General features: G+C 68.9%; 52 protein-coding genes and 1 pseudogene (2 of these 53 running past the window's edge). 27 read left to right on the forward strand and 26 right to left on the reverse strand.

From position 1 onward, the window contains the following. A protein-coding gene (locus H613_RS0121445) for an RDD family protein (protein ID WP_035738885.1) crosses the window boundary here: on the forward strand, nt 1–24 show its final stretch. 831 nt of this gene lie to the left of the window's left edge; the window shows 24 of its 855 coding nt (coding positions 832–855); its start codon lies off the left edge, out of view; it ends in the stop codon at nt 22–24. Then, the gene (gene hisC / locus H613_RS0121450) at nt 21–1,076 is read left to right on the forward strand and encodes a histidinol-phosphate transaminase (protein ID WP_026925391.1); all 1,056 of its coding nucleotides are present in this window, start codon (nt 21–23) and stop codon (nt 1,074–1,076) included. The genes H613_RS0121445 and hisC overlap by 4 nt, the downstream gene beginning before the upstream one ends. A 10-nt stretch (nt 1,077–1,086) precedes the next feature. Here hisC and H613_RS28230 read toward each other — a convergent pair. Next, a pseudogene (locus H613_RS28230) lies at nt 1,087–1,446 on the reverse strand (helix-turn-helix domain-containing protein); the annotation flags it as partial. 258 nt (nt 1,447–1,704) lie between these two features. Between H613_RS28230 and H613_RS0121460 the strand changes: the two are divergent. From H613_RS0121460 to pknB, 7 genes are all read left to right on the forward strand, one after another. Next, entirely contained in the window at nt 1,705–2,424 is a 720-nt protein-coding gene (locus tag H613_RS0121460) for an FHA domain-containing protein (protein WP_026925392.1), read from the forward strand. 110 nt (nt 2,425–2,534) lie between these two features. Further along, entirely contained in the window at nt 2,535–3,008 is a 474-nt protein-coding gene (locus H613_RS0121465; RefSeq protein ID WP_026925393.1) for an FHA domain-containing protein FhaB/FipA, read from the forward strand. A gap of 28 nt (nt 3,009–3,036) precedes the next feature. Beyond that, nucleotides 3,037–4,308, forward strand: a complete 1,272-nt coding sequence (locus H613_RS28235; RefSeq protein WP_084546839.1) for a protein phosphatase 2C domain-containing protein — start codon at nt 3,037–3,039, stop codon at nt 4,306–4,308. A gap of 52 nt (nt 4,309–4,360) precedes the next feature. Continuing rightward, complete coding sequence (locus H613_RS28240) at nt 4,361–6,202, forward strand: FtsW/RodA/SpoVE family cell cycle protein (RefSeq protein ID WP_051393661.1); 1,842 nt, start codon at nt 4,361–4,363, stop codon at nt 6,200–6,202. Then, a complete protein-coding gene (locus H613_RS0121480; RefSeq protein WP_026925394.1) occupies nt 6,199–7,665 on the forward strand; it encodes a penicillin-binding transpeptidase domain-containing protein in 1,467 nt (488 codons plus the stop codon). The genes H613_RS28240 and H613_RS0121480 overlap by 4 nt, the downstream gene beginning before the upstream one ends. A gap of 42 nt (nt 7,666–7,707) precedes the next feature. Continuing rightward, complete coding sequence (locus tag H613_RS29580) at nt 7,708–8,988, forward strand: serine/threonine-protein kinase (RefSeq protein WP_156926185.1); 1,281 nt, start codon at nt 7,708–7,710, stop codon at nt 8,986–8,988. 70 nt (nt 8,989–9,058) lie between these two features. Beyond that, nucleotides 9,059–10,987: a Stk1 family PASTA domain-containing Ser/Thr kinase gene (gene pknB, locus H613_RS28250; protein ID WP_084546840.1), complete on the forward strand. Its 1,929-nt coding sequence runs from the start codon at nt 9,059–9,061 to the stop codon at nt 10,985–10,987. A gap of 201 nt (nt 10,988–11,188) precedes the next feature. Here the strand turns inward: pknB and H613_RS0121495 are convergent, their stop codons facing one another. Genes H613_RS0121495 through H613_RS28265 form a run of 6 tightly spaced genes read right to left on the reverse strand, consistent with a single transcriptional unit; the run spans nt 11,189 to nt 17,376 of the window. Beyond that, nucleotides 11,189–12,973: an ABC transporter substrate-binding protein gene (locus tag H613_RS0121495; protein ID WP_026925395.1), complete on the reverse strand. Its 1,785-nt coding sequence runs from the start codon at nt 12,971–12,973 to the stop codon at nt 11,189–11,191. Continuing rightward, nucleotides 12,970–13,158, reverse strand: coding sequence for a hypothetical protein (locus tag H613_RS0121500; RefSeq protein ID WP_026925396.1), 189 nt, complete (start codon nt 13,156–13,158; stop codon nt 12,970–12,972). Before H613_RS0121500 ends, H613_RS0121495 begins: the two co-directional genes overlap by 4 nt. Beyond that, nucleotides 13,146–14,282 (reverse strand): ABC transporter ATP-binding protein, encoded by a 1,137-nt coding sequence (locus H613_RS28255; RefSeq protein WP_084546841.1) that lies wholly within the window; start codon nt 14,280–14,282, stop codon nt 13,146–13,148. The genes H613_RS0121500 and H613_RS28255 overlap by 13 nt, the downstream gene beginning before the upstream one ends. Beyond that, nucleotides 14,275–15,366 (reverse strand): ABC transporter ATP-binding protein, encoded by a 1,092-nt coding sequence (locus tag H613_RS28260; protein ID WP_051393663.1) that lies wholly within the window; start codon nt 15,364–15,366, stop codon nt 14,275–14,277. The genes H613_RS28255 and H613_RS28260 overlap by 8 nt, the downstream gene beginning before the upstream one ends. A 4-nt stretch (nt 15,367–15,370) precedes the next feature. Then, nucleotides 15,371–16,285 carry an ABC transporter permease gene (locus H613_RS0121515; RefSeq protein ID WP_026925397.1) on the reverse strand — a complete coding sequence of 305 codons (915 nt, stop codon included), beginning with the start codon at nt 16,283–16,285 and terminating at the stop codon, nt 15,371–15,373. Nucleotides 16,286–16,287: 2 nt separating this feature from the next. After that, complete coding sequence (locus tag H613_RS28265; protein ID WP_051393664.1) at nt 16,288–17,376, reverse strand: ABC transporter permease; 1,089 nt, start codon at nt 17,374–17,376, stop codon at nt 16,288–16,290. 529 nt (nt 17,377–17,905) lie between these two features. Between H613_RS28265 and H613_RS0121525 the strand changes: the two genes are divergently transcribed. The 6 genes from H613_RS0121525 to H613_RS0121550 all read left to right on the forward strand — a co-directional run bounded on the left by H613_RS0121525 (nt 17,906) and on the right by H613_RS0121550 (nt 25,674). Continuing rightward, nucleotides 17,906–19,129, forward strand: a complete 1,224-nt coding sequence (locus tag H613_RS0121525; protein ID WP_026925398.1) for an NADP-dependent isocitrate dehydrogenase — start codon at nt 17,906–17,908, stop codon at nt 19,127–19,129. A 210-nt stretch (nt 19,130–19,339) separates the two neighbouring features. Further along, nucleotides 19,340–20,068 (forward strand): phosphocholine cytidylyltransferase family protein, encoded by a 729-nt coding sequence (locus tag H613_RS0121530; protein WP_026925399.1) that lies wholly within the window; start codon nt 19,340–19,342, stop codon nt 20,066–20,068. Then, nucleotides 20,068–21,117 carry an iron-containing alcohol dehydrogenase family protein gene (locus H613_RS0121535; protein ID WP_026925400.1) on the forward strand — a complete coding sequence of 350 codons (1,050 nt, stop codon included), beginning with the start codon at nt 20,068–20,070 and terminating at the stop codon, nt 21,115–21,117. The genes H613_RS0121530 and H613_RS0121535 overlap by 1 nt, the downstream gene beginning before the upstream one ends. 529 nt (nt 21,118–21,646) lie before the next feature. Beyond that, nucleotides 21,647–22,459, forward strand: coding sequence for an ABC transporter permease (locus tag H613_RS32715; protein WP_026925401.1), 813 nt, complete (start codon nt 21,647–21,649; stop codon nt 22,457–22,459). Between the two features lie 186 nt (nt 22,460–22,645). Beyond that, nucleotides 22,646–24,895, forward strand: a complete 2,250-nt coding sequence (locus H613_RS28270; RefSeq protein WP_084546842.1) for an acyltransferase family protein — start codon at nt 22,646–22,648, stop codon at nt 24,893–24,895. 149 nt (nt 24,896–25,044) lie between these two features. Next, nucleotides 25,045–25,674: a hypothetical protein gene (locus H613_RS0121550; RefSeq protein ID WP_156926186.1), complete on the forward strand. Its 630-nt coding sequence runs from the start codon at nt 25,045–25,047 to the stop codon at nt 25,672–25,674. A 49-nt stretch (nt 25,675–25,723) separates the two neighbouring features. Here H613_RS0121550 and H613_RS28275 read toward each other — a convergent pair whose 3' ends face one another. The 8 genes from H613_RS28275 to glnII all read right to left on the reverse strand — a co-directional run bounded on the left by H613_RS28275 (nt 25,724) and on the right by glnII (nt 37,733). Beyond that, complete coding sequence (locus H613_RS28275; protein ID WP_156926187.1) at nt 25,724–27,265, reverse strand: glycosyltransferase family protein; 1,542 nt, start codon at nt 27,263–27,265, stop codon at nt 25,724–25,726. Further along, nucleotides 27,262–29,283 (reverse strand): glycosyltransferase family 2 protein, encoded by a 2,022-nt coding sequence (locus H613_RS0121560; RefSeq protein ID WP_026925403.1) that lies wholly within the window; start codon nt 29,281–29,283, stop codon nt 27,262–27,264. Before H613_RS0121560 ends, H613_RS28275 begins: the two co-directional genes overlap by 4 nt. 230 nt (nt 29,284–29,513) lie before the next feature. Continuing rightward, nucleotides 29,514–30,587 carry a glycosyltransferase gene (locus H613_RS0121565; RefSeq protein WP_026925404.1) on the reverse strand — a complete coding sequence of 358 codons (1,074 nt, stop codon included), beginning with the start codon at nt 30,585–30,587 and terminating at the stop codon, nt 29,514–29,516. Nucleotides 30,588–30,593: 6 nt separating this feature from the next. Then, nucleotides 30,594–32,138, reverse strand: a complete 1,545-nt coding sequence (locus tag H613_RS28285) for a glycosyltransferase (protein WP_156926188.1) — start codon at nt 32,136–32,138, stop codon at nt 30,594–30,596. Further along, nucleotides 32,135–33,736: a glycosyltransferase family protein gene (locus H613_RS28290; RefSeq protein ID WP_051393668.1), complete on the reverse strand. Its 1,602-nt coding sequence runs from the start codon at nt 33,734–33,736 to the stop codon at nt 32,135–32,137. Before H613_RS28290 ends, H613_RS28285 begins: the two co-directional genes overlap by 4 nt. A 58-nt stretch (nt 33,737–33,794) precedes the next feature. Then, nucleotides 33,795–35,768 (reverse strand): glycosyltransferase family 2 protein, encoded by a 1,974-nt coding sequence (locus tag H613_RS29585; RefSeq protein ID WP_084546843.1) that lies wholly within the window; start codon nt 35,766–35,768, stop codon nt 33,795–33,797. Between the two features lie 160 nt (nt 35,769–35,928). Next, complete coding sequence (locus tag H613_RS28300; RefSeq protein WP_051393669.1) at nt 35,929–36,516, reverse strand: hypothetical protein; 588 nt, start codon at nt 36,514–36,516, stop codon at nt 35,929–35,931. Nucleotides 36,517–36,719: 203 nt separating this feature from the next. Further along, nucleotides 36,720–37,733, reverse strand: a complete 1,014-nt coding sequence (glnII, locus tag H613_RS0121590; protein WP_026925406.1) for a glutamine synthetase GlnII — start codon at nt 37,731–37,733, stop codon at nt 36,720–36,722. Between the two features lie 264 nt (nt 37,734–37,997). On the opposite strand from glnII, the gene H613_RS0121595 reads away from it, so the two are divergent. From H613_RS0121595 to H613_RS0121610, 4 genes are all read left to right on the forward strand, one after another. After that, entirely contained in the window at nt 37,998–39,008 is a 1,011-nt protein-coding gene (locus H613_RS0121595; protein WP_026925407.1) for a hypothetical protein, read from the forward strand. Between the two features lie 214 nt (nt 39,009–39,222). Then, entirely contained in the window at nt 39,223–39,603 is a 381-nt protein-coding gene (locus H613_RS0121600) for a hypothetical protein (RefSeq protein WP_026925408.1), read from the forward strand. A gap of 58 nt (nt 39,604–39,661) precedes the next feature. Continuing rightward, nucleotides 39,662–40,081 carry a hypothetical protein gene (locus tag H613_RS0121605; protein ID WP_026925409.1) on the forward strand — a complete coding sequence of 140 codons (420 nt, stop codon included), beginning with the start codon at nt 39,662–39,664 and terminating at the stop codon, nt 40,079–40,081. Nucleotides 40,082–40,143: 62 nt separating this feature from the next. Beyond that, complete coding sequence (locus tag H613_RS0121610; protein WP_026925410.1) at nt 40,144–40,659, forward strand: hypothetical protein; 516 nt, start codon at nt 40,144–40,146, stop codon at nt 40,657–40,659. Between the two features lie 117 nt (nt 40,660–40,776). On the opposite strand, the gene H613_RS31850 is transcribed toward H613_RS0121610, so the two are convergent. Then, nucleotides 40,777–43,029, reverse strand: a complete 2,253-nt coding sequence (locus H613_RS31850; protein ID WP_051393670.1) for a glycosyl hydrolase family 95 catalytic domain-containing protein — start codon at nt 43,027–43,029, stop codon at nt 40,777–40,779. Between the two features lie 178 nt (nt 43,030–43,207). On the opposite strand from H613_RS31850, the gene H613_RS28310 reads away from it, so the two are divergent. The 6 genes from H613_RS28310 to H613_RS0121650 all read left to right on the forward strand — a co-directional run bounded on the left by H613_RS28310 (nt 43,208) and on the right by H613_RS0121650 (nt 48,939). Continuing rightward, nucleotides 43,208–43,936, forward strand: coding sequence for an LPXTG cell wall anchor domain-containing protein (locus H613_RS28310; RefSeq protein ID WP_035738896.1), 729 nt, complete (start codon nt 43,208–43,210; stop codon nt 43,934–43,936). A gap of 350 nt (nt 43,937–44,286) precedes the next feature. After that, nucleotides 44,287–45,654 carry an NCS2 family permease gene (locus H613_RS0121625; RefSeq protein ID WP_035738898.1) on the forward strand — a complete coding sequence of 456 codons (1,368 nt, stop codon included), beginning with the start codon at nt 44,287–44,289 and terminating at the stop codon, nt 45,652–45,654. Between the two features lie 374 nt (nt 45,655–46,028). Then, complete coding sequence (locus H613_RS0121630; RefSeq protein ID WP_026925412.1) at nt 46,029–46,733, forward strand: hypothetical protein; 705 nt, start codon at nt 46,029–46,031, stop codon at nt 46,731–46,733. Beyond that, on the forward strand, nt 46,730–47,101 hold the full coding sequence (locus tag H613_RS0121635; protein ID WP_026925413.1) for a hypothetical protein: 372 nt from the start codon (nt 46,730–46,732) through the stop codon (nt 47,099–47,101). The genes H613_RS0121630 and H613_RS0121635 overlap by 4 nt, the downstream gene beginning before the upstream one ends. Beyond that, on the forward strand, nt 47,094–47,771 hold the full coding sequence (locus tag H613_RS0121640; RefSeq protein WP_026925414.1) for a hypothetical protein: 678 nt from the start codon (nt 47,094–47,096) through the stop codon (nt 47,769–47,771). The genes H613_RS0121635 and H613_RS0121640 overlap by 8 nt, the downstream gene beginning before the upstream one ends. Before the next feature lie 448 nt (nt 47,772–48,219). Further along, the gene (locus tag H613_RS0121650) at nt 48,220–48,939 is read left to right on the forward strand and encodes a hypothetical protein (RefSeq protein WP_026925416.1); all 720 of its coding nucleotides are present in this window, start codon (nt 48,220–48,222) and stop codon (nt 48,937–48,939) included. Nucleotides 48,940–49,194: 255 nt separating this feature from the next. Here the strand turns inward: H613_RS0121650 and H613_RS31170 are convergent, their stop codons facing one another. From H613_RS31170 to H613_RS0121695, 10 genes are all read right to left on the reverse strand, one after another. Further along, entirely contained in the window at nt 49,195–49,473 is a 279-nt protein-coding gene (locus tag H613_RS31170) for a YxzC family protein (RefSeq protein WP_156926189.1), read from the reverse strand. Between the two features lie 94 nt (nt 49,474–49,567). Next, the gene (locus H613_RS28315) at nt 49,568–49,912 is read right to left on the reverse strand and encodes a colicin immunity domain-containing protein (protein ID WP_156926190.1); all 345 of its coding nucleotides are present in this window, start codon (nt 49,910–49,912) and stop codon (nt 49,568–49,570) included. Between the two features lie 64 nt (nt 49,913–49,976). Continuing rightward, a complete protein-coding gene (locus tag H613_RS0121660) occupies nt 49,977–50,351 on the reverse strand; it encodes a CPCC family cysteine-rich protein (RefSeq protein WP_026925417.1) in 375 nt (124 codons plus the stop codon). A 1-nt stretch (nt 50,352) separates the two neighbouring features. Beyond that, nucleotides 50,353–50,967 carry a hypothetical protein gene (locus tag H613_RS0121665; RefSeq protein ID WP_026925418.1) on the reverse strand — a complete coding sequence of 205 codons (615 nt, stop codon included), beginning with the start codon at nt 50,965–50,967 and terminating at the stop codon, nt 50,353–50,355. 7 nt (nt 50,968–50,974) lie between these two features. Next, nucleotides 50,975–51,676: a WXG100 family type VII secretion target gene (locus H613_RS0121670; RefSeq protein ID WP_026925419.1), complete on the reverse strand. Its 702-nt coding sequence runs from the start codon at nt 51,674–51,676 to the stop codon at nt 50,975–50,977. A 15-nt stretch (nt 51,677–51,691) separates the two neighbouring features. Next, nucleotides 51,692–52,009, reverse strand: a complete 318-nt coding sequence (locus H613_RS0121675; RefSeq protein ID WP_026925420.1) for a type VII secretion target — start codon at nt 52,007–52,009, stop codon at nt 51,692–51,694. Nucleotides 52,010–52,014: 5 nt separating this feature from the next. Beyond that, nucleotides 52,015–52,407 carry a YbaB/EbfC family nucleoid-associated protein gene (locus H613_RS28320; RefSeq protein ID WP_035738903.1) on the reverse strand — a complete coding sequence of 131 codons (393 nt, stop codon included), beginning with the start codon at nt 52,405–52,407 and terminating at the stop codon, nt 52,015–52,017. 188 nt (nt 52,408–52,595) lie between these two features. Next, nucleotides 52,596–53,777, reverse strand: a complete 1,182-nt coding sequence (locus tag H613_RS0121685; protein ID WP_051393672.1) for an ABC transporter permease — start codon at nt 53,775–53,777, stop codon at nt 52,596–52,598. Continuing rightward, nucleotides 53,774–54,643 (reverse strand): ABC transporter ATP-binding protein, encoded by an 870-nt coding sequence (locus H613_RS0121690; protein WP_026925422.1) that lies wholly within the window; start codon nt 54,641–54,643, stop codon nt 53,774–53,776. The genes H613_RS0121685 and H613_RS0121690 overlap by 4 nt, the downstream gene beginning before the upstream one ends. An 80-nt stretch (nt 54,644–54,723) precedes the next feature. Continuing rightward, complete coding sequence (locus tag H613_RS0121695) at nt 54,724–55,749, reverse strand: LacI family DNA-binding transcriptional regulator (protein WP_026925423.1); 1,026 nt, start codon at nt 55,747–55,749, stop codon at nt 54,724–54,726. Nucleotides 55,750–55,913: 164 nt separating this feature from the next. Between H613_RS0121695 and H613_RS0121700 the strand changes: the two genes are divergently transcribed. Together H613_RS0121700 and H613_RS0121705 are read left to right on the forward strand one after the other, a co-directional pair. After that, entirely contained in the window at nt 55,914–57,578 is a 1,665-nt protein-coding gene (locus H613_RS0121700) for a glycoside hydrolase family 13 protein (protein WP_026925424.1), read from the forward strand. Between the two features lie 23 nt (nt 57,579–57,601). Further along, nucleotides 57,602–57,671: the 5' end (the start) of an ABC transporter substrate-binding protein gene (locus tag H613_RS0121705; protein ID WP_026925425.1), read on the forward strand. Its footprint extends 1,289 nt past the window's final position; the window shows 70 of its 1,359 coding nt (coding positions 1–70); it begins with the start codon at nt 57,602–57,604; its stop codon lies off the right edge, out of view.

Below are 57,671 nucleotides of genomic sequence, written 5' to 3' on the forward strand. Positions count from 1 at the left end.
CGAGAGAAAGAACCCGCCGCATGACCAAGCCGCTCCGGAAAGACCTGGAGAACATCCCCCTCTACGTCCCCGGCAAGGCCCTGCCCGAGGCGCTCAAGCTCTCCAGCAACGAGGTGCCCTACGGGCCCCTGCCCGGCGTCCCCGAGGCCATCGCCGCCGCCGTCGGCGAGGTCCACCGCTACCCCGACCTCGCCGTCGTGCGCCTGCGCGACGCCCTGGCCGAGCGCCTCGGCGTCGACGCCGAGCGCATCGCCGCCGGCACCGGCTCGGTGGCCCTCATCGGCCACCTCATGCAGGCCGTCGCCGACCCCGGCTGCGACGTCGTCTACTCCTGGCGCTCCTTCGAGGCCTACCCGATCGCCGCCACCGTCGCCGGGCTGCGCAGCGTCCAGGTTCCCAACACCGCCGACCACCGCCACGACATCGCCGCCATGATCAAGGCCGTCGGCCCCGACACGCGCGCCGTGATCGTGTGCAGCCCCAACAACCCCACCGGGCAGGCGGTCACGGCCGCCGAGCTCGACGAGCTGTTCGACGCGGTCGACCCCTCGGTCCTGGTCGTCATCGACGAGGCCTACCGCGAGTTCGTGACCGACCCGGCCGCGCCCGACGCCGTCGAGCGCTACGCAGACCGGCCGAACGCGGTCGTCTTCCGGACGTTCTCCAAGGCGTGGGGGCTGGCCGGGCTGCGCGCCGGATACCTGATCGGCTCGCCCGAGGTGGCCGCGGCGGTGAGCAAGTGCGTCATCCCGTTCGCGGTGAACGTGCTCGCGCAGACGGCCGCGCTCGCGGCGCTGGAGGCCGAGGAGGAGATGCGGCGGCGCGTCGCGCTCGTCGTCGCCGAGCGCGAGCGCATGCTCGCGGCCGCGCGCGAGTTCGTGCCCGACATCCCGGACTCGCAGGCGAACTTCTTCTGGCTGCCGCTCGGCGAGCGGACCGTGCCGTTCGCCGCGCACTGCCAGGAACAGGGAATCCTGGTGCGGCCCTTCGACGACGACGGCGTCAGGGTCACGCTCGGGCGGCCGGAGGACGACGACCGGATGCTCGAGGCGATCCGGTCGTTCAAGGAGGCGTAGGTCAGCGGCGGGCGGGCTGCGTCGGGACCGCGGTGCGCTCGTTCTCGCGGACGAAGGCGTCGTAGATCTCGGTCATGGTCTGCTTCTGCCGCGCCGTGAGCTCGGGGTCGGTGGCGATGGCCAGCGGCGTCGCCGAGCCCTCGTCCGAGCCGAGACCGGCGCGCAGGTACATGATGGGGGTGGTCATCCGCAGCGCCGCCGCCAGCTGCCGCAGCACCGCCGAGCTCGGACGGCGCACGCCGCGCTCGCCCTGCAGGTACGGGTTCGACACCCCGGCCTGATCGGAGAGCTCGCGGAACGACACGTGCGCCCGTCTGCGCACGTCGCGGATCAATGAACCAAAGTCGCGATCTGTCACCCGCGTCACCATACGCGCCCGCGATGGCGTCCGCAAACCCGCCCGTTCTTCGCAAGGCGCGGACCTGGCGCCGGGACTACCTGGGGGATCGCACCGCGGCACCGGCGCCCATGCGCGCCTCCACCGAACAGGCGATCCGAGCGCGACTCGCGGAAGTGTTGCCTCTCAACCGCTCGCCGTCGCGGGAACTCAGCCGATACCATCGGAGGTCGACGCACGTAATTAAGGGACAGCGTCACCGCCTGGTGGGCGTCAGACGAGGAGGATACGGTGAGCGTTCTGCAACGCTTGGAAAAACAACTGGAGGGCCTGTTCGAGGGCACCTTCAACAAGATGTTCAAGGGCGTTGTGCACCCGGTCGAGATCGCCAGCGCCATGCAGCGCGAGGCGGAGACCCACAAGGCCGTCCTGGCCGGCGGGCGCGTACTGGTGCCGAACCGCTACGTCATCGACCTGTCCCCGCCCGACCACGACCGGCTCGCGCCGTACGCGGCCGCGCTGGCCCAGGAACTGGCGCAGTCCCAGGCGGAGTTCATCGGTGAGAACGGCTGGACCGTCTACGGCGACGTCATCGTCGAGATCGAGCGCGGCGAAGGGCTCGACACCGGCATGTTCCGCGTGACCGCCGAGGTCGCCGCCCTCAACGAGGGCGTCGACCAGTCGCAGCCGGTCTCCGGCGGCGGCTACGGCCCCGCGCAGCCCCAGGCCCCCACCGGGCCGGTGCTGGTGGCGGCCGACGGGCGGCAGTTCTCCGTGGCGCACGGCGCGACCGTCATCGGCCGCGGCGAGCAGGCCCAGATCCGGCTGCCCGACGTGGGCATCTCGCGGCGCCACGTCCGCGTCGACTTCGACGGCCGCCAGGTCTCGGTCACCGACCTCGGCTCGACGAACGGCACCCTGGTCAACGGACAGCGCGTCACCACCGTCAGCATGCAGCCCGGCGACGTCATCCAGATAGGAACGACCTCCCTGACGTTGCAGGCGGGATAGCGCGTCGGCCCACTCCGCGCACGCACCGGTCCCCGGCAACGCGACCGGGTCGGCGTGTCGGCGTGGGCTACCGTGTTCGAGACTGAACGTTCGCCCTCCGGGAGTGCCGCATGCCTGAGATAGTCCAGACCGTCGCCCGATTCGGATTTCTCATCCTGCTGTGGCTCTTCGTGTTCGCGGCGGCCCGGACCGTCACCAGGGACCTGCTCGCGCAGCGGCGCCCGGCGACCGCCGGAGGCCCCGGCCCGGTCTCGGCGCCGCCCGCGCCCGGCGGTCGGCAGCGCCCCCAGCAGGCCGCGCAGTGGCTCGTCGTCACCACCGGAGAGCTGGCAGGACGCCGCTTCACGCTCTCCGGCCAGCCCATCTCGATCGGCCGCGCCCCCGACTCGACGATCGTCATCCGCGACGACTTCGCCTCCAACCGGCATGCCCGCGTCGCCCCCATGGACGGCCAGTGGGTGGTCGAGGACCTGGGCTCCACGAACGGCACCTACCTGGGACGCGCTAGAGTCACCAGACCGACCCCCGTGCCCTTGGGGGTCCCGATCCGGATCGGGCGTTCATCATTCGAGCTGCGGGCCTAGTGCCTCACTGCGACGGCGGGTTGATTTCATGAGTTTGCACCTGCGATACGCGGCCATTTCGGACCGCGGTGTGGTGAGGCAAGGCAATCAGGACTCGGTCTATGCGGGTTCCCATTTCATTGCGGTGGCCGACGGCATGGGCGGCATGGCCGCGGGCGACCTCGCCTCGGCGATCGTGATCAACACGGTCGCGCGGCTCGACGTGCCGCCGCCCGAGGAGTCGGTGGCCGACGAGCTGGCCGACACCGTCGCCGAGGCCAACCGGGCGATCAGGCGCCTCGTCGCCGACGACCCCGACAAAGAGGGCATGGGCACCACCCTGACCGCGCTGTGGTTCGACGGCGAGTGGTTCAACATGGTGCACATCGGCGACTCGCGGGCCTACCGGATGCGCGACGGCGCCTTCGAGCAGATCACCGTCGACGACACGTACGTCCAGATGCTCGTCGACGAGGGTCGCATCACCGCCGAGGAGGCCGAGCGGCACCCCCAGCGCTCGCTCCTGCTGCGCGCCCTGGGCGCCTCGGAGGTCGAACCGGCGTTCCAGACGCTCAAAGGCGTCCCCGGCGACCGGCTGCTCTTGTGCTCGGACGGCCTGACCGGGCCGGTCTCCGACGCCGACATCGCCCTGGCGCTCCAGAGCGCCGCCACGCCCATCGAGGCGGTCGAGTCGCTCGTCGGCCAGGCCCTGGAGGCCGGAGCGCCCGACAACGTGACCGTCCTCATCGCCGACGTCGTCGAAGGCGACCCCGGCGAGCAGGCCCCGATCATCGCCGGAGCGGCCGCCGACGCCCGGCTCGCCGAATCCGACACGGCCGTGCTGCCCGCCATCAAACGCGGGGACCCCGCCGAAGCGGACGAGGAGGCCGAGAGCGACGGCGAGGCCGAGCCGAAAGGCAAGCGCCGGGGAGGCAGGGTGTGGCGCACCGTCCTGGCCTGCCTCATCGTCCTGGTCCTGGCCGCCGGTGGCGGCCTGTGGTGGGTGCGCACGCACTACTTCATCGGCGTCTCCGACTCAGGCAACATCAGCGTCTTCCGCGGCATGCCGGTCGAAGTCGCGGGCGTCGAGGCCGCCTGGCTCGAGATCGAGTCCTCCCGGGCCGCCGAGGACGCCGTCGACGACGTCCAGGACGACCTCGACGAGGGCATCACCGCCGACAGCATCGAGGACGCCGAGTCCGAGCTGGCCGAGCTGACCGACGCCGCCGCGACCAACGAGCACCTCGTGCCGCTGTGCTCCTCTGGGGACTCATCGACCGACACGCAGCCTGCGGCTACGGCGGACTGCCGCGAGAGCTGAGCACCGCCCGTGTAGGCTCGCACCCGTCGTTTCCGAGACATGAGGGGGACTGATGGCCCAGCCCATGTCGGCCACCGCCAAACCGGCAGGGCCGTCCGAGCCGCCGCTGACCCCCCTGTCGGGCATGCCGCGGCGCATGGGGCGACAGCTCGCCCTCATCCTCTTCGGCGGCCTCATCGTCCTGGCGCTGCAGATCGCCGCCGACATGGGCTTCAACGACAACGAGACCACGGCGACGACCTTCGCGCTCCCGCTCGTGATCGTCATCGTCTCCCTGGCCGCGTGGGGTGCCACGACGGTGTTCGCCCCGCACGCCGACCCCCTGTTCGTGGGCATCGCCTCGCTGTTCACCGGCATCGGCATCGTCTTCATCCGCCGCCTGAGCTACGCCTTCGACGAGAACGCGACCGAGATCGACGCCGGGGTCTTCGCCGGCGTCGGCGGACGCCAGCTGCTGTACTACATGGCGGGCGTGGTGGCGTTCGTCGTCTTCCTCGCCGTGGTCCGCAACCACCGCATCATGCGCGGCTACGCCTACATCCTGCTGTTCGCCGGCATCGCCCTGGCCGCGCTGCCGGGCTTCCTGCCCGCCTCGATCTCCGAGGTCGACGGCTCGAAGAACTGGATCAAGCTCGGCCCGATCTCGGTGCAGCCCAGCGAGTTCGCCAAGCTGATGCTGCTGCTCTTCTTCGCCGTCTACCTGATCCGCAAGCGCGACGTGCTCCAGGTGGCCGGACCGAGGTTCCTCGGCCTCCAGTTCCCGCGCCTGAAGGACCTCGGCCCCATCGTCATCGTATGGGCCGCCAGCCTCGGCCTGCTCATCCTCGAGAAGGACCTGGGCACCTCGCTGCTGCTGTTCAGCATCTTCCTGTCGATGCTCTACATGGCCACCCGCCGCGTCTCGTGGATCGTCATCGGCCTGACCCTGTTCATCGGCGGCTGCATCGCGCTCTACCCGTTCTTCTCGCACCTCCAGGTGCGCGTGGCGATCTGGCTCGACCCCTGGCCGTACTACGACCAGTCGTGGCCCTCGTCCTACCAGCTCATCCAGGGCCTGGTCGGCATGAACGAGGGCGGCCTGCTCGGCAACGGCCCCGGCATGGGGCGCCCCGACATCGTCCCCGCCGGGATCTCGGACTACATCCTCGCCACGCTCGGCGAGGAGATCGGCCTGATGGGCCTGCTGGCCATCCTCGTGCTCTACGGCGTCCTCGTCCAGCGCGGCTTCAAGACCGCGGTCATGTCGCGGGACCTGTTCGGCAAGCTCCTGGCCGCCGGCCTGGCCTTCGCGGTGGCGTTCCAGCTGTTCGTCGTCTGCGGCGGCATCACCCGCCTGATCCCCCTCACCGGCCAGACCACGCCGTTCCTGTCGGCGGGCGGCTCCTCGCTGGTCGGCAGCTGGCTGCTGTTGGGCCTGCTGGTGCGCGTCTCCGACGACGCCCGCAAGCCCTGGCAGGTCTCCTACGGCCTGCAGAAGACCGAGGCCCCGCCGGAGTTCCTCGCCGAGCAGGCCGCGAAGCGCGCCGCCGAGGAGGCCGCCAAGGCCGAGGCCGCGGGCGTGGGCGACTCCGGCCCGATCCCCGGCGGCGACCAGCCGACCCAGATGATCATCCCCTCCGCCGTGGAAGGGGGACCCGGCACCGGGCGCACCGGCCAGGCCCCGACCGGGCCAGGACCCGTCTCCGGCCCGCCATCAGGCGGTCCGACCGGGCCGGGGCCCGTCTCCAGCCCACCGCCCACCGGCCACGCCCCGAGCCCGCCGCCCCCCGGCACCCCGCCGCGCACCCTGCCCAGGAGAGACCCGCAACCGCCCCCGAGCGCGCCACCGACGCCGCCCCCGCCGCCACCTGAATCGGCCTACGGACCGCCGCCCGGGAAGGACCCCCGCCAGTGAACCCAGCGCTCCGCCGCACCGGCGTCATCGCCCTCATCCTGCTCGGCGCCCTGCTGGTCCAGGTCACGTGGGTGCAGTTCATCCACCACGACCGGTACGACGAATTCGACGACGCGCGGACCCTCTTCGCCGAGTACGAGGTCCCGCGCGGCTCGATCCTCGCCGGAGACACCGTCATCGCCCAGTCCCTGCCCAGCGAGGACGACGACTCGGCCTACGCGTACTACCGCGACTACCCCGAGGGCGACTACTTCGGCAACATCACCGGCTTCAAGTCCCCCCACCGCGGCTCCAGCGCCATGGAGGCGGCCCAGAACGAGGTCCTCAACGGCAGCAGCTCGCTGTTCTTCCTCGACGAGCTCGGCTCGTCCATCACCGGCGAGGACCGCGTCGGCGGCAACGTCGTCCTCACCATCGACCCCGAGCTCCAGAAGGCCGCCTACGACGCCATCGCCGAGACCGGCGTCCCCGAGGGCGGCGCGGTCGTGCTCGATCCCCGGACCGGGCAGATCCTCGCCGAGGCCTCCTATCCCGGCTGGAACCCCACCGAGGTCTCCTCCAACAACTACGAGACCTCCACGGAGGCGTGGGAAGCGGTGATCAACGCCCCCGGCAACCCCGGCAGCGACCGCACCCGCTCCGACTGGTACCCGCCGGGGTCGACGTTCAAGACGATCGTGGCCTCGGCGTTCCTCGAGCAGGGCCACGACGCCGACACCATGGTCCCCGCGGGCAACAGCTACACCGCGCCGGACACCGACCACACCATCACCAACGCCGGGGACCAGTGCCCGGCCGAGGAGATGACCCTCCGCGAGGCGTACGCCCTCTCCTGCAACACCACGTTCGCGCGCCTGTGCGTCGAGGAGCTCAGCGAGGAGGACATCCTCGACACGGCCGCCGCCTACGGCTTCGAGGAGGCGTTCACCACGCCGCTGGAGACCATCGCCTCCACGACCGGCGACATCTCCGAGGAGGCCTTCCGCGCCCAGGCCTGCATCGGCCAGCAGGAGGTCCGCGAGACCATCGTGCAGAACGCCATGATCGCGGCCGCCATCGCCAACGGCGGCGAGGTCATGGCCCCCCAGATGATCGCCGAGATCACCGACTCGGAGGGCACCACGCTCAAGCGCGGCGAGGAGGACTCCCTCGGCGAGGCCGTCTCCAGCTCCACCGCCGAGGAGATGCGCAAGCTCATGGAGGCCGTCGTCCAGGAGGGCACCGGCGAGAGCGCGCAGATCGACGGGATCACCGTCGGCGGCAAGACCGGCACCGCCGAGCACAGCGCGGGCGCCCACGGTGACGAGGCCAACCACGGCTGGTTCCACGGCTGGGCCATGAACGAGGACGGCGAACCGGCCGTCGCCGTGGCGGTCTACCTCGGCGCCTACGGCCCCGACGGCTCCCACAAGGCCGCCGAGATCGCCGGCGACCTCATGGAACAGGTGCTGAGCGGCGACTGACTAGACTGAAGCGTCGACCCCCCGAGATATAAGGAGCACGCCGTGTTGAGCCCCGAAATGCGCCTCGGGCAGCGCTACCGCCTGCTCGAACGCATCGCGGTGGGCGGCATGGGCGAGGTGTGGCGGGCCGAGGACACCGTCCTGGAACGCAAGGTCGCCGTCAAGGCGCTCCTGCCCGCCCTGCTGAACGAGCCCGGCTTCGCCAAGCGGTTCGCGGCCGAGGCCAAGACCGTCGCCGCGCTCTCCCACCCCCACATCGTCAACGTCCACGACTACGGCGAGGCCCCGCTGCCCAGCGGGGACACCACCGCCTACCTGGTCATGGAGTACATCGAGGGCCGTTCGCTGGCCGACCTCATCTCCGAGCGCGGCGCCCTGGGCGCCGCCGAGATGATGCCGATCATCGCCTCGGTCGCCGAAGCGCTCCAGCACGCCCACGACCACGGCGTCATCCACCGCGACATCAAGCCCGGCAACATCCTGGTGCGCGCCCGCGACGGCCAGGCCGTCCTCACCGACTTCGGCATCGCCCGGTCCGGCGCGGCCGGGGACCTCACCGCCACCGGCGCGGTCATGGGCACCGCCTCCTACATCGCCCCCGAGCAGGCAGAAGGCACCGGGGTACTCCCCGCCTCGGACATGTACTCGCTCGGCGTCGTCGCCTTCCACGGCCTGACCGGCCGCCGCCCGTTCGACGCCGAGAACCCGATCGAGCTGGCCCTCCACCACGTCCGCACCCCCATGCCGCCGCTGCCGAACGACATCGCGCCGGGCGTGCGGGCCTTCGTCGAGCGGGCCATGACCAAGAACCCCGCGCAGCGCTTCGCGACCTGCGCCGACATGGCCGCGGCCGCCCGCGGCGCGCTGACGGCCCCGCCCGCGACGTCGGTGATGGCGCCCCTCGGCGCCGCCCCCGCGGGCGCGGGCGTCGTCGGCATGGGCGGCCCGGTGGCGGGCGTCGCCGAACCGTCCCCCGCCACCGGGCCGTACGGCGGGATCGACCTGGGCGCGCCCGGGCAGCCCGCCCCCAAGACAGGTCCGAACAAGACCCTCCTGGGCGCCATAGTGGGCATAGTGGCGCTGGCACTCGTAGGCGGTATGGTGTGGCTGTTGCTGCTCAACGGCGACGACGGTGGTGGAGACAAGAACCCCGAGCTCAATCCGGCCGACAACGATACGAGCGAGACCGTCGAATCCCCGTCGCCGGACGGCGAGTCGCCGGAGACCGGCGAGCAGAGCGAGACGCCTTCGGAAGGCCGGACGACCGACAGGCCGGGCGGTGGGTTCGACTCGTGCCTGCCGGGTGCCATCTGCGACGAATAGCGGTCTTGACAGTCTTATACAGCGATTAGAATCGATCCGCGACGCATGGAACACGAGGACGTATAACGCGATGACGACAGAGCCCCGCCTGCTCGGCGGCAGATACGAGATCGGCGAGGTCGTCGGCTACGGGGGGATGGCTGAAGTCCACCGCGGTCGGGACCTGCGGCTCGGTCGCGACGTGGCGGTGAAACTGCTGCGCGCCGATCTGTCTCGCGATGAATCGTTCCTCATCCGCTTCCAGCGGGAGGCCCAGAACTCGGCCTCCCTGAACCACCCCAACATCGTCGCCGTGTTCGACACGGGCGAAGAGCACGGCATCCCCTACATGGTGATGGAGTTCGTCAACGGCAGGACCCTCAAAGAGGTCCTGATGGCGGAGGGCCGCTTCGACCCCGTCACGGCCTGCGAGATCGTCGCCGACATGTGCTCGGCGCTGGACTTCAGCCACAAGCACCACATCATCCACCGGGACGTCAAACCCGGCAACGTGATGCTGTCCGACACCAACCAGGTGAAGGTCATGGACTTCGGCATCGCGCGGGCCCTGGCCAGCGGCCAGGCCACCATGACCCAGACCTCGGCGGTGATCGGGACCGCCCAGTACCTCTCTCCCGAGCAGGCGCGCGGCGAGACCGTGGACGGCCGCTCGGACGTCTACGCCGCAGGCTGCGTCCTCTACGAGCTGCTCGTGGGCCACCCGCCCTTCACCGGCGACAACCCCGTATCCGTCGCCTACCAGCACGTGCGCGAGGAGGCCCGGCCGCCTTCGGAGCTGAACCCGAGCATCCCGGCGACCGTCGACGCCGTGGTCATGAAGGCCCTGGCGAAGAACCCCGACCACCGGTACCGCTCGGCCGCCGAGATGCGCGAGGACCTCATCCGCGCCGCCCGCGGCGGCGCGGTCAACGCGCCGATGGCCATGGGCGGGGAGGCCCGCACGCAGATCATCGGGGGCGGCGGCGAGTCCACCGCCCCGATCGCGCCGATCGAGCCGGAGTCCGACCGCAAGAAGCCGTGGCTGGTCGCCCTCGGGGTGATCGCCGCGCTCGCGCTGGTCGGCCTGGCGGCGTGGGGCATCATGCAGGCCATGTCGACGGAGTCCGAGAAGGTGGCGGTGCCGGACGTGAGCGGCCTGTCCGTCGAGGACGCGACCGTCGAGCTGGAGGGCGATGGCTTCACCGTCGCCCCCGAGGTGGTGGAGCAGGAGGCCGAGGAGCCGATCGATCCGGACAACGTCGGCAAGGTCGTCGACCAGGACCCCGGGGCCGGCGACGAGGTCGAGGAGGGCACCGAGGTGACCCTCACCGTCATGGTCCAGCCTTCCGAGGTCACGGTGCCCGACGTCCTCGGCCAGGACTACGACACGGCGAAGGCGGCGCTCGAAGAGCTCGGCTTCAAGGTCGACCGCGAGGAGCAGTCGTCGACCGAGCCGGCGAACACGGTCCTCGGGCAGGACCCCGAGGGCGATGCGACGGCCGATTACGGCGCCACGGTGACGCTCACGGTCTCGGCGGGCGGCGTGGTGGTCGTGCCCGACGTCACCGGCTCGACCGAGGAGAAGGCCACTGAGACGCTGCAGAACGCGAATCTCCAGGTGGCCGTCGAGTACGTCCCCGAGGGCAACACGCCGGGCGTGGTCAACAGCCAGGACATCAGCCCGGACTCCGAGGTCGACGAGGGCACGACGGTCACGATCTACGTCACCGGCGTCCTGGTCCAGTGGGACGAGACCACGACCCCGCAGCAGCTCCAGAGCGCGCTCGAGAACGACGGGCTGACCGTGGAGCTCGCGGGCGACCCGGAGGGCACGGTCATCGAATCGGTGACCGGCCCCGACGGCGAGGTGACCAGCGGGAACGTGGTCGCGCCGCGCAGCAGCGTCACCATCAACGTCACGGCCGAGGATGACGGCGGCGGTGGCGGCGACGACGAGACGAGTGACGCGCCGAGTTGCGGCCTGATCGAAGACTGCGAGAGCACCGGCGAAGGCAACTAGCACGCACGAACAGGGCCTTGCGGAGCGATCGCTCCGCAAGGCCCTGTCGCGTCCGCGCCGCGCAGACCCGCCTCGGTACATGTGCGGCACGAGGGCCCGAACCGATCGCCGGCTCGGGCCCCGGACTGTGATCCATTCAGGAAATTTCCTTTATGGAGCCTTTGTTTCGGGCGCGGCCCCTCGCGAAGCGGCGCTCGTGCTTTAGGCGGGCTCGATCTCGCCTTCGAGGATCCGCACCATGATCGGGTTGTCGAAGTAGACGTCGTTGAGCTCGTACTCGCCCGCGCTGATCTCCTTGACGCGCACGCCCTCGATGGCGAACGAGACGCGCTGGTTGAGGAACAGCGGCAGGCGCGGCAGGGTCTCGTTGAACACGATGCCCAGCTGCTTGTTCGCCTCGGCCTGCTCGGCCTCGTCGCCCTTCTGCGACTTCAGGTACAGGTCGTCGACGTTGACCGTGCCCACCGACTGCGTCTCCACCGCGTCGGTCGGGATGGCCATGCCGGGGGCGTCGGCCGTGTTCGCGTTGTCGGTGAACCAGGCCATCTGCCAGGAGCCGTACACGTACGGCACGAACGGGTTCGCCCACTGGCGCACCGCGATGTCGAAGTCGCCCGCGCCCCAGGCGCCCCACTGGTTCCCGTCGTCGGGCATGTTCCGGTAGGTGATGGTGAAGCCGAACTCGTTCAGCTGCTGCATCGCCTGCTCACCGGTCAGGGAGAAGTCGGTCCAGCCCTCCACGCCGACGATCTCGTACTCGGCCAGGTCGCCGTTCGGCTTGTGCCAGCCGTCGTCCTCCTTGGCCCAGCCGGCCTCCTCCAGCAGCGAGGTCGCCTTGGCGTGGTCGGTCGAGTAGAACTCCAGGTCGACGTCGTCGAACAGGCCCTCGGCGTGCGGGTCCGGCAGGCCCGAGTAGGTCGCCGGGATGTAGTAGCCGCCCGCGCCCTTGGCGATCTCGCCGATGATCTCGGTGTCGAAGACGTACATGAACGCCTTGCGGACCCGCGTGTCGGCGAACTCGGGGAAGCGGCCCTGGTTGAGCATCAGGCCGATGCCGTCGAAGCCGGGCGTCGAGATCTCCTTGAGGCCCTCGACCGCGGAGATGGTCTCCCGGTCGGTCGCGCCGAGCACCTGCGTGGAGTAGTCGACCTCCTGGTTGAGCAGCATCTGCACGCTGGCGGCGTTGTCGCCCTTCTGGACCTTGACGGTGTCGAACTTGACCTGGTCGGCGAACAGGCCGTCGGAGTGGACGCTGAAGGTCACGACGGTCTCGCCGATCTCCTCGAACTTGTAGGCGCCGCAGGTGATGTTCCCGTCGTCGAGGAAGTCCTCGGCGGCGATCTGCTCGGACAGGGCCGACTGCTCCGCATCGCCCTGCACGACGCCCGCGGCCACCAGCTCGCCGGCCTGGTCCATCCAGTCGCCGTAGCGGGCGTGCGGGAGGACCTGGGTCTTCAGCACGCCGTGCTCGACGCCGGGGAAGGCCTCGGTGTAGGTGACCGTCACCGTCAGGTCGTCGTCGGCGGTCACCGTCTTGACCTGGTCCCAGCCGATGGTGCCCTGCGCGGCGTTGAGCTTCTGCAGGTAGAGGGATCCGACCAGGTCAGCGGAGGTGAGGTCGTTCCCGTCGGTCCACTTGATGCCCTCGCGGAGGGTCACCTTCAGCGTGGCGCCGTCCAGCTCGATGGTCTCGGCCAGCTGCGGGATCCACTCGTGGGTGTCCCAGTTCATGATCGCCGGGCGCGGCAGGAACAGCTCGGCCACCGGGGCGGCGACGAGGAGCGCGGCGTTGCTGATCGCGGCGTTGTAGTGCTGGGTGGTGGTGTCGAAGGGATAGACGTAGGCGAATGTCCCGCTGGCCCCTTCGTCGTCGGCGCCTTCGGCCTGGCAGGCGCCGAGGACTCCGGTGGCGGCGACGGCGCCCGCGCCGATGCCGACCGTCTGGAGCAGACGGCGCCGGGAGAGCTCGATATTCTGAGAGGTCATCGCCTCTTCCTTTCCGTGTAAAGGGCAAATATGGAGATGAGGACGAGGAACACCCCGAGGCCGACCGTCAGCACGCTGATGGCGGACTCCGCTGTCCCCGCGGGTAGATAGAGCAGGAGGAGGGTCGCGCTCAGGATCAGGAAGACCCCGAACCCGAGCCCGAATCTGGCGATCAGGCCGACCATGCCGCGCCCCGAGGGGTGCCGGTGTCCGAGGCGGTCACGGCGGGGTCGTGCGAGGGGGCCCGGCCGCGGTCGCGCGCGACCACGTGGCAGGCCAGCCTCCGGCCGTCAGCGGCGCCGGGGGCCGCCGGGCGGTCCCCGAGTCGGATGAGCGGCGGTGCGGCATCGTCGCACAGCCCCGGCTCGAAGGCCGGGCAGCGCGGATGGAAGGCGCAGCCGGACGGCAGCGCCGTCAGGCTCGGGATGTCGGCGGAGCGCAGCCCGGAGGCGGCCCGGTTGGCCTTGGCCAGGTCCGGGTCGGGCTCGCAGACCGCGCCGATGAGCGCCTTGGTGTACGGGTGCTGCGGGTCGCCGACCACCTCGGGCGTCGGTCCGTGCTCGACGACCTTCCCCAGGTACATGACCGCGATCTCGCCGTCCCACGCGAAGTACTTCGCGACGGCGAGGTCGTGGGTGATGAACAGGAAGCCGACGTCGAGCTCGTCGCGGAGCCTGCCGAGGGTGTTGAGCAGGCTCACGCGGATCGAGACGTCCAGCATGGACGTGGACTCGTCGCAGATGAGCAGCTCGGGGTTCATCGCCAGGGACCGCGCCACGTTGACCCGCTGGCGCTGGCCGCCCGACAGCTGGTGCGGGTAGGAGTCCAGGTAGGACTCGGGCGGGGTGAGGTCGACGAGCCGGAGCAGCTCGCTCGCCTTCTGGCGGGCCTCGGCCTTGGACCTGACCTGCTTGTGGCGGCGCAGGCCCGCGGTGAGCGTCGAGAAGACGGTGCGGGTGGGGTTGAGCGCGGCGTAGGGGTCCTGGTGGATGTACTGGACCGCGCGGCGGTAGGCGAGGCGCTCGGCCGAGTTCATGCCCGCGACGTCCTTGCCGCGGAAGGCGACGGTGCCGCCGGTGGGCCTCGTGAGCCCCGCGGCGGCGCGAGCGGTGGTGGTCTTGCCGCAGCCGGACTCGCCGACCAGGCACAGGACCTTGCCGGGCCGCACCTCCAAGTCGACGCCGCCGACGGCGGGGACCTTGCCCTTCTTGGTGTCGAAGACCTGCTCCAGGCCGGAGAGCTTGAGCAGCGGCTCAGCGCCCGCCGGCGCGGGGCGCTGGGCGGGGAGACGGGAGTGCGTGTCAGACATTGGTGGGCTCCTTCTCCGATGCGGCCGCCTGTCCACCGGCGGCCTTGCGCTCCAGGCGGACGCGGTCGTGGTGCAGGCACGCCGCCGCGTGCGTCATCCCGTCCGGCCGCTCGGCGAGGACGTCGAGCGCGACCGGGGCGGCCTTGCACTCCTCGGTGGCGAAGGCGCACCGCGGGTGGAAGGCGCAGCCGCTCGGCATGGCCTTGAGGCTCGGCGGGTAGCCGGGGATCGACTCGAGCTTCGGCGTGGCCCCCGAAACGGGGACCGGGTCCTTGACCGGCATGACCGCGTTGATGAGCCCGGCCGTGTACGGGTGCTTCGGGGTGTGGAAGATGTCGCGGGCCGAACCGGTCTCGATGATCCTCCCCGCGTACATCGTGGCGACCCGGTCGGCCAGCTCCGCGGCCAGACCGAGGTCGTGGGTGATGAAGACCATCGTGAAGCCGAACTTCTGGCGCAGTTCGTGGAGCTGCTGCACGATCTGCCGCTGGGTCAGCAGGTCCAGGGCGGTGGTCGGCTCGTCGAGGACGAGCACCTGCGGGTTCAAGGCGATGGCCAGCGCGATGAGCGCGCGCTGCTTCATGCCGCCGGACAGCTCGTGCGGGAAGGACGGCAGCACGCGGTCGGGGTCGAGCCTGACGGTCGCCAAGAGCTCCCCGGCCCGCTCCTCGACGGCGCGCTTCGTCCAGCGCTTGCCGTCGGCGTGGTCCCTGAGCGTGTCGGCGAAGTGGTCGAAGATCCTCGCCACGGGGTTGAAGGCGTTCATGGCGCCCTGGAAGACCATCGCGGCCTCGTTCCAGCGGAAGCGCCGCAGCGGCTCCTTGCCCATGCCGAGCAGGTCGGCGCGGGTGCCGTCCTTGAGCCGGTACACCAGCGACCCGGAGGTGATCTCGCCGATCTTCGGCAGCAGGCGCAGCAGCCCGAGGCCGAGCGTGGTCTTGCCGCAGCCGGACTCGCCGACGAGCGCCAGGGACTGCCCCTCGTACAGGTCGAGGTCGACGCCGCTGACGGCGGTGACCGAGTCCTTCCGGCCGGTGCGGTAGGCGATCTCGAGGTCGCGGACGCTGAGAATCGGTTCTGTCACGGTCTCACCTTTCCCTCAGGCGCGGGTTCAGGGCCTGGTCGAGACCGCGGCCCATGGTGACCAGCCCGATCGTGAAGAGCACGATCATGATCAGCGGCGCGAAGACGTACGGCAGCGCGGTCGTGTTGAGGTAGAAGTTGTCGCGCCACGAGATGTGGATCATCAGGCCCCAGTTCGGGGTGCCCGAGGGCATGAGGCCCAGGACGTAGAGGCCGACGATGGCGTAGATCGCCTGGTTCACCGCGATGACGAAGTTGACGAAGATGAACCCGGCCATGTTCGGCAGGATCTCCCGGAAGACGATGCGCGCGGCGCCGAGGTCCTGGAGCCGGGCCGCCTCGACGAACTCGCGCTCCTTGAGGCTCATGACCTGCGCCCGGATCGAGCGGAACAGGAAGGCCCACATGGTGGAGCCGACGACGATGGCGATGCCCCACGGCGGGATGTCCTCGAAGAAGGCCACGACGGCGAGCATGAGCAGGAACTGCGGGATGGTGACGGTGACGTCGGTGAGCTGGAGCAGGACCGCGTCGACGCGGCCGCGGAAGTACCCGGCGATCGAGCCGAGGGTCACGGCGACGAAGACGGCCATGACGGCCGCCAGGGCGCCGACCCAGATCGGCTCGGCTCCGGAGTTGACCAGGATCGTGAAGGTGTCCTTGCCCTCGTACTGGGTGCCGAGCCAGTGCTCGGCCGAGGGCGAGGTCCAGATCTGCGAGATGTCGGTGGGGTTGTGCTGGTCGACCAGGAGCGGGCCGACGAAGGAGAACAGGACGATGGCGAGCACCAGGACCGAGCCGGCGAACCCGGCGGGGGAGCGGGTCAGGCCCGTCCAGATCTGTCCGAGGGCCGACTGGCGCGACTCGGGGGCCGGGGCGGCGGCGGTGTCCGCCGCGTTCGCCGCTGTGCTTGCGGACATGCTCAGGCCTCCTCGGTCTTGATGCGGGGGTCGACCTTCGACAGGACGAGGTCGACGGTGAGGCTGGCGAGGACGACCGAGGTCGCCAGGACGATCACGGCGGCCTGCACGACGGGGTAGTCGCGGTTGGTGATGGCGCTCATGAGCATCTGGCCGGCGCCGGGGTAGTCCAGGACCTGCTCGATGACGATCGAGCCGCCGACGAGGGTGCCGACGGCGAGCGCGATCTGGGGGATGACCGGCAGCAGGGCGTTGCGGCCGACGTAGGCGCGCCCGATGCGGCCGCTCTTGAGGCCCCTGGCCTGGGCGACGGTCACGTAGTCCTCGGTGAGGACCTCGGTGGTGGCGGCCTTCATGTTGAGCATGAAGGAGCCGGTGGCGGTGAACGAGAAGGCGAGGATCGGCAGGATCGCGTGGTAGAGGGCGTCGCCGATGAACACGGGGTTGAGGCCGGGCTCGACGCCGGCGGTGATGCGCCCGCGCATCTCCAGGAACGGCAGGACGTCCAGGACGGTGTAGCCGATGACGACGACCGCGGCGATGAGGATGTAGTTCGGGACGCCGGTGAGGAAGGACCCGACCGAGGTCATGACGTGGTCGAAGGCCGAGCCGCGGCGGTAGGCCATGATCATGCCGACGGTCAGGCCGACGGTGACGGCGAGGACGACGCCCGCGCCGACGGCGAAGAGCGTCCACGGCAGGTATTCCATGACGTGCTCGAAGACCGTGCTGCTCGGGTTGGTCAGCGAGTTGCCGAGGTCGAGGGTGACCAGGCCCTGGAGGAATTGGAGGTACTGCTGCCACAGCGGGGCGCCGACGTCGTAGTTGATCATGTTCGTCGCGGTGGCGATGGCCTGGTCGTGGGTCATCCCGGCGCTGCTGAGGCGCCCGGCCATGATCTCGATGGGGTCGCCGGGCATGAAGTGCATGAGCAGGAACGTGATCGTCGAGACCAGCCAGATGACGAACACGGACTGGCAGACGCGGCGGAAGGCGTAGGAGGTCCATACGCGCCGGAGGACGCTCCGGCCCGGCGGCCGCCGCTCGGCGGCGGGCTCCGCGTCCGTCGGCGGTGCGGTAGCTGTTGTCACCTGCACTCCTTCGTGCGTGGGTCGGGGTAGGGCTTGCGAGCTCACCGTGGTCTGAACGTGGGGGCGAAACAAACTGGAAAGAATGTTTCTAGTTAACGAACTTACCTGTGGTGACGCGTCGCACGCCAGCCCTGAGACGCAATCGTTACGTTGAACTTCGGAGAGCGTTTCCCCTGCTCTCCTCGATCGCGAGGGCCGGTGGCGCGGACGGATCCGGCGAATCGGGCACCGCTCGGACCATACTCCGCTGTGACGATCGCCTCCAAGGCCCGCGCGGGGCGCGAGTGAACACGGCGAAGCCGAGGCGCGCGCGGCCCCAAGGCCCGCACCCGCCCCGATGGCCCTGCTGTGACGATCGCCTCCCGGGCCTGCCTGTCGCCGCCGCCGCACACCCAGTACGCTCGTACTGTTAGTAGCAGGGCATCACGCAATGCCGAGCACACTCACGACTCGGACACCTCGCCGAGCGGGCGACGCCGAGCCGACACGAACAGCGCCTCCGAGAAGCGCTAGGAGAGGTACCGAACGCATGGCCAAGATCAAAGTCGCGGGCCCGGTCGTCGAACTCGACGGCGACGAGATGACCCGCATCATCTGGAGCAAGATCAAAGACGAGCTCATCCACCCCTACCTGGACGTGGACCTGAAGTACTTCGACCTCTCCGTCGAGCACCGCGACGCCACCGACGACCAGGTCACCGTCGACGCCGCGAACGCGATCGCCGAGCACCACGTCGGCGTCAAGTGCGCCACCATCACCCCCGACGAGGCCCGCGTCGAGGAGTTCGGCCTCAAGAAGATGTGGCGCAGCCCCAACGGCACCATCCGCAACATCCTCGGCGGCACGATCTTCCGCGAGCCCATCATCATGGACAACGTCCCGCGCCTCGTCCCCGGCTGGACCAAGCCGATCATCGTCGGCCGCCACGCCCACGGCGACCAGTACAAGGCCACCGACTTCAAGGTCGACCGCCCCGGCACCCTGACCGTCACCTTCACCCCCGACGACGGCTCGGCGCCGATGGAGTTCGAGGTCGCCCAGTACCCGGAGGGCGGCGGCGTGGCCATGAGCATGTACAACTACAAGAAGTCCATCGAGGACTTCGCCCGCGCCTCCTTCCGCTACGGCCTCTCGCGCAAGTACCCGGTGTACCTGTCCACCAAGAACACCATCCTCAAGGCCTACGACGGCATGTTCAAGGACGTCTTCCAGGAGGTCTTCGACGCCGAGTTCAAGGCCGAGTTCGAGGCCGAGGGCCTCGCCTACGAGCACCGCCTCATCGACGACATGGTCGCCGCCGCCCTGAAGTGGGAGGGCGGCTACGTCTGGGCCTGCAAGAACTACGACGGCGACGTCCAGTCCGACACCGTCGCCCAGGGCTTCGGCTCGCTCGGCCTGATGACCTCGGTGCTCATGACCCCCGACGGGAAGACCGTCGAGGCCGAGGCCGCCCACGGCACCGTCACCCGCCACTACCGCCAGCACCAGGCCGGCAAGCCGACCTCGACGAACCCGATCGCGTCGATCTTCGCCTGGACGCGGGGCCTGTCCCACCGCGGCAAGCTCGACGGCACCCCCGAGGTCGCCGCCTTCGCCGACAGCCTGGAGCGGGTCGTCATCGACACCGTCCAGGGCGGCAAGATGACCAAGGACCTGGCGCTGCTCGTCGGCGGCGACCAGGAGTGGCAGACCACCGACGAGTTCCTCGACACCCTCTCGGAGAACCTCGCCAAGAAGGTCGCCTCGGCCTGACAAAGCCGTAACCGAGAGCCCCGAGGCTCGTTGAGCAGGGTGCGGTGCGCGAACGCCACCTTCGGGTGATGTCCGCGGGCCGTCCCTTCCCAGTTGGAGGCCCCAGCACAAGTGCGCTGACGCACACTTGGCCGGGGCCTCCCCCCTTTCGCGGCTTGTAAACTCAGAGGCGCAACGAGACGGCACGAACGAGCGGAAGGCACAAGACACGTGAGAGGCGTCATTCTCGCCGCCGGCCAAGGGCAGCGCCTGCGCCCCGACACCGACGAACTGCCCAAAACCCTCCTCCCGATCGACGCCGCCTGGACCATTCTCGACTCCATCGTGTTCGCGCTGTCCACCGTCGACGTCAATGAGATCGCCATCGTCGTCGGCCACGCGGCCGACAAGATCCGCCGGGAGCGGGACCGTCTCGAAGACACCTACACCGTCAAGATCACCTTCGTCGAGAACGACCACCCCGAGTGGAACAACGCCTACTCGCTCTGGACCGCCCGCGAGCACTACAAGGACGGCGCGATCCTCGTCAACGGCGACACCGTCCACCCCTGGAGCGTCGAAGACCGCCTCCTCGAGGAACCGAACGACCCCCCGAGGCTCCTGCTGGCCATGGACGACCGCAAGACCCTGACCGAAGAGGCGATGAAGATCGGCGTCGGGCACTCGGTCATGCCGCTCATCAGCAAGCAGCAGCCGGTCGACCGCGCCATGGGCGAGTACATCGGCGTCAGCCTGATCCCCGCCGAGCTCGCCGACGACCTGACCGACGCCCTGAAGACCGTCTACACCCGCGACCGCACCCTCTACTACGAGGACGCCTTCCAACTGCTGGCCTTCCGCGCCAAGGTCGGGACCGTCTCGATCGGCGACGTGGCCTGGACCGAGGTCGACGACCACGCCGACTGGGCCCTGGCCAAGAAGATCGCGAAGGACCTGTAGTGCCGCTGCTCGCCCGCACTGTCCTGGCGCCCCTCGCCGTCGAAGTCGCGGCCGGGGCCCTCGCCCGGCTCCCCGAGCTGCTCGTCGACACCCGCATCTCCTCGGGCGGCCGCGTCGCCGTCGCGCTCGGGCCCGGCCTCGGCGCCCGGATCGCCCCCACGCTCGATCTGCCCGACGCCGTCGTCCACACGATCAAGCCCGGCACCCTCGCCAGCGCGCACGACCTCGCCTCCCGCCTGCGGGACGACCGCGTCGACGCCCTCGTCGGCATCGGCGGCGGGCGCCTGATCGACACCGCCAAGTACGCGGCCACCGAACTGGGCCTGCCGATGGTCGCCGTCGCCACCAGCCTCGCCCACGACGGCCTCGCCTCCCCGGTCGCCTCGCTCGAACGCGAGAAGGCCACCATCTCCTACGGCGTCCACACGCCCCTCGCCGTCCTCGCCGACCTCGACTTCATCCGCCGCGCCCCCGCCGCCCAGCTGCGCTCGGGGGTGGGCGACGCGCTCACCAACCTCTCGGCCACGGCCGACTGGGAGCTGTCGCACCAGGTGAACGGCGAGGCCGTCGACGGCCTCGCGCTCGCGATCGCCCGCACCGGCGCCGAAGCAGTCCTGCGCCACCCCGGCACCATCGCCGACGACGACTTCCTCACCAGCCTCGCGGGCGCCCTCATCCAGGGCGGCCTGGCGATGGGCATGGCCGGGTCCTCGCGCCCGTGCTCGGGCGGGTGCCACGAGATCGCCCACGCCCTCCAGACGCTCCACCCGGGCTTGGCCGGACACGGCGAGCAAGGCGCCATCGGAGCCCTGTTCTGCACCTGGCTGCGGGGCGACGAAGCGCTGTTCGCCGAACTGGCCGCCGCCATGCGGCGCCACGGGCTTCCGCGCACGCCGGACGAACTCGGACTCACCGTGGCCGAACTCGCCACTGCGATCGAGTACGCTCCGAGGACTCGCCCGGGGCGTTATACGATTCTCGAACATCGTGAACTGGATTCGGTGGCGATCAGCCGTCACCTCACGGAGATGATGCATGAGCTCGATTAGCCCGCACCCCGACGGAGTCTCCGGAAACCACCCCGGCGGTGGCGACGGCGACCGCCCCGACGCGGCGGCCCCCCAGAGCGGCCACGGCGCGGGGCCCTCGGGCTCCCAGGGCGGTTACCTCCCGGGAGCGACGAGTTCCGGATCGGCGGCCTTCGCGAGCGGCGCCCCCGGCACGCCGCCCGGCTACCCGCCCCAGGGCTACGGCCAGCCGCAGCAGCAGGGCGGCTACGGCGCACCGCCGAACCCCTACGGGCAGCCGAACCCTTACGGACAACCGTACGGCCAGCCGCCGCAGGCGCCCCAGTACCCGCAGGCGCCGTCGCACCCTCCGCAGGCGCAGCCGCAGGCCCCCTACGCCCCCCGCACCGAGCCGCACCGCGACATGCCGATGGCCGGCGCCTCGCCGATCCGGCGCAACCTCGACGACACCGCCGAGCTGCCCGCGTTCCTCGACTCGGCCCGCAGCGACGAGAGCCCGCGCCCGAAGCCCGGGACGCCCGCGGTCAAGCCGCTGGTGCGCAAGTTCCCCCTGACCACCGGCTTCACCGCGCTCCTGCGCCACCGGCACGCCCTGTCGGTCCTGGTGCGGCGCGACCTGGCCGTCAAGTACCAGTCGACCGTCATGGGCTACGTATGGTCGCTCATCGAGCCGCTCGGCCTGGCCATGATCTACTGGTTCGTCTTCGGCGTCCTCTTCTCGAACTCCACCGGCCTGCCCGAGGGCGTCGGGTACCCCTTGTTCATCGTCTCGGGCATCTTCGCCTACCAGTGGTTCAGCTCCGCGATCGGCGAGGGCACCAAGGCCCTCGGCGGCCAGTCGAGCCTCATCACCGTCATGAAGGTGCCCAGAGAGGTCTTTCCGGTCTCGAAGGTCTTCGCGCGCTTCGCCGAATATGTCGTCGGCTTCCCGATCCTGCTGGTCATGGCCGTTGTCTACGGTGGGACCTTCGGGATCAACCTGCTGTGGCTCATTCCGGCGATCCTCGTCGAGGCGATCCTGCTGACCGGCATGGTGTTCATCCTCTCGGCGATCAACGTGCTGTTCAAGGACGTGCAGCGGTTCATGTCACTGTTCATGCGCGTGCTGTTCTACGCCTCGTCGGTCATCTACCCGCTGACCAAGGTCCAGGAGGCCCTGCTGCCGAACCACGAGCTGATCTACAAGCTGTACTCGCTCAACCCGCTGGTCGGCATCTTCGAGATGCACCGGGCGGTGTGGATCCCCAGCTTCGCGCCGGACTGGTTCCAGCTCTGCAGTGCCGTGGGCATCTCGGTTTTCCTGCTGTTCTTCGGCCGCTGGATCTTCTACAAGCTCGAACCGCGCGTCCTCAAGGCGTTGTAAGCGAGCAGCAGAGGGGCACGGCCTGTTCACTTCGCGTTTCCTTTGTACGATGGTGGAATACGACTCGACCTGCGGCACCGCCCGCGTCTCGGTCTCTTCGGGGCGCGGGCCGGAGTCGAACCGGGACGCCGTGCGCCGGCGCCCCGGTGCGTCGTGCGATGCCCCTGATACGGAGATTGTTATTTTATGACCTCGACCCAGCCCCCGCGGCGACCCAGCGGTCCCATGGCGGGGGCGGCCATCGACGAGGACACGATGCACCTCCCGCTGACCACGCCGGGCGGCGCCTCGACAGCCCGGCCCACTGTGCCGAGCCCCTACCCCCAGCGCCAGCCGTTCCGCCCGGCGCCCGCGCCGGCCCCGCCGCGGCAGCGGCCGCGCACCGAGCGCTGGGAAGGCACCGGCTTCCGGCCCGACATCCAGGGACTGCGCGCCATCGCCGTCGTCCTGGTGCTCCTGTCGCACGCGGGCTTCGCGTTCGCCGACGGCGGTTACGTCGGCGTCGACGTCTTCTTCGTCCTCTCGGGCTTCCTGATCACCTCGCTGCTGATCAAAGAGGTCTTCGACACCGGCAAGATCTCCATCGCCGGCTTCTACGCCCGCCGCGCCCGCCGCATCCTGCCGGCCGCGAGCGCGGTGACGATCGCCACCGTCATCGGCACGTGGCTGTGGTTCCCGATCACCCGCTTCGAAGCGGTGATGCAGGACGCGTTCACCGTCATCGTCTACGTGATCAACTACCGCTTCGTCGCCGAGAGCACGGAGTACCTCAACGCCGACCAGATGCCCTCGCCGTTCCAGCAGTACTGGTCGCTGGCGGTCGAGGAGCAGTTCTACGTCGTCTGGCCGCTGCTCCTGCTCGGCCTGCTGCTGCTGATGAAGCGCGCGCCGCGCCGCATGCTCAACTTGGCGATCACCGTCTGCATCGGCATCTTCGTCCTCTCCCTGATCGCCTCGGTGCTCGTGACCGAGACCTCCCAGCCCACCGCGTACTACGCCGCCCACACCCGGGCGTGGGAGCTGGCTGGCGGCGCGCTCCTGGCGCTGACCCTCCAGACCTGGAAGCGGATACCGAAGGCCGTCGCGATCGTCCTCGGCGTCGTCGGGCTGGCCGCGATCGTGTTCTCCGGCGTGCGCTACACCGAGGCGACCCCGTTCCCCGGCTATACGGCGCTGCTGCCGGTCCTGGGCACCATGCTGGTCATCGTCGCGGGCACGGCCCGCGGCAAGAACCCGGTCTCCTCCCTGCTGAGCACCGGGCCGTTCCAGTTCGTCGGCAAGATCTCCTACAGCCTCTACCTGTGGCACTGGCCGATCCTCATCCTCGCGCCGCTCGCGCTCGACGTCGAGCCGTCGCTGCTGCTCAGTGCCGTCCTGCTGGCCGGCACGTTCACGGTCGCCCAGTTCTCCTACGAGTACATCGAGACGCCGATCCGCACCGCGAAGCTCCTCAAGGGCAACATCATGGGCCTGGCCACCGGCGTCCTGTGCTCCCTGCTGGGCATCGCCATGGTCCTCACCCTGACACTCGGCTTCTCGAAGATCCCCGAGGACGACGGCCCCGTCGACCTGGCCGAGATCGAGGAGACCCAGGACTTGACGGCGCTCCAGGAGATGCTCCGCGAGGGACTGGAGACCGAACGCGTCCCCGACGGTCTGACGCCGCCGCTGGCGGGCATCGAGGACGACCGCCCGGTCACCTACCACAACGACTGCCATCTGAGCTTCGAGGAAGTGGATCTGCCCGATGGCTGCGTTTACGGCGACGCGGGCTCGGACACTCAGGTGGTGCTCTTCGGGGACTCGCACGCGGCCCAGTGGTTCCCCGCGCTCGACGCCGTCGCCGACAAGCACGGCTGGAGCCTGCTGAGCCGCACCAAGAGCTCCTGCACACCCGTCGACGTCCCGATGGAGAGCACGCAGAACGACGGCGAGTACACCCAGTGCGGGGAGTGGCGGTCGAAGGTGTTCGACGAGATCGACGAGATCGAGCCCGAGCTCGTGGTGATCGGCAATTCGGACGCCGTGTCCATCATGGACGCCGAGGGCAGTGGTGCCCAAGAGTGGAAGGACGGCTGGACCGACACGCTCGACCGGGTCAGCGCCTCGGCCGGTGCGGTCGTCACCTTGACCGACACGCCGTGGGCCACGGGAGAGGCGGCTGCCGACTGTCTCTCGCTGCACGAGGACTCGGTGAAGGAATGTCTGCGCGACGATCCTTACACGATCGCCCACGAGGAACTCCGCCAAGCCGGACTCGAAGCGCAGGAGGAGGCCGGCGTCTCGATCATCGACACCGAGCCCTGGCTGTGCATCGACGGGCAGTGCCCGCTGATCGTGGACGGCATGGGCGTCTACCGAGACAAGCACCACATCACCACGCCGTACTCGAAATCGCTTGCGGCGGTGCTGGCCGACCACCTTCCGGACATCTGACTCGCTCGGGTGGGGCGACTCGGTCCCGTGCGGCTCCGAGCGCCCATCCGGCACTGCGTGGGAGGGCACCGGGACAGGTCGGCGGCCCTTCGGCCGTGTCGTCCCCTGCTAGTATCGGGGCAGTGCGAACCCTGGAGAGGACTAACCCCATGCGACGGTTGACGGCCCTAGCCGCAGTCGTGCTCATCGCCGGTGCCGGATGTTCGGCCTCGGGCGGCGGCGACGGAACCGGTTCGGCAGATGAGACCGCGACGTCACCCGCGCCCGCCCCGAGCCCCACCGCTTACGAATCGGTGACCCAGCCGTTCGAGCTGAGCCTGCAGACGCCGTCGAATTTCGAGGCCACCGAGAACGACCGCGGTGTGCTCATCGCCGATGAGCATGTCAGCTACGACTTCCACCTCATCGACGGCTCCGAGCACTCGCGGCTGACGGTCACCACCTATCTGCTCCCCGAAGGGACCGAGACGGGCGACTACGACTCCCGGCTGGCGATCATCCTGGCGTACGACGAGGAGCGGGGGAACCTGATCTCCTCCGAGAAGCACTCCAGGGAACTCGTGCACGGCTACGAGGGCATCTACCGCTTCGCGAGCCTCAATCCCAATGGCAAGGACATATCCCAGCAGAACCACTATCTGTTCGCGGGCCGCCACCTCATCCAGATCACCTGCCAATGGGAATACGACTTCGATGAGGTCTACCAGGGCTGCCAGGAACTCACCGCGTCGTTCGCATACCCCGACGAATGGCCGCTGGCCTACCGCTCCGAGGCTTAGACCACGGAGGCGCTCCGGCCGCCGCGTCCTCGGACGGCCGGAGACCGGATCACAGGTCCACGCCGGCCGACCGCAGACGCCCCAGGTGGGCTTCGAATCCGAAGCGCTCGTGGGCCGCTTCCATTCCCCGTTTCTGCTGTATCGCGAATTGCTGCGGGTCGCCCGCGAGCGCGGTGGCGACGCCCGCTACTTCGTCGGGAGTCGCATAGACCGCGCCGTCGCCGAACACCGACGCGAACACCGGCGGAAGTATCGTCGGCACGCCTGAGGCCATGGCCTCGACCGGTGCCCGCCCGAATGCCTCCAGCAATGTCGAACTCGGGTAGTAGACATAGAAGTCCAGTTCCGGAAGAAAGTCTCCGACCGGGATCGAATCGAATTGGTGGACGGTCCAGTTCGAGGGCAGTCGCCCCAAGACCTTTCTGGGGGAGCCGGCCCCGCCCAGCACCCGGATTTCGAAATCCGGACCTTCGGGGTAGCACGCCCGCAGATCCGACGCCAGCTCGGGCCACTTCGAGACGTGGTCGCGCGAGTGCCGACCCAGGCGCAGCGGCGTGCGAGGGGGGTCGCTCGGGCGTCGTTTGAGATTGCCCAGATCCAAGGTGGGGTACCAGAAGTCCTCTGAAAGCTCGACACCGGTGAGATCGTCCGTGTGGTGGTCGATCAGGGCCTGGCGGACGAGTGGGCCCGCTGCTGCCCACCGGTGCTCCCCGATCCAGCTCGAGAGGTTCTCATGGACCGTCGCGACGTCCCAGATGCGCTTGCGACCGGCGATCGCGTCGTAGTACGTCATTGGAGCCTGGTTGATGACGAGGATCTTCTCGGGGGACTCGATCGTGGGGAGGTCCTCTCGGAGCCGTGTGGCGAACGGCGGGAACCGCATGATGAGCAGATCGCAGGAGACCTGCGCTTCGGGTTCGATGAGTTTCACCGCCTCCCCGTCCACCAGGTCGGCGATCTTGCGGTTGAGCGGCCGCGCGCTGTTCGCCGAGTACAGCGGGTGATGGAACAGCCCGACCCTCTTCCCGTTCTCCACCAGCAGGCGGATCTCGTTGGCATTGCTGGTGGTCGTTCCTCCGGGAAGATTGAAGTTGGAGACGACGACGACGTCGAACCGTTCGGTCGTCCGCGTCCCGCCGCCGGTGGACGGCTTGCGGGGATCCCCGAGTTTTCGCAGCTCCTCGGCGGCGAACGATCGCACAGAGGCCGACTGCGAGGTGTCGCGGGAAATCCGTTCGAGCACCTGCGAGGGCCCGTTGCGGAAGCCGTTGTGCGCGCGGTCCGACGCCGCCTGCACTTGGGCCATCGCGCGGTTGCGCTCTTCGAGGGGCCAGCGTCCTTCCACGGAGAGCCGCGGCGCGAGGACCCGCTTGAGACTGCGGATGTCGTAATCGGCGGCACGTCGTCGCAGCAGCACGGCCGCCGCGGCCGCTTCCGCGAGGAGCACCGCGGCCATGGCGGGCAGATAGACGGCGGGAGCGGTGGTGAAGGCGAGCGCCGAGACGGCGGCCACTCCGAGGCCCAGCGCCGCCCCTGCCGCCAGAAGCTTGCGAAGCGTGCCGGTACGCCTGTCAGAGCGACGTCGTGTCATCTGGAGGTCTTTCTTTCGATGGCGGTCATCAGGCGCGCATAGCCCGGGGCGGTGGCGAGCACGCCGAGCGCGAACAGGGTGGCGGCGGCCGCCGCGAAGGTCGCGACGGCGGCCACCGGCATGCCGAACACCGGCCAGGTCACGATGGCGACGAAGTAGGCGAGCACCAGACCGGCCGCCGCGACGCGGCGGTGGCGCCACAGGCCCGAGCGCCATCGCTTCACCGCCGACCGCGACGAACGGGCCCGGCTCGTTCGAGCGCTCGGCTCCTCGGCCGTCTCGGTCCACGGCGTCGGTTCGACGACGGCCGACCCTATGTCGGTCTGGCCGATGCGGCGCAGCCCGTACTCGGCCTTCCTGCCTTCCCACAGCGAAGGATCGGCGACGACCAGCCGGTCGGTCTCGACCTCGTCGGTGGGGCTGAGGAACGTGATGCCGTGGGCGCTCAGCGCGTCCAGCACCTCGTGATGGAGCGGCATGCCGTCCGGGACGGGCCGGTGCAGCGACTCCAGATGGAGGAAGGCGATGCTCTGCCCCTCCTCTGCCGCTCGGGCCATGCGGCTCAGGAGATCGCGTTGTGGTTCGTCCACGAAACGGCCGTCGGCGACGAACACGCAGTCGTAGGCGTTGCCGCTGAGGCGCTGCCCGCGACTGAACTCGGGCGCGTAGAAAGGCCGTTCGGGCGCGGCCGCGCACAGGAACGGATCCGCCCGCTTGGACTGGATCTCGCCGTGCCACAGCCGCTGAGCGGATTGGTAGGCCATTCGCGCGGGGTGCATCCAGTTCATGCCGAACTCGGAGGACGTCAGCGTCTCGTCGCCGAGGCGCACCAGTGTCAGTGGAACGTCGGTCAGACGCTTGATGGCGCGATTGCCGAACACGGCGGTGAAGCGCATGCGGAACTCGGTGTCGGCGCCCTTCCTCACCGAGTCGAAATAGCCCATGCGCTCGCGGACCGGCGCGGCTCTGAACATGATCGACGTCGACCGCGGGCCGCGGATCGATCTGTTGGACCGGGTGACGGTGAGGTCGGTGTGGACGCGGACCGCGCTTGACACCGACATGACGATGCGGTGGTCGTCGAGCAGGGGCTGAATCTGCGTCTCCAGCCAGCGGGGGTGGGCCCAGTCGTCGGAGTCGAGGCCGGTGACGATCTGGCCCGTGCACTCGATGAGGGCCCGGTTCCTGGCGTTGTAGGTGCCGGAATTGCGCGGGAGCATCAAGAGCTTGATCCGGGGGTCGAGCGCGCGGATTTCGGCGAGCGCCGGGTGGAACTCCTCCCCTGAGCAGTCGTCGACCAGCAGCAGCTCCCAGTTCTGCCATGTCTGGGCGAGGACCGACAGGACCGCGGTGCGCAGCTCGGGCCCGGGCCGAAAGCAGGTCATGACGATGGAGACCTTGGTGTCGGATTTCACCGGCGCTCCGGGGTTCGCGCCGAGCCGGTCGAAATACGGCAGCGAGGTGTCGTCGGACAGGGTGAGACCCCGCATGCCGGTGAGTCGGCCGAACGCCGCGAGCCATGCGTCGGTGTCGCCGCCGAGCGACGGGTGGATCGCGTCCGCCTCGATTCCCAGCCGGTCGATCTCCCCGACCGCGGTCAACCGGGGGAGCAGATCGCCGACGGAGCCGGTGGCGTGGAGGGCGCTGCGGGCGTACCAGTTCTGGTGCTCATCGGGGACGGGAGCGCCGCCGTAGCGGTCCGCCAGCGAGTACAGGGCCAGGCTGTCGTCGTAGAGGCCGTTGGCGTAGAGGACCCCGGCCAGTGCGCACACATAGTCGGCGTCGAGGTGCCGTTCGACGGCATCGCCGGAGCCGCGGGCGAGTTCGATGAGGTCGTCGAGGCCGAGTCCCGGTGCGGCCAGGCTCGTCAGCGCCCGTACCGCCAGAGGGGAGCGGGTCCGCAGAGCGGTGCGGAACGAAGCCTGGGGCCCGCTCTCACGGAAGGTCTCGACGACGACGTTGAAGCCGGACGGCTCGGTCTTCCTGCCCGCCTCTTCGAGGATGGGGGTGAGAGCCATTGATGCAGGGATCCTTCGTGGTCGTCGTGCTCGAGACGTCGATGACGAGACGTGCTCGATCACAGAGGGTGAAACGCCGATCGGCGTTCGCGGCGGTGGTTTTCAGTGCCGGTACCGCGGGCCGCATGTCGCCCGGCACCGACCGCACCGGCTCCGCGGCCGGAATGGACTGCCTGGCGCGCGATGCCGTTCCATTCTAACTTGCGTCCACTTATAGCCATAATGGACATTTATAACATATCAGTCTTATCACCCATTCGTCTGACGATGTGCCGGTGCATTTCCCTGCGGACCGCGTGGAGCTCCGCGATGCGTTCGCGGACGAGCGCGGCGGCTTCGCTGTCACCGGAGCGCCGTTGCCTCCGCAGCTGTCCGCGGAGGACGTGGATCTCCTTCTCCACCTCGGCACCGCGCTTGGTCAGATAGTGAGTGGAGTCGACAGGTTCCGGTTCGGGAATGCGCTGCAGGAACTCCGCGCCGTCCGGCGAGATGCCGAACCGGCCCAGCGCTTCGTCGTCGAGGCGGAACGCGCGCGGATGGCTGTACGCCCTCGTGCGGCGCCCGCTGCCTTCACGCTGCTGGTCGGACAAGTTGGTGTGCGCGTACAGCCACCACAGGACGTCGCTGTCGAGGCTGCCGAGGTAGGCGCCCTCCGGAGCGAGCTTCTCCTGCAACTTCATGTGGTTCCAGTCGTAGACCGATCGCGCCTCGCCGACCGGTTCGAACAGCGTCAGGCCCATCGACGGACTCGGGTGGAACGCGCGGTGCCCGGCCCGTTCGGCGGGGACCCAGTTATACCCGGTCACTGGGGCGAAGACGGCCGACCGGCGCTCGTGCCGGAGCAGGAACGCCTCGGCCTCCGCATGGAGGCGGCTCACCAGGTCGCGGTGGATCGCGTCGTCGTCGTCCAATCGGGTCGACATGGCCCAGTCGAGGCCCCGGGCCTCGGACTCCTCCTTGATCCACTCCGCGACCGCGCGTTTGAAGTCCCGCTTGAGCTCGACTTCGAGCACCCTGGCGTAGGGCCTGCCCTCAAGCATCCGGTCCAGTGCCTTCCGGGCCCGTGGGGGCATGTCCCGGTCGACGCCGATCAGCCAGGTGAACCCCTTGGCGGTCTGGGCGTCGATGGAGGCGAGCGTCAAATGCTCCAGAAGGTGCTGGCGGTACTCGAACCAGTCCTCGTCGAACACACCGATGCCGTGGCGGGTCGCAATGACATGGAGGAACCCGGGCGCGTCATGACGCGATCCCGAGCCGGTCGCCGGGGCGCGGTGGCCGGTGGAGGCGGAGCGTTTGCGGAACATCGGACCTCAGCCCCGCCCGCCTGCGGTGACACCGTGCAGGGACAGCCGTTCGGCCAGTGCTTTCCCCGAGAAGCGCTCATCGATGAAGTCCCAGGCGAACGACTGCTGCGCGGCATATGCGCCGGAGTCCGACATGAGGCGTTCGGCGGTGGACGCGACTTCGGAGGGGTCGCAGTAGACGGCGGCCGGTCCGAACGTCGGCTCGAAGCGGCGGTCCATGATGACCGGTACGCCCGCGGCCATGGCCTCGAGCGGCGCCCGCCCGAACGCCTCCATCCCGTCGGAGGAGATGAAGTAGACCATGATGTCGATCTGCTCGAGGAACTCCTTCGCGGAGAGGGAGTTGAAGGGGTGTGTCGTCCAGTTCGAATGGAGTCCGCCGAGGATCGCGGCGGGGGTGTCCGCGCCTCCTAGTGTGTGGATCTCGAACGGCTCCCGGTCGGGGTAGCACTGGAGCAGGGCCTTCGGGTCCTCGGGCCACTTCAATTTGTGGTCGCGCGAATGGCGGCCGATGCGTATGCGGCCGTCGGTTTCCCGGCGCCCCTCCAGGCGCCACTGGTCGATCTCGATGCACTCGTTCCAGGGCATGAACGCCAGGTCGAGGCCGGCCGTCTCCTCGGCGTGGTGTTCTGCGAGCACGCTGTGGACGGCCGGTCCGCCCGCATACCATGTGTGCGGCCCCAGCCACTCGCCGACGTGCGCCTCGACCGTGGCGATGTCCCACGCGACCTCGCGCGGGCCGTCGGACCCGTAGAACTTGAACGGCGTCTGGTTCGCGATGACCACGGTCCCTTTCGCCTCGATGCGGGGACGCTCCTCCAGCGGCTTGAGGAGCACCGTGGGGAGACGCACCACTGCCAGGTCGCAGGTGACGTCCTCGTGGCGTTCGATCCGGGTGACGGTCTCGCCGTCGCACAGGGCCTCGATCCGCTGCCCCATCGGCGCGTTGGGGCCCCACTGGAAAACGGGATGGTGCAGCAGTCCGACCGTGAGCCCGTGATCGCGATAGGCCCGGATGTCGGCGACGTTCGCCGAGGTGTTGCCGCCTTGGAGGCCGAAATGCGAGATGAGCACGATGTCGAAGTGCGACCGCCTGCCGCCGGACGACCAGCGCTCGTCCTCGGCGATGTGCCAGTCGAGCACCGACTTCATCAGTGCGATGCGCTCCGAAGCGGGAACCTTGCCGCTCGCGGCGATCTTCTTCGCCTCGGCCAGCGCCGTGTCGGGGAAGCCGCCCGCCAGAGCGTTGCGGACCCGTTCGATTCGGTGGATGTAGGCCGCGGCCGGCACCGCCGAGTTCGAAGCGAGGCGTTCGAGCAGTTCCGAAGTGGATGCCTTCGCGTCGAGGTCGCGGAGCAGGGGACGAAGCGCCGCGGCGGAGCCGGCGGCGAGTATCGCGGCGGTGGCGACGATGAGCCCGACGCCGGCCAGGCCGACCCAGGTCGGCAGCAGGTAGGCGGCGACGGCCACCGCTCCAGCCGCCGCGATGGTCGCGACTGTCCGCGTCTCTTTCAAGGGACGGAGGGCTCTTCTCATTGCGGATCGTGTCATCGGGCGTCTTCCATGATCATCGCCGTCGCGGTCTCGGCCGGTCCGAGTCTCGCCGAGTCCACGACCACGCCGAGTTCGCCGACCCGGCGAAGCAGGGCTTCGGGTGAGAATCGTTCCCGGACGATCCTCAGTCCGGCTTCGACGCGCTCGGCGTAGTAATCGGCATCGGCCGCGAGGCGGCGGGCGTGGTCCTCAACCTCGTCGGGGGTGCAGTAGACGGCCCCGTCGCCGAACAGTTCGGCGAAGCTCCACGGCAGGATGCACGGGACGCCGGCGGCCATCGCCTCCAGCGGAGACCGTCCGAACGCCTCGATGAGGTTCTCGTCGATGAAGTAGGCATAGACGTCGATGGTGCCCAGGAACTCGACGGGAGACATGGTGCCGAACGGGTGCGACACCCACTTCGGTGGGATCGACCCGAGCAACTGCCTGATCGATTTCTCTCCGCCGAGCACATGGATCTCGATGTCCTCCGCATCGGGGTACGCGGTCCGGAGGCGTTTGGCCATGTTGGGGAACTTGGTGATGCTGTCGCGGCTGTGCCGGCCGATCCTGATCGGATCGCCTTCGGCGCGGATTCGCCGTGTCTCAGGGGTCCACGCGGCGATGTCGATGGTCTCGTACCAGAATTCGGCGGCCTGCTCGACGCCGCTGAGATCCGCCGAGTGGTGCTCACGCAGTACGTCGCGGACGGCCGGTCCGATCGCGTACCAAGTGTGCGGGCCGATCCATTCGGTGAGGTTCCGGTGGACGTCCCTGACGCTCCACGGAGTGCCGTAGCCTCCCGCGAGCCCGTACTCCTCGTAGGGTGTCTGGTTGACCAGCAGCACGGTGCGCTTCGCTTCGATCTTGGGAAGGTCGTCCATGATGTCGGCCATCGCGGTGGGGAACCGGACGATCAGGAGGTCGCAGCGGGCGGTGCTGGCGGGGTGGAGCTCGATGATCTGCTCATCGTCGATGAGCGCGCGAATCCGGGGGTGAATCGGCCTGTCGAGCGCCCGGTCCAGGACGGGGTGGTGCACCAGCCCCACCTTGAGGCCGCCCGCGCGATAGGCCAGGATCTCGGCTTCGTTGGCTGAGGTGGTGCCTCCCAGGAGATTCATCGTGGACACGATGACGATGTCGAGGTCCAGGGTCTCGGCCTGCCGTCGCTCGTTCCGCCGCCGGGCGTAGTGGTCGTTCAGCGCCTCGAGGACCTTCACCCTGTACTCGGGGTGTTCCTTCTTGGTGTTCGCGGTCTGCAGCAGGACCGATGCGGCGGTCTTCGACCATCCGTGGTTCAGCCGCGCCTCCCACCGGCTGAACGCCCGCAGTTTCCGTTCGGGTATGGGGCCGGCGGCCGTGACGGCGCCTGAGTGCTCCGCGGCGGAATTGCGAGTGGGCGCGGCCACCAGCGATCGAGTGCGGACCACCGCGCTGCGAAGGCTGAAGACGGTGAGCGCCGCCAGAAGCGTCACCGATCCGGCGAGCAGGCCGAGGAACGCCGCCGGAGACCCGTCCGATACCAGGATCGCGAGTATCGGGGCGAGTGGGAGTACGGCGGTCGCCAGCCAGGCCCGCCGTCTGACGACGGTCTTGACGACTTGCTTGAGGCTCATGCTGGGAGAGTCCGTGTTTCTGCGTTGATCGGGCATGGTGTGAATCCGCTGATGTCGGTCATCGGAGGATCCGGGAGGAGATTCGGCGGCTGATGGCGAGGCCGCCGGCGCCGAGCCAGATCGCCAGGCTCCCCGCCGTGGCCCAAGGCAGGGCGTCCGGTTGCCATACGGCTGATGCCGCCGCGACGGCTCCCGCTGAGAGCAGCCCGGTTCCGGCGAGTGCGAGGTCCCCCCACCGGATCAGTCGGCGTGGCGTCGGGGGAAGGTGGTGCACCTCGGTGGTGGACGGCATCGTTTCATGCCGCCGTTCGGACGTCTCGGAGTGAACGCGGATGCGATCGGCTTCGAGTTCGGGGTGCTCGAATCGGAGCAGTTCCGCGTACTGCTCCGTCGGTGTGATCACCGGTGCGGCCTCCCCGGGCTCGAGATCCACGAATTCGAGCCCGTGATCAGCGGCGGTTTCCAAGACGGACCAGTTGATGAGTGGGCGCTTGCCGTTGACATTCACCCATTCAGGGCAATGGGCGAGCCCGATGGCCTGGCCTCTCGACGCCTGTTCAGCCGCTTCCGCGAGCATCGTGCGACGCGCCTTGTCGAGTGTGCTCCAATCCGCCGTGTATATCCGGGCGTAGGTGATCTGCCTGCTCGCCGCCTTGGTACGGGTGATGTCCTGCGTGATGGGGAACGGCCGCGGCCTGGCGAGGGCCTCGAGGAACGCCTCGGCACGTCCTCTGCGTATCCGCTGGTGCCAATGGGTGAATCCCGAGTGGTAGGCCAGACGGCTCGTCGTCATCCAGTACCGGGAGACCTCACCGGCCGACAGCGTCGTGTCCGTGTGGCGCACGAGCGTCAGGGGACCGCCTTTCATTCGAGTCCAGGCACGCCTTCCGAAGTGCTCCTTGATGCGCATGCGGAACTCGGAGTCCGCGGTCTTCCTGACCTCGTCGTAGAAGCCGATCCGCCTTCTGATGGGCTTCGCTCGGACCATGATCAAGGTCGATCGCGAGGCGATCACCGCGACCTGGGGATCGACCACCGGTGACAGATCCTCGTGCACTGCGAGGCTGCGTGATTCCACCATGACCAGTTTCGGGTCGTCGAGCAGTGGTTTGACCTGGTTTTCCAGTCGACGAGGGTGGGCCCAGTCATCGGAGTCGAGTCCGGTGATGAACTCTCCCCTGGCGGCCGCCATCGCCCGGTTTCGGGCTTGATAGGTGCCGCCGTTCTCGGGCTGGATCAGCAATCGCACGCGAGAGTCCAGATTCAGGGCGTCGCGCAGGACGCCGGAGTACTCGGGGCCCGATCCGTCGTCGACGACGATGAGCTCCCAGTTCTGCCAGGTCTGCGCCGCGATCGAGCGCACCGCCGCCAGAAGTGCCTCGTCCGGGCGGAAACAGGTCATGATGACCGTGATCAGAGGCCCGTTCTCGACGGCGTTACCGGGTTCGGTCCGCAGTCCGTTGATGGACGGGGACGTCCGCTCGTCCGGCTCGCAGAGGTCGGTCCAGCCGGTGAGTTCCCGCAATCGCTGCATGAACACGGCGGCGGACCCCCCGTTCCGCGGGTGGGCGGCCCGGCAGCGAATGGCTTTCCGCACGGGAGCCGCCTCGTCTCCATAGGACTTGACCAGCGTTTCGACCCGGTCCTGCCGTCCGCTCAGATGCGCCGAAATGACGTGCAAGGCTTGGTATTCGGCGGGGATGTGGCCCCTCGTCCGCTGGAATGCCAGGTCGAACAGCCCCAATGCCCGCCGGGATTCCTCCTCGGTGTCCGCTTGCAACCCGAATGACGCCGCCAATGCGCAGAGTGCCTCCAGGTTCAGTGGGGCACGGGCGAGTCGCGCCTCGTTCTTCTGCGCATCCCACAAGGACTGGGGGTCATCGGGGTACGCGAGATAGGCGAGCACGTGCAATGACATACGCGACTTATGGTACTGTCCCCATTGGTGCATTTGCCCCATTGCGACGGCATTGGCCGCGCTCAGAGATCGCTCGAGCAGTCGTCGCTCTGGTTGTGGCTCGAAAGTGATCATGGGACCGTTCTGAGTGTGCGGGGATGCTGGGCGCAGGAATTATATATGACCGCGCAGACCGGTTCCTGGCTCGTACACCCCATCGGTCGAGGGCTTCGACCCGTAGCGGCTCCTTTTGCGGAGCATTGAGGGTCGCCATTGATTTCGGTCGTACGGCGTTTCAGCGATGCGACGCCGCGGCGGTCTCATGGAAATTCGTGCGGGAATTATGTTTTACATCCCATTCGGCGAGTGCCGCCTCGGTGCCCCCGGTCGCTTTTATGGCGTCGAGAAACACGGGGAAATCGGTTTTCGCCTCTTCGAGCCGGACTGTGACGGACCTGCGGTAGCGCAGAAACTCCTCGATGTTGGCGGTCACGGTCGCCACGTGATCGCGGCAGACATCGATCCGCTGCTCCAAGGGCCAGTCCCGCGTCTTCATGACGATTCCGTGGCCGTAGGCGCGGATCATCGAGGCGCGGAACTTGGCGTCCCACCGCGCGAGATGGCTCTGCGCCACTGCCTCGGGGTCGCGCCTGAGATGGACGTACAGCGTCGACTCATTGCTGTACGTGGCACCGAGCCGCCCCAAGTGCCAGGCGAGCCGGTTGTCCACTTCGATATGCCGCTCGGGGTAGGCCAGGCGCGCGTCACCGACGAGGTTCGCATTCGTTTCGTGCCCAGCGGTGTAGTTGTCCAGGTGCTTGCACGCCTCGGCGAAGGTCACTGAACCGCAGCGGCCCGTGCAGAGGACGAAGACGTTCTTCATGGTCGCTATAGTGTCACGCCGGCGAACGGCGGGACCAGTCTCATGCGCCCGCCGGTCCGCAGCGCGTGCGCGTAAGCGACTTGGAGCTGTCCCGTAGGCTGTCCGAGCCTGGAGCCCCGACGGGACGGCGGCGTCCGGACACCGAGCAACATCATCAGGGGCGCCGCGTCCGACGCGGCGCCCCTGACGTTCTCGGCTCGCCGCTAGACGAGGCCCTTGCGGTCCAAGGCGGTGCAGACCGTTTCGACCATGAGGCGGGTGACGGTGTAGGGGTCGCAGTTGGCGTTCGGGCGGCGGTCTTCGAGGTAGCCGCGCTTGTCCTTCTCGACCTGCCACGGGATGCGGATCGAGGCGCCGCGGTCGGAGACGCCGTAGGAGAACTCGCTCCAGTGGGCCGTCTCGTGCTGGCCGGTCAGGCGCTGGTCGATGCCGTCGCCGTAACCGGTGATGTGCTCCTCGGCCTTCTCGCCCAAGGCCTCGCAGGCGGCGATGATCGGCTCGTAGCCCTCGCGCATCGCCTTGGTGGAGAAGTTGGTGTGGCACCCCGCGCCGTTCCAGTCGCCCTTGGCCGGCTTCGGGTCGATCGTCGCCGACACCCCGAAGTCCTCGGCGGTCCGGTACAGCAGCCAGCGCGCCAGCCACAGCGAGTCGGCGGTCTCCAGCGCCGAGGCCGGCCCCACCTGGAACTCCCACTGGCCGGGCATGACCTCGGCGTTGATGCCCGAGATCGGCAATCCCGCGGCCAGGCAGTTGTCGAGGTGGCGCTCGACGATCTCGCGCCCGAAGATCTCGTCGGCGCCCACGCCGCAGTAGTAGCCGCCCTGCGGGGCCGGGTAGCCGCCCTCGGGGAAGCCCAGCGGCCGGGAGCCGACCATGAAGGTGTACTCCTGCTCGATGCCGAACCAGGACTCCTGCGCCGCGAAGCGCTCGGCGAGCTCGGCCGCCGCCGCGCGCGTGTTGGTCGGATGGGGCGTGAAGTCGGTGTCGAGGACCTCGCACAGGACCAGCAGGTGCTCGCCGCCCCTGATCGGGTCCGGCACGGTCTTGACCGGCCTGAGGACGCAGTCGGAGGAGGCGCCCTCGGCCTGGTTCGTCGAGGAGCCGTCGAAGCCCCAGACCGGCGGCGCTTCGCCCTCGGCGAGGATCTTGGTCTTGGAACGCAGTTTGGCGGTCGGCTCGGTGCCGTCGAGCCAGATGTATTCGGCCTTGATAGCCATCGGGTGGAGCCCTCCTCATGATCGCACGGCCGCTCGCCGAGCCGCACCGCCACGCTCCCAAGGCGCAATTTCCCGTGCGTTGAGGGCGTGTGAACACTCTGTTAAGCACGACGCGGTGTGGCGAGAGCGCATTTGTGAGTCCTATTCGGCCAAATTGGGGCCAGAAAATCTCGATATCCCCGTATCCCCGATTCGGTCGGATTCGTTCTCCTAAGTGCGGGCGGCAAAGCCGCTCGCGCTCAGGTTCAGGACGACGGGGGAGACATGGGAAGCATCATGTGCGGCCGCGAGAACGCTCGCCGCATCGATGTGTCCCGGCTCCTCCTCCGTGCCGCGCTCGCAGCATTCGGCTCCCTGCTTATCGGGGCCTTGGGCATGGCAGCCACCGCTTGGGCATCGGACGAAACCGCCGAGGCGACAGGCCTTGCCGCGGTGATCGATCCGCTCACCGCAGAGGTCTCCGACATGTCGCGCCTGGCCGCGCGACTGGTCCCGCAAAGCCAGCAGGGCCATCGGACGCCGGCGGAGGAGAGGACGTCACCGGGGCTGGTGTCGGGTCTGATCGAACCGGTGGGTGCGCTGGTGGACGAGCAGGTGGGGGCCGTGAACACGGTGCTCCGCACAGCGGAGGGATCCGATCGGTCGAACGGCGAGTCCGCAGGGGACAGTTCTGCTGAAGTGGTGACACCGCTGCTGGGAACCCTGTTGCAGGGGACGACCTCTGTCGTGCAGATTCCCGCCCCCGCGGTGTCCGGTGTCTATGAGACTGTCGCGCCCGCGACCGACGAGGTCGACGCGCTGGCGCGGCTGGTGACCGATGGCCTGGAGCCGCCGAGCGACGCGACGCCACCCGGGGGCGTCCTCGCCGCCGGTCCAGGACAGCCGAGCCTCACCGCGCTTCAGCGGGCAGCAGACTCCATCGAGGCGGCGGCGGCGTCCCAAGGGGCGCCGGACGACCGGTCGGCCGCCGCCTCCGAATGCACTGTCGTCCCCGCGGACGAGCCGACGGCGGATCCGGGCGACACCTGGGGGCGTGTGCCGAGCGCGGACGCCGCGCAGTCGTGGACCGATCCCGGTCCCGCGCTGCCCGACCTGAAGATCATCCCCGGTGGAGCCGTCGGCTCGACCACCGGTATCAGTGTGGACAGCGGCCATGCCGCTGTCGACGTCTCCTCGTTCACCGGCGACGGACAGGTGTCGTTCGTCCGTTCGGTGGTCAGGGGATTGGGGCGACCAATGGACCGCGCCGCCGAGCTGTCCGTCGCCCCAGACTAAGAGCCTCCGCGCGTCGGCGCGGGGACTCCGGGCGCACTCGCCGTGCGCCTCGATCCCACCCGGTTGCAGCGTCCGAGGTCTCGACCTCGGCGGTGTCCGGCGCGCCGACGCGCGGTCAGGCCCGCACCGGCCGCCTTCGAGCGAAGTCCGGCCGCATCCAAACGAAGACGCCCGAACTCTCGGGCGCACAACCGAGAAGGAAACGAACAGCATCATGCGCAAGGTTCTTACCGTCGCAGCCGCGGCCGCCGGTGTCGCCGCGATCGCCGCCGCCGCTCCGGCCATGGCCGCGGGCAACAACTCCGGCGTCACCGCGGGCGACGTCTCGCTGGTCAACCTCGACGCCTCGAGCGCCGGGCACTGGCAGATCTGCGGTCAGAACATCCTGGCGACGTCGTTCGAGCAGAACTGCGACAACCGCGACCACATCGGCGAGGGCCCCCAGTCGGGCGTCACCGCCGGTGACAAGTCCCTGGTCAACGGCGACCTTTCGAGCCTGCTCCACTGGCAGATCTGCGGTCAGAACGTGGGCGTGGCGCCCTCGCTCTACCAGCAGTGCCTGAACTACGACCACGTGGACGCCGACGCCCAGTAAGACCGTTCGGGCGGGCCCCGCGCCCGCCCCTTCATCGTTCGAGAAAGGAACCACAACCATGCGTACTTCCACCATCGCCGCCGCCGCGGCCGCCGGTCTCGCCGTCCTCGGTGCCGCCGCTCCGGCCATGGCCCAGAACTCCGGCGTCTGGGCGGGCGACCAGTCGCTGCTCAACCTGGACGCCTCCGACATCGCGCACTGGCAGGTCTGCGGCCAGAACATCCTGGCCACGTCCTACGGCCAGGACTGCGACAACCGCGACCACATCGGCGAGGGCCCCCAGTCGGGCGTCATCGCCGGCGACAAGTCGCTGCTCAACGGCGACCTGTCCGACGCGCTGCACTGGCAGATCTGCGGCCAGAACATCCTGGCCACGTCCTACGGCCAGGACTGCGACAACCGCGACCACATCGGCGACGACGGCTGGGACGAGGGCGACGAGACCCCGGCCAAGGGCGTCGACCAGGGCGACTACTAAACCGAACCGGCAGCACCAGCGTCCGGTCCGGACTCGCAACCGACGGGAGGTCGAAAGAGGACATGCGATACAAGACCATCGTCGCGGCGTCAGCCGCGGCCGCCGCTGCCGCCATACCGTGCGGCGCGGCTGCGGCCTCGACGCCGGACTGGCTGGCCCTGGCGTCTCTGGAGACCGGAAACCCGTCGCCGCTCCCCGTCGTATGCGGCGAGGAGCCCACTGGGACGGTCCTCGACCCCGCTTGCGCGGGCATCTTCGGCACGGGGCAGTACGACGACGAAGCCTTCGGCGTCCCACTGCCCCAACCGCCGCCGGTGCCTCAGTCACCGCAGACCTACGACGGATTGCCGGCACTGGCGAACGTCGACCTGCGGGACTCCGCGAAGTGGGAGGTCTGCGGCGTCTCCGCGGGCTCGACCACCGCCGATGTGGACTGCGACAACTCGACCACCGCCGCGCGCGAGCCGGTGGGGTCCGAGAACGGGCTCTCGCTGCTGAACGTCGACGCGAGCGGCGCTCTGAACTGGAGCGTCTGCGGCGTCGCGGTGCTGGCGGAGGTGTACGAGTTCAACTGCTGAACGGCAGGCACATCTTCATACTGTTCATACCCAATGGCCGGGATCCTGCACAGGACTCCCGGCCACCCCTATATCCTATAAGATCGTTACCTTATAAGATATAAGATATAAGATATACTACGGGCGCCAGCGCACTCCGGCTTCCAAGTGCACTTCCCGCGGCTCCTCGCCCGGCAGCGCCACCCATACCCGCGTCTGCGCCGTGGCCTCCAGCTCCAGCTCGGTCACTTCTCCGGCGGCCCACCGCAGGCGGCGCAGCGTCACCGCGCCTCTGGCGCGCAGTCCCGAGACCTCGCCGTCGGGCCAGGCGCTCGGCAGCGCCGGGAGCAGTTCGATCACCGGCGCACCGTCGATCGTCCGGTGCGACTGCACCAGCATCTCGGCGATCGCCGCCGTGGTGCCGAAGTTCCCGTCGATCTGGAACGGCGGGTGCGCGCACAAGAGCGACGAGTACACGCCGCCGTCGGAGTATTCCACTTCGGACTTTCGGAAGCCGACCGGCGTGAGGAACTCGCCGAGCAGCCGGTGCGCCCTGTCGCCGTCGCGCAGCCTCGCCCACAGTGCGGTCTTCCACGCCAGCGACCAGCCGGTCCCGGCGTCGCCGCGCACCTCCAGGCTCCGCTTCGCCGCCGCCATCAGCTCGGGGGAGTCGGCGAACGACGCACCGGGGAAGGCCCCGTACAGGTGCGAGACGTGCCGGTGGTGGACCTCGGCCTCCTCGCGCTCGGCGGCCCACTCCACGATCCGCCCGTCCGAGCCGACATTGACCCCCGCCAGGCGCGGCAGCGCCTCCCGCACTTCGGTGATCACGGCCAGGCGCTCACCGTGGACGGTCTCGGCGACCACGTCGGCGGCTTCGAGCACGAACGCGAACAGCTCGCGCACCAGCGTCGCGTCCATCGCCGTCGTCTCGTCGACGGCCGCGTTCCCTTCGGGCGTGACGAACTCGTTCTCCGGGCTCGTGGCGGGATTCGTGACGAGCTCGCCGTTCTTGTTCTCACTGAGTCTGTCGAGCGCGAACCGGGCGGCCCCCAGCACCACCGGGAGCCGGTCGGCGAGGAACTCCTCGTCGCGCGTGAACCGCCAGTGCTCGGCGATGTGCATGCATAGCCACAGGCCCGCCATCGGCCACGCCTGCCAGCAGGCGCGCCCGTCGCACGGCGTCGTCAGCCGCCAGTAGTCGGTGTTGTGGTGGCAGCACCAGCCGCCCGCGCCGTAGAGCGTGCGCGCGGTCTCGGCGCCGGTGCGCGCCAGGCCCTCGACGAGGTCGAACATCGGCTCGTGGAACTCGCTCAGCGCGCACGTCTCGGCGGGCCAGTAGTTCATCTCGACGTTGATGTTCGTGGTGTAGTCGCAGTTCCACGGCGGGGTGACCTCGTCGTTCCAGATGCCCTGGAGGTTCGCCGCCTGCGTGCCGGGCCGCGACGAGGCCGCCAGAAGGTAGCGGCCGAACTGGAAGGCCAGCACCGGCAGCCGCTCGTCCGCCTCGCCCGCCGCGCGCCGTTCGAGCCGCCGGTCGACCGGCCCGTCCGGACCGTCGCCCAGGTCCAGCCGCACCCGGTCCATGACCAGCCGGTGCTCGGCCACGTGGTCCTCTAGGACCGCCTCCCAGCCGCTCGCCGCCGCGTGCCGCGCCTCGCACTGGACGGACCCGAGCTCGGCGGCGGGGTCCTCGCCGCTGCGCATCGCGAGGAACACGACCGCCTCGCGGCAGCCGGTGAACCGGTGCCCGCGCGAGGTCGGCGCCAGCGCGCCGTCGCAGCGCAGCTGCGCGTTGAGCGCCAGGGCCCGCACGCCGTCGGTGCTCGAGTAGTCCGGCTCGCCGCCGTGGACGCCGACCGGCGCGAAGCCGGTGAACGACAGCTCGTCGAAGTCGGCCGCGCTCGAACCGCCCCGGTGCGGCCACTCGAAGTCGAGCGCGAGGTCGAAGGGCTCCTCGGCGCTCCAGCGCAGCGCGAGCACCCCGAAGCGGGCCGAGACGAGCGATTCCTGGCGCACCCGCCCGCGCACGGTCCGCGCGACGCCGTCGCGCAGGTCCAGTTCGCGCGATTCGGGTTCGGCATCATCCGAATGGGACACGAGCAGTGCGCCCGCCGGCTGGTAGGCCTGCGTGCTCTCGCCCTGGAGCCGCGTCACGAGGCGGTCGGCCCCGACGAGGTCGCCGCGTCGCACCGCCTCGGCGGCCTCGGCCGCGACGCCCTCGACGCCTTCGGGCACCCGCCAGTCGCCGCGACCGGCCCAGAACCCGTCCTCGTTGAGGGCGATCCGCCCGCCGACGATCATCGCGCCGATGCGGCCGTTGCCGATCGGCAGGCCCTCGTGCCAGGCTCGGGGCGCGCCGTCATAGGCCAGTTTCAACTCGTCCGACATGGCTCAAGGATTTCATTCCTGCGCCTGGCGGCCGCGGCGGGCGGCCTCCCGAGTGCGACGCGGAGAGTGTTACCGGATCGCAATGCAACCCCATGCGCCTCGCCCGCGTTATGTTATTGCCCATCTCGAATCCGGCACGTTCGATCCCATGGCAGTACGACAAACGGAGAACTGAGACGTGACTTTCAAGCAGCAGACTTCCAGGGCCTTCGGCACCCTGGGCGTGGCAGGCGCCGCCGGGCTCCTCGGCGCCCTGGCCTTCGCCGCTCCGGCGAGCGCCGAGGTCGTGAATATCCCGATCAACCAGGGCAACGTGCCCACCACGGCCGCTGCCTTCGAGCAGTCCTGCGACCAGGTGCCCGACGACATCGCCGCCGACCAGGACGGCTGGGTGTTCGTCCTTCCAGCCTCGGCGGGGGCCGAGGGCAACTTCGAGGCGGTCTACGCCACCTACGAAGACGCGTCCGGCGCGCTGCACGAGTTCAACACCGACGACAACGGCGGCATCGTCGACGGCCAAGGGGACAACAAGGCCTACATCATCACCCCGGCCGGCTGGACGCTCGTTGACGCCACCGCGGACGTCAACGACCCCGACGACGGCGCGAAGTTCAACCTGACCCACGCCTGTGCGGGCACCCCCGCCAATGGCGGCGATGACGAGCCCACCCCGGGCGACGAGGAGCCGACCCCCGGTGCGGAGAGCCCCACGCCCGGCGACGAGAGCCCGACCGCGGACACGACCGTTCCGGGCGACGAGGTGTCCACCACGCCTGCCGCCGGCAGCACCCTGCCGACCACCGGCACGCCGCTGACCGTCGCGCTCGTCTCGGCCGCCGCGCTGGCCGCCGCCGGTGCCGCCCTGTTCTTCGTGATGCGGCGCCGCCGCGCCGCCGAGAACTGGTAGGCCGACGCTCTTAGGGCCGTTACCCAACCGTTATGCAACCCGGTGAAGCGCTCCCGCGTTTAGCTACTGTCTCAGGGAAGCGTTCCCAGGACTACCGCCCGCTGCTTGACGGTGCGGTCCTTGTCGAGCCCCCGGAATCCTGCCACCGGGGGCTCGACCTCCGCGCCCCGGAACCGCCCCCCTGGTTCCGGGGCGTCATCTTCATCTCACCTTCGGTCCCACGGGCATCCACCCGCTCGCCATTTCGCGCCCGGCACGGTACATTACCAGCGGGTTCAGCGCTGAACCCGCCGTCCGTCCGAGGTGCCAGCTGCCCGGCATCGCACCGTCCCCCTGGAGACGCCCAGCCCATGGCAACCGAAGAGCAGACCAAAGAGCCGACCCCGCCCGCATCGGGGCCGATCGACCGCTTCTTCCACCTCAGCGAGCACCGCACCACCTGGAAGCGCGAGCTCCTCGCAGGCACCACCACCTTCCTGGCGATGGCCTACATCCTCGCCGTCAACCCCGGCGTCCTCAGCTTCGGCATCGCCGAGGCGGGCGTCGACGCCCCCAGCCCCGGCGCGATCTTCACCGCCACCGCGCTCGCCTCAGCGCTCGGCTGCCTGATCATGGGCCTGTGGGCCCGCTATCCGATCGCCACCGCCCCCGGCATGGGCCTGAACGCGTTCTTCGCGTTCACCGTGGTGCTCACCCTCGGCATCCCGTGGCAGACCGCGCTCACCGGCACGCTCGTCTCCGGCGTGCTGTTCTTCGCCCTCGCCGTGACCGGCGTGCGCGAGTGGATCATCAACGCGATTCCCGCCCAGCTCAAGCTCGCCGTGGGCGCCGGGATCGGCCTGTTCATCGCCTTCATCGGCCTCAAGGGGGGCGGCGTCGTCGCCCCGTCCGAGGCGACGCTCGTGACCATCGGCGACTTCTCCGACGGCACCGTCCTGCTCACGATGTTCGGCCTCATCGCCACCGCCGTGTTCATGCTCCTCGGCTGGAAGGGCGGCGTCTTCTACGGCATGCTGGCGACCCTCGCCGTGGGCCTGCTCACCGGCGTCGTCGACCTCGAACTCGCCGAGGGCACCACGCCGAACCTGGACGCGTTCGGCGCAGCGTTCACCGGTTTCGAGGACGCCTTCACCGTCCACATGATCGCGGTCATCCTGACCATGCTGTTCGTGGACTTCTTCGACACCGCCGGGACGCTGTTCGCCGTCGCCGGGCAGGCCGGGCTCGTCAAGGACGGCAAGCTTCCGCGCGCCGGGCGCGCCCTCGCCACCGACTCGATCGCGACCACGGCCGGTGCGGTGCTCGGCACCTCGACGACCACGGCCTACATCGAGTCCACCGCGGGCGTCTCGGTCGGCGGCCGCACCGGTCTGACCGCCGTCACCACCGGCTTCTGGTTCCTCGTCTCGCTCGTGGCCTTCCCGGTGTTCGGCCTGGTCGCCGACAACCCGGCGGTCACCGCGCCCGCGCTGGTCATGGTCGGCGTGCTCATGGCGAAGGCCCTGGGAGGGATCGAGTGGGAGAAGTTGGAGTACGCGATCCCGGCGTTCCTCATCGTGGTGGCGATGCCGCTGACCTACTCGATCTCGAACGGCATCGCGCTGGGCCTGGTGGTCTTCCCGATCGCGATGGCCGCCAAGGGCCGCTGGAGGGAAGTGCACCCGATCGGCTGGGCCCTCGCGGCCGCCTCGGTCGGCTACTTCCTGTTCCTGGTGTAGTAGAGCGGCACAGCCGAATAACGTTGAACACCGCCCGGTCGGCGCAAGCGCCGACCGGGTTCGACGTGTCCGAGAACACGGCCAATAGGCCGTATCTTTTCTGATTCGCCTTGCCCTATAAGAAAAACAGGAATCAGCGCGCTCTCGATCTAGACGCCGTGGTTGACAATGGCGGAATCTTCGTTCATCATGCAATCACCGCGAGTGTGTTTCCTCCACGGCGGCAAGCATTTACGAACATCTCTGAAAGGGCTACGTCAAGACCCCAGCAACTTGAATCAATTTCATAAGGCAGAATCTCAAACTGCTGCCCGGCGGTATCCAATCGCCAAACCGGTCTCCGCCGGGCAGCTCAACACAGAGAGCAGGCTCTCGTGTCGTCAACGACGATACGCCATTCCGGCGTACTTGAAAACACCCAATCGGCAGCCCACCTCGCCACCGGGCATTCCACGCGGCAGTGGGACTCGGTCTCGCAGTACCCGCCCGGCTTCGCCCCCGGCGAGCCGTGGTACGAACCCGCCCACCTGCGCCACAAGCCCGGCGACGACTGGAAGATCGGCGGCAAGCCGCACGACCCGGACGACCCGGGCCCGTACGGCTCGCCGGGCTGGTACCAGGACCGGCGCACCGGCCGCCACCGCAGAAACGAACTGCCCGACCCGCTCCCCGAAGAGACGACGGCGTTCTCGCCGATGCGCGAGGCGGCTTACCTCGCGTTCATCCGCGACTCCGAAGAACTCCACCAGGCGCACTACGAGACCGACGAGCCCGGCCGCGCCCTGCTGCGCCTGAAGTGGCTGCTGCAAGTCCTGCTGGCGATCCTGTATTGGCGGGTGGTGCCCTTCCCCGAACGCCCGGAAGAACAAACGGCCGTGCACGCCACCGTGCACGAGACCACGCACGCCACTCCATCCGAGGCGGTGCGCGAAACCTCGCGAGTGGCCGCACACGTGACGGCGCGTCCGGCCGCACGCCGAAGTGCCCTCCGCGGCATCGACTACGCCCCGCAGGTGTTCTTCGACGCGGTGCGCACCGCGCGCCTCGAATGCCGCATGGCCGGAGGTGAAGTCCGATGACCGCCGTGCGTTCCGCGCCGGAGGAGATCCGGCGCTCCTACCACCGCGCCCTGGCGGCCCTGCCGCTGCGGGCGACCCCGCCGGAGGTGCCCGACCCGGCCGCGCTGACCGTGCTCGGCGGGGCCGTGATCGACGGCTGGACGGTCGCCTTCGCCACGCGGGCCAGCAGGCCCCGGCTGTGGGTGTGCACCGGCGGGGAGGCCCCGCGCACCATCGGCTACCTGACCGGCCTGGTCCTCGGCGAGCCCGATCTATGGGTCTGCGACACCGACGCCTGGGCGTGGGTGAACGAGGGCGAAGTCAGCGCCCAACTCAAAGCCGCCGCTACCCGCCTCTGGCATGACTGCGAGAGGACCTGCGATGGTTGAGACGCGCCTGAACGGTCACCGGGCCGAGCGTGAAGCCGAACGCATCGCGCACTTGGTCGGCGGACGCCTCGCCGAAGGCGTCGCAGTCGCTTCCGCCCTGCCCGAACGAATCGAGATCGGTCGCTACCGCCTGCGCGGCCTGCCGCGCATGCTCGGCGGCCCCGGCCCGATCGAGATCGAGGCGACCGCCCGGCCCCGATCCGATGCCGCGACCGTGTGGCTGACCCGCACCGCGCCCGGCCCGCTCCGGACCATCGGCTACGTGTTGCGGGCCGACGCCAGAGGCGCACGCTATCACTCCTATGTGCCCGACCTGCCCGAGGAGGCCGCCGCCGTCCTGTGCGACCACGCGTGCGATCTGTGGGCCGAAGCCGAGCGCCGAGGTGAGGTGAGCGCCGAGCGCGCCACCGGACCGGTGCGCTTGGAGCTGACCGTGATCGACGGCCTGAGAGTCGATCTGACCTGGGAGCCCGGCGGCGACGCCGTCGCGCTCGCATTCCGTGACCTCGAACCCGAACATCTCGGCACCGTGACTGGACTCGACGGCACCGCACCGCGCCTGTACCCGACGCCCACCCATGTGGACTGGGCCACCGAACCCGGCAGACTCGAACGCCTCACCGCAGCCGCTGCCGACGCCTACCACCGAAGACCGGGATCATCCCAATAGCGGGCGCGTCCCGGAGGTCTAGACCAGGGCACGGTTCTTATAGCCTATAACCGGACTATAGGATATAAGTTATATCCTATAGTCCGGTTATAGGCTATAGGGAAAAGGTGTCGCGAGGGCGAAAAGGTGCCCGGTCGGGGAAACCCTTCAAACCCCGACCGGGCGGTGGTGGCTCAGCGCGGCGTTGACAGGGTGAGCCGTGTCGAGAGACGCGGCGGACCCTGGCGGCTTCTCAACCGGGCCCGTCGCGCGCTCTCGGCGTCTATTCACTTGAGCGGCGGGGCGTTCCTCTTTACGCTCCCCGCAGCCGGGCTCTTGTTCGGGATGGGAGTGGTGATCAATCTGCTGGGAATGCACCTGATGGAAGCATGGCGGCAGGGCCGCCGGTCCGAGGCCGCGAACGGCCGCTGAGGACCCCTCCCGCAGGATTCGACGTAAGCTCCCGGACATGATCACCCCGCGATGTGACAACTGCGATCGACCCCGGCACGGTAGCCTCTATGCGTTTCGTTACGGCGCACCGATCTCGATCGAACACGAGTCGGGTGTCGCCGTCATCAAGTACCGCATCCTCGGCCGAGAGCGTTCCTTCATATGCCACTCGTGCACCGCGCGGCGAGTGTTCTGGTACAGCCTTCCGCTGCTGCTGAGCATCGTGTCCGTGATCTTGTTGATCATCGGTACGCCGTTCGCGGCTCTCGGGTGGGCGACCGGGGGCCTGATCGTTTTCGCCTTGCTCGCCTGGGTGGCGGCAACGGTGTCCGCGATCCTCTCTTGGAATGCTCTGGCCTTCTCGCGGAGCAGACATGGAGGAATCGCCGGTCTGGGTTGGCTGTTCAAGGCTGTGGTCTGGGTCGTTGCCTCCTGCTTGGGCCCGGTGTTCCTGATTCACGCGGTCCTCAATCACAGCGGCCTGTACACGGCGACCAGCGTGCTTGATGTGGACAGTTGGCCGGCCGCGGTCCTCGTATGGATTGTCGCCGCCTGCCTGGGTGCCCAACTGATCATGCTGCTGGTCATCGTCACGTCTTGGCCCATATACATGGAGACCGTCGCGGGCCGCCGCGCCATCGAACGGCTGATCAGCGAGTTGGATGAACCGAAGCTGTCGGTCTTCAACAGCGGGGAGTACCGGCGCCTCCGCAAGACGGTCGACATCGTACCCTGAACGTCGCCACACGCTCGGCACCGATGGTCCGCCGCGCCGCCGACAGGGTGGATTGTTCCGAGTCCGCGGATCCCGAATGAAACTTTGGCTTCACAGATCACTTCGGCATCGATTTTCGCAGTACTGCGGTATCGGCTGCGAACCGGTCGGCGATCGACGATTCAACATCGGCTGTCAACCTGGCGACACGTGAATCATGCCTTCAAGACATCGGTGAAATCCCGTCTGCGCGATGGGTCTTCGGACACCGTGGTCTCATTGAGTCGGAATTTCACGGCACTTGGCTTCCCATTGGTCGAATGCCGCAGCCATCGCGTGCTCGGAATGTACATAGGGTCCTTCGCTGCCATGGCGAACGACTGTCCGATCGGCATCGACGTAGACCATGCCGAAACCGTGAAGTCTCAGCAACGCTGACCGGACCATTGCATCAGTGATTTCATCATCACGCTCCTCGACCCACGGCTTCGCCCAGTCGTGGACTTCTTCGCGGGTCAGGTCGTGATTGAGCAATCCGGTCCATCGCTCGGACACGTCAGCACGGCTTGGAGTGCCCACGTCTATCGACAGCTTGCCCGAAAAGACTCATTGAGTCTCGGCGTGATATCCGGACCAATCGCGCTTCGACTCATTGTCGATCCTGCCACTTCTGCAAGTACCGAGCGACTTCCGCTCGAAGCGCGTCCTCGTCCAAATCGCCTTCCTCCCACAGCTCAGGGTCTCCGCAGAAAGCGTCGACATCGGTGAAGAGCTTGTCGACTTTCGTGGATGTGGACACGTGGTTGTCTCTGTAAAGCTTCCAGAATCTGATGAACTGCTCTTCGAAATCGGTTCCGCTCATCCTGCCTTGCACGAAGGCGGTTCCCAAGGGTCGAAAAACCTCGTCTTCGCGCGGGCTCTGATTCATTCGCCCACCGATATCTGCACCGCTGCGAGGTCTGTCAGGTTTCGCGGCATGTTGTCGGTGATCCACGCGTACTCCAGAGCGGCCGGGTCCTGGAGGTCCAGCGGTGGCCCCGTCGGCCCGAACGGGAGTATCAGTGCCTGCGCCAGTAGTCGGGGCGCCACCAGTACAGCACCGAGCGGTCAGTCGGCCAATTGCCCGGTTCGTCGTCCAGGGATTCGAAATCGTCGACGGCAGGATCCGCGATCCTGAAGCCCGCATCGAGAGGTTCATCCTCCCGAGGCGGCCTCGCCCGCGAGGCGGCGTCACGGTCAGACGCTCCGAAGCGCTGGAAGTTCCTTTGGGCTTCAAGGAGGTTCGTCCTGTTGGCTCCGCCTTGGTAGTCGGGCCAGCGGAGCTGGGTCACGTCGTCTTCCCAGCGGCAGATCGGGCAGATCATGGACGACCCCGCCGACTCATGCACCAGATGTCCGCAGCAAGGGCAAGGGAACCGCTGTTCGGTCACCATGCTAAACCTCCGTTCCCGGTTGACGGTTGAAATGAGCTTCCGGATCGGGGATGGGAATGTAGTACGTGATAATCCCCCTTGGGCCGGATCTTCCGAACTCCCCAGTGGCGGGGTCGTAGAAGTACGAGGTGTCTCCGTCGGTCTTGATCCTGACGCCTTCGCGCCTTCCACCGTCAGTACTCATGAGATCGATCGCCGCTTCCCGGTATTCGGCCTCTGATTCCCACTCGGCATTATCGTCGTTGCGATGGTCCTGGTAGTGGCTTGTCAAGTTCTCGGGGCTGGCCCATTGGTCAGGGTACTGCGGTTCGAGCGCCGGACTGCCTGCATTCGTCGAGTCGTCGGTCGTCGATGGTACGTCGGGCTGGCCGTCGCCGTCGCTGTCGTTTGCTCGGCCTTCCTCGGCCTTCTTCTTGGTGGCGTCTTTGGCCGCGCCCCAGTCCTCGCTGGCGTTGATGCCGTCGGGGGTGGTGGTCTTCTTGCTGTCGTTGCCATCGCCGTCAGCGTCGTTGTGGGTGGTGTCGTCGGGGCCATCGGGTCCGTCGCCGCCGCCGTGCGGTCTCTGGAGCACGAAGGCCAGGCCCATGACCAGCAGGAGTTTCAGCGTTCTGCGCATCGCCGGCCTACAGCCCGAGAAGTTTCTTGAGGTTCTGCAAGCTTTGGATCAAGGCCATTCCATAACCCATGATGATCCCGGCCCACTTGACCACGGCCGCCACGATCTGTGCCGCGATCACCGGGATCGTGACCACGAAGATCGCCTCCACCGCCCACACCACCACATGCGCCACCAACTCCGCGATCAGGTCGCGCACCAGCTCCCGCGTGATCTGCACCAGCGCACCGGCACCCTCGGTCGCCGCCGACAACGCCGCCGCCAACGCCCCCATCCCACCGATCGCGTCCACGTTGTTGGCCATCAGCCGCTGGTAGGCGTCCGCGGCATCACCGGTCCACTCGGGCGTGTCGGATTCGAGGTGGGCCTGCAAGTCTTCCGAGATCGACTGGAGTTCACCGGCGATGTTGGTCCACGTCGTCGCGTGCGACATCACCACGTCGGACTTGGCGGTCAGCTCGTCGAGCATGCTCCGCAGCGGCTCGAAGTACTCCATCGCCCAACCCAGCCCGTTGGACAGCAGCGCACTGAAGGGGTCCATCACGGTCCCCACCACTTCCAGCGCGAGTCCACCCCCCGCGAGCAGGTCGTCCACCCAACCATCGCTCTTGATTGACTCGACGAGGTCCTGGATGCTGTCGGCCAGTCCCGCGCCGGTCCAGGCTTTGCGCGTCGACTCGACGGGCGCGATCAGCGAGTTGTCAGACATGTCATGTCTTCCTTCCTACCCGAGCCGACCGTCGAGCTCGTCGAACGAGCCCTTCGAGTCCTCGTCGCCCGCCTCGTAGTCATCGGCGCACGAGCGCACCGCCCTCGCGGCGATGTCGAGGTTCTCGGCCAGATAATCCACCAGCTCTTCGTGGTCCTGATGGCGCTCTTCCAGACACCCGGCGATCCAGCCGCACAGCGTGCCGTACGCCTCGTCGTCCTGAGTGATGTACGCACTGGCCGACTTGATCGCGTCGAACCGGTTCCGCAGCGCCTCAAGATTGCCCGCGTGCGTGCGCAACTCGGCGGGATCGACGGTGTAGCCGTTGCCCATCGCGCTCAGCCCTCCGCGCCGGTCTCGGGCATCAGCCGCCGGCGCACCCGCTCGGCGATCGCCCGGCCCGCGGGCGAGTCCTCCCCGAGCGTCTCGGCGACGATCTCCGCGGACCGCTCGGCGATCTGCGCCTTGGCCGCTTGCACGGTCTCCAGGATCGTGCGCGAGACGAACTCGGTCTCGACCCGCCTGCTCCGCTCGCTCAGACGCAGATCGACCAGGCTCCCCGAGGAATCGACGGTCACCTCGACCATGTGGTTCGGGTCCGAGACGGTCACCTTCAGGTCCTCGAACCGGTCGCTCATCGCCTGCGTGTCGGTCGCGAGCTGGTCGATCCGGCCCTTCCACGCCTGCAACCGATCCCGCGACGCCTCCGGACCAGGAATCCCGTCGACCATCACCGCTCCCTCAACTCGTGCCGGGTCGGCACTCGGAGTCAAGCACCGCACACGATCCGAGAGTCTATCGGGTTCGCGCAAATCGGTGGTGCTCGCGATCGGTGCCGGAGAGCGCGGGTCCTTTCGCAACAGACCCGCGAACGGCGAGCGGCCCGGCACCGTTCGGTGCCGGGCCGCTGTCGTCCTTGTTACGCGGCGCGCTTGAGGGCTTCGGTGAGCTTCAGGCGGGAGCCGGTGTAGAGGACGCTGCGCTTGTAGAGCGTCGCTCCCAGTGCCAGGGCTCCGACCGCGGCGGCGGCCAGGAGGCCGAGGGCCAGCGCTATCTCCCACGCGGGGACGTCGGTGATCGCCATGCGCGTCGGCATCGTAATCCCCGAGAACGGCGGCACGATCGACAGGATCTGCGCGAACGTGCTGGTCGGCGCGTTCAGCAGGAAGATCGCCCCGAGGTAGCTGAGCGTCAGCGACATGATCAGCGGCGTCAGCACCGAACCGGCGTCCTCCTGGCGGGAGACCAGCGAGCCGACCCCTCCGGCGAGGGTGCCGAAGAGCGCGAAGGCCACCAGCCACCAGCCGATCGAGGAGAGCGCGGCCGAGGCCATGCCGTCGGGCAGGCTGTCGAGCCTGCCGGTGCCCGCGGCCACGCCGAGGCCCACGGCGACCATCGCCACGAGGTTGATCAGCGAGATGACGCCGAGGCCGATGACTTTGCCGCCCAAGAGCTGCCACGGCTTGAGGCTGGTCAGGAGGATCTCGACGATGCGGCTCGACTTCTCCTCGACCACGCCCATGGCGATGTACTGCACTGGCGTCATGAGCATCATGAACATGACGATGGAGATGATCAAACCCGCGAAGTAGTCGAGGGTGCTGTTGACGCCGCCCTCAGAGAGCGTCACGCTCTCCAGCGACTCGGTCGCCAGCGCCTGCTGGGACTCCTCGGGTGTCAGCCCGGCCGCGGCCAGGTTGGCCTCGACCGAGGCGGCCTGCCAGGCGGAGTCGAGCACCGCCTGGAGCTCGGCGTCGACGCCGTCCTCGCTGTAGAGCTTGCCGTCCGCGACGGCGGCCTCCACCTCGCCGTCGGCCACGGCCTGCTCGGCCCCATCGGCGTCGTCGTAGACGGTGGTCTCGTAGTCGCCGACGGCCTCCAGCTGGGCCTCCATGGCGGGCGCGTTCGCCCCGGCGAGGCCGACCTCGGTGGGGCCGTCGTCGCCGATGATCGCGGGCAGCGCGGCGAGGATGCCGACGATGACGACGGTGACGATGAGGCTGATGACGTTGGCCCGGGACAGACCGCGGACGCGGATCTCCCGGCCCGCGACGAGCATGAGGCCCCGCATGCGGGACATCTCGGCGTTCTGGTCGCTCATTTCGTCACGGCCTCTCGGAAGATCTCGGCGATGGTGGGCTGGTCGTAGGCGAAGTGCGTGACGCGGCCCGCCGCGGCGGCGATGCGCAGCACCTCCTGGTCGTCGGCGCCTTCGACGAGGTAGTCCTCGCCGTCGCGCTCGACCTTGCCCGGCAGCTGCGCGGTCAGGTCCTCGGCGGTGTCGACGCGGACGCGCAGCTGCTTGACCTCGCGCGCCTTCAGTTCTTCGACCGAACCGGAGGCGATGATCTTCCCTGCGCCGATGATGACGACCGAGTCGCACAGCCGCTCGACGAGGTCGAGCTGGTGGCTGGAGAAGATGACCGGCGCCCCGGCGGCGGCGCGCTCCTTGAGCGCGGTGCCCATGACGTCGACGGCGATCGGGTCGAGCCCGGAGAACGGCTCGTCGAGGATGAGCACCTCGGGGTCGTGCACGAGCGAGACGGCCAGCTGGACGCGCTGCTGGTTGCCCAGCGAGAGGTCCTGCACGTTGTCGCCGATGCGGCCGGTGAGGTTCAGCTGCTCGAGCAGCTCGGCGGTCGACCGCTTGGCCTCGGCGCGGCTCATGCCGTGGAGTTCGCCGAAGTAGGCGATCTGGTCGCCGGTCTTCATCTTGGGGTACAGGCCGCGTTCGGAGGGCATGTAGCCGAAGCGGCGGCGCTGCTCGGTGCCGAGCGGGGCGCCGTTGTAGACGATCTCGCCGGAGTCGGCGGCGAGCACGCCCATGGCGATGCGCATGGCGGTGGTCTTGCCGGCGCCGTTGGCGCCGACGAAGCCGACCACCTCGCCGGGTTCGGCCGACAGCGACACCCCATCGAGGGCAACGGTATCGCCGAACCTCTTCTTGAGGTCCTTGATTTCGAGCATGCGTTCACCCTAAAACGGCCCGCTGCCCCGGGCGTCCGCCGCGGGAAGGATTCCCTTCGGGACCGGATCCTTCGCAAGGACTACTCCAGTTTCGGCCCCGCCGTGGTGCCGCGCTCGATCAAATTGGCGCCCAAGGTTATCGCCGCGTCGGGGTGTTCCTCGCGGGTGATCTGGCCGAGGAGCAGCCGCACCGCCACGGCCGCTTTGGCCGGTATGTCCTGCGCGACGGTCGTCAGCTTCGGTGTGACGAACGTCGCGATGTCGAGGTCGTCGTAGCCGACGACGGACACGTCGCCGGGCACCGCGAGGCCCGCCTCCACCAGGCCCTCCATGACGCCGATGGCGAGGATGTCGGCGGTGGTGAAGACGGCGGTGACCTCGGGGTGCTCCGCGGCCAGCAGGTGCCCGAACGCGCGCCCGGCGGCGTGGGTGGTCTCCACCGCGGCCACCACCGCGCCCTCCCACGGCGCCCCGGCTTCGACGAAGGCGCGTCGGAAGCCCTCGTAGCGCTGCCGGACCACGCCGGTGTCGAAGAAGGCGGGCCCGGCGAAGGCGATGCGCCGGTGCCCCAGTTCCAAGAGGTGCCGCGCGGCGAGTCTGGCGCCGGTGAAGTCGTCCGAGCGCACGCCGAGCGCGAGCGGGTTCTCCGAGTAGCTGTCCATCGCCACCAGCGCGACGCGGCCGACGGTGTCGGGGCCGAGCCGGTCGATCTCGACGTCCTGGAACCCCAGGAGGACGGCGCCGTCGAGGTTCCACGAGCGCAGCGCCTCGGCGATCTCGTCGATGCGTTCGATGCCGCGCAGCATCAGGTGGTAGTCGTGCTTGCGCAGCTCGCGTTCGAGCACGCCGATGATCTCGACGGTGTGCGGGCTGATGGTGAGGCTGTCCTCGCCCGCGGCGGGGACGAGGAGGCCGATGATCCGCGAGGAGCGGGCGGCCAGGCTGCGGGCGGAGGCGCTGGGCACGTAGCCGCGCTGCTCGACGATCCGCAGGATCCGGTCGATGGTGGCCTGCGAGACCCGCGCCCGCTTGCCGTTGATCACATTGGACACGGTCATGGGGCTGACGCCCGCCTCGGCGGCGATGTCCTTCAGCGTCACGCGCACGCGTCGCTCCTCTCGGGGTGGTCCGGGGGCCGGTGTTGACAAGTCTGACAGGTCACTCTATGCTTTCCGCTAAAGGTATAGCGCTAAACCTAGCATGGCCAGCGACTTCGCTGCGTCCTACCCCTCTTGCGAGGCGAAGCGCACGAACACGGAATGGAGCGACGGTGCATTCGGGCCCCAGCAACGAAGCAGACGAGCAGCCCACCCCCTGGTGGCGCGGCGCGGTGATCTACCAGGTCTACCCGCGCAGCTTCGCCGACGCGAACGGCGACGGCACCGGCGACCTCGAAGGCGTCCGCTCGCGCCTGCCCTACCTCGCCGAGCTCGGCGTCGACGCCCTGTGGTTCACCCCCTGGTACCGCTCGCCGCAGGCCGACGGCGGCTACGACGTGGCCGACTACCGGGACATCGACCCGGCCTTCGGCACCCTCGCCGACGCCGAGCGCCTCATCGCCGACGCCGCTTCCCTCGGCATCCGCACCGTCGTCGACATCGTCCCCAACCACGTCTCCGCCGACCACCCCTGGTTCGCCGAGGCCCTCGCCGCCGAGCCCGGCAGCCCGGCCCGCGAGCGCTTCTGGTTCCGCGACGGCCTCGGCGAGGACGGCGAGGTCGCCCCCACCGCCTGGACCTCCAGCTTCTCCGGCCCCACCTGGACGAGGACCGCCAACCCCGACGGCACGCCCGGCCAGTGGTACCTCCACCTGTTCGACGCCGCCCAGCCCGACCTCAACTGGAACCACCCCGAGGTCGTCGCCGAGCACGAGGCCGTCCTGCGGTTCTGGTACGACCGCGGCGCCGCCGGAGTGCGGATCGACTCGGCCTCCATGCTCGCCAAGGACCCCGAGCTCCCCGAGGTCGAGGCCCACCACGAGCCCGGCACTCACCCGCATCTCGACCGCGACGAGGTCCACGACGTCTACCGGCGCTGGCGCAAGATCGCCGACTCCTATGAGGACCCGCGCGTCCTCATCGGCGAGGTCTGGCTGCCGCAGATCGAGCGCTTCGTCCGCTACCTGCGGGACGACGAGATGCACATGGCGTTCAACTTCGACTTCATGACCGCCCCCTGGACCCGCGAGGCGATCCGCTCCTCCATCGCCGCGACCTTCGCGGCCCACGAGAGCGTCGACGCCCCGCCCACCTGGGTCCTGTCCAACCACGACATCACCAGACCGGTTACTCGTTATGGCCGAGCGGAGACCTCCTTCGACTTCGCCGCCAAGCGCTTCGGCGTCCCCACCGACCTCGCACTCGGCACCAGGAGGGCCCGCGCCGCCGCCCTGCTCACCGCCGCCCTGCCCGGCGTCCTCTACGTCTACCAGGGCGACGAGCTCGGCCTGCCCGAAGTCGAGGACCTGCCGGACGCGGCCCGCCAGGACCCCATGCACCGCCGCTCCGGCGGCACCGACCCCGGCCGCGACGGCTGCCGCGTCCCCCTCCCGTGGACCGAGGACGGACCGAGCCACGGCTTCAGTGCTCACAACGACAGCGGGGCCGACCCCTGGCTCCCGCAGCCGCCCGACTGGGGCGCCTACGCCGTCGAGGCCCAGCAGGGCGACCCCGACTCGATGCTGTCCCTCTACCGCGAGGCCCTGCGCCTGCGCCGCACCGAACCGGCCCTCCAAGGCACCGGCTTCGCCTGGCGCGAGAGTGGACCCGAACTCCTCGCCTTCCGCCGAGGCGAGGACCTGACCTGCGTCGTCAACTTCGGCGACGCCCCCGCGGCGCTGCCCGAGCACGCCGCGGTGCTCATCAGCAGTGCCGCAATCCAAGGCGGCCGCCTGCCCGGCGAGGCGGCCGCGTGGCTGCGGACCGATCCCTTCTGAATAACGAACAAGGAGCAACAGCAATGAAACCCTCTCGCATCATCGCCACGACGGCGGCCGCCGCGCTCGCCGCGGCAGGCCTCGCCGCCTGCT

Source organism: Glycomyces arizonensis DSM 44726, assembly GCF_000482705.1.
Classification (GTDB): domain Bacteria; phylum Actinomycetota; class Actinomycetes; order Mycobacteriales; family Micromonosporaceae; genus Glycomyces; species Glycomyces arizonensis.

Coding starts and splice junctions, on each gene's coding strand:
- hisC (WP_026925391.1), top strand. CDS start 21: ATGACCAAGCCGCTCCGGAAAGACCTGGAGAACATCCCCCTCTACGTC.
- H613_RS0121465 (WP_026925393.1), top strand. CDS start 2,535: ATGCCTGAGATAGTCCAGACCGTCGCCCGATTCGGATTTCTCATCCTG.
- H613_RS28235 (WP_084546839.1), top strand. CDS start 3,037: ATGAGTTTGCACCTGCGATACGCGGCCATTTCGGACCGCGGTGTGGTG.
- H613_RS28240 (WP_051393661.1), top strand. CDS start 4,361: ATGGCCCAGCCCATGTCGGCCACCGCCAAACCGGCAGGGCCGTCCGAG.
- pknB (WP_084546840.1), top strand. CDS start 9,059: ATGACGACAGAGCCCCGCCTGCTCGGCGGCAGATACGAGATCGGCGAG.
- H613_RS0121495 (WP_026925395.1), bottom strand. CDS start 12,973: ATGACCTCTCAGAATATCGAGCTCTCCCGGCGCCGTCTGCTCCAGACG.
- H613_RS0121500 (WP_026925396.1), bottom strand. CDS start 13,158: ATGGTCGGCCTGATCGCCAGATTCGGGCTCGGGTTCGGGGTCTTCCTG.
- H613_RS28255 (WP_084546841.1), bottom strand. CDS start 14,282: ATGTCTGACACGCACTCCCGTCTCCCCGCCCAGCGCCCCGCGCCGGCG.
- H613_RS0121515 (WP_026925397.1), bottom strand. CDS start 16,285: ATGTCCGCAAGCACAGCGGCGAACGCGGCGGACACCGCCGCCGCCCCG.
- H613_RS0121525 (WP_026925398.1), top strand. CDS start 17,906: ATGGCCAAGATCAAAGTCGCGGGCCCGGTCGTCGAACTCGACGGCGAC.
- H613_RS28270 (WP_084546842.1), top strand. CDS start 22,646: ATGACCTCGACCCAGCCCCCGCGGCGACCCAGCGGTCCCATGGCGGGG.
- H613_RS0121550 (WP_156926186.1), top strand. CDS start 25,045: ATGCGACGGTTGACGGCCCTAGCCGCAGTCGTGCTCATCGCCGGTGCC.
- H613_RS28275 (WP_156926187.1), bottom strand. CDS start 27,265: ATGACACGACGTCGCTCTGACAGGCGTACCGGCACGCTTCGCAAGCTT.
- H613_RS0121560 (WP_026925403.1), bottom strand. CDS start 29,283: ATGGCTCTCACCCCCATCCTCGAAGAGGCGGGCAGGAAGACCGAGCCG.
- H613_RS0121565 (WP_026925404.1), bottom strand. CDS start 30,587: ATGTTCCGCAAACGCTCCGCCTCCACCGGCCACCGCGCCCCGGCGACC.
- H613_RS28285 (WP_156926188.1), bottom strand. CDS start 32,138: ATGACACGATCCGCAATGAGAAGAGCCCTCCGTCCCTTGAAAGAGACG.
- H613_RS28290 (WP_051393668.1), bottom strand. CDS start 33,736: ATGAGCCTCAAGCAAGTCGTCAAGACCGTCGTCAGACGGCGGGCCTGG.
- H613_RS29585 (WP_084546843.1), bottom strand. CDS start 35,768: ATGATCACTTTCGAGCCACAACCAGAGCGACGACTGCTCGAGCGATCT.
- H613_RS28300 (WP_051393669.1), bottom strand. CDS start 36,516: ATGAAGAACGTCTTCGTCCTCTGCACGGGCCGCTGCGGTTCAGTGACC.
- glnII (WP_026925406.1), bottom strand. CDS start 37,733: ATGGCTATCAAGGCCGAATACATCTGGCTCGACGGCACCGAGCCGACC.
- H613_RS0121595 (WP_026925407.1), top strand. CDS start 37,998: ATGGGAAGCATCATGTGCGGCCGCGAGAACGCTCGCCGCATCGATGTG.
- H613_RS0121600 (WP_026925408.1), top strand. CDS start 39,223: ATGCGCAAGGTTCTTACCGTCGCAGCCGCGGCCGCCGGTGTCGCCGCG.
- H613_RS0121605 (WP_026925409.1), top strand. CDS start 39,662: ATGCGTACTTCCACCATCGCCGCCGCCGCGGCCGCCGGTCTCGCCGTC.
- H613_RS0121610 (WP_026925410.1), top strand. CDS start 40,144: ATGCGATACAAGACCATCGTCGCGGCGTCAGCCGCGGCCGCCGCTGCC.
- H613_RS31850 (WP_051393670.1), bottom strand. CDS start 43,029: ATGTCGGACGAGTTGAAACTGGCCTATGACGGCGCGCCCCGAGCCTGG.
- H613_RS0121625 (WP_035738898.1), top strand. CDS start 44,287: ATGGCAACCGAAGAGCAGACCAAAGAGCCGACCCCGCCCGCATCGGGG.
- H613_RS0121635 (WP_026925413.1), top strand. CDS start 46,730: ATGACCGCCGTGCGTTCCGCGCCGGAGGAGATCCGGCGCTCCTACCAC.
- H613_RS0121640 (WP_026925414.1), top strand. CDS start 47,094: ATGGTTGAGACGCGCCTGAACGGTCACCGGGCCGAGCGTGAAGCCGAA.
- H613_RS0121650 (WP_026925416.1), top strand. CDS start 48,220: ATGATCACCCCGCGATGTGACAACTGCGATCGACCCCGGCACGGTAGC.
- H613_RS0121660 (WP_026925417.1), bottom strand. CDS start 50,351: ATGGTGACCGAACAGCGGTTCCCTTGCCCTTGCTGCGGACATCTGGTG.
- H613_RS0121665 (WP_026925418.1), bottom strand. CDS start 50,967: ATGCGCAGAACGCTGAAACTCCTGCTGGTCATGGGCCTGGCCTTCGTG.
- H613_RS0121670 (WP_026925419.1), bottom strand. CDS start 51,676: ATGTCTGACAACTCGCTGATCGCGCCCGTCGAGTCGACGCGCAAAGCC.
- H613_RS0121675 (WP_026925420.1), bottom strand. CDS start 52,009: ATGGGCAACGGCTACACCGTCGATCCCGCCGAGTTGCGCACGCACGCG.
- H613_RS28320 (WP_035738903.1), bottom strand. CDS start 52,407: ATGGTCGACGGGATTCCTGGTCCGGAGGCGTCGCGGGATCGGTTGCAG.
- H613_RS0121685 (WP_051393672.1), bottom strand. CDS start 53,777: ATGAGCGACCAGAACGCCGAGATGTCCCGCATGCGGGGCCTCATGCTC.
- H613_RS0121690 (WP_026925422.1), bottom strand. CDS start 54,643: ATGCTCGAAATCAAGGACCTCAAGAAGAGGTTCGGCGATACCGTTGCC.